The sequence below is a fragment of the Pseudomonas sp. LB3P93 genome (genome assembly GCF_054898025.1).
On record NZ_CM142713.1, the window covers coordinates 4929221 to 4984630 of the forward strand.

General features: G+C 58.8%; 57 protein-coding genes and 1 pseudogene (1 of these 58 running past the window's edge). 28 read left to right on the forward strand and 30 right to left on the reverse strand.

Annotated elements, in window-relative coordinates; all coding sequences use genetic code 11:
- The 3 genes from ACYZT8_RS22380 to acs form a co-directional block, all read right to left on the reverse strand.
- Positions 1–15, reverse strand: partial view of an ABC transporter permease gene (locus ACYZT8_RS22380; protein ID WP_010457254.1) — the start only. 675 nt of this gene lie to the left of the window's left edge; only the first 15 of its 690 coding nucleotides appear in the window; its start codon is at positions 13–15; its stop codon lies beyond the left edge, outside the window.
- Between the two features lie 90 nt (positions 16–105).
- Positions 106–879 carry an ABC transporter substrate-binding protein gene (locus ACYZT8_RS22385; RefSeq protein WP_461955284.1) on the reverse strand — a complete coding sequence of 258 codons (774 nt, stop codon included), beginning with the start codon at positions 877–879 and terminating at the stop codon, positions 106–108.
- 699 nt (positions 880–1578) lie between these two features.
- The gene (gene acs, locus ACYZT8_RS22390) at positions 1579–3534 is read right to left on the reverse strand and encodes an acetate--CoA ligase (RefSeq protein ID WP_131059699.1); all 1956 of its coding nucleotides are present in this window, start codon (positions 3532–3534) and stop codon (positions 1579–1581) included.
- 431 nt (positions 3535–3965) lie between these two features.
- Between acs and ACYZT8_RS22395 the strand changes: the two genes are divergently transcribed.
- The 5 genes from ACYZT8_RS22395 (at position 3966) to ACYZT8_RS22415 (ending at position 9116) form a co-directional block, all read left to right on the forward strand.
- The gene (locus tag ACYZT8_RS22395) at positions 3966–4229 is read left to right on the forward strand and encodes a DUF2790 domain-containing protein (RefSeq protein ID WP_010457261.1); all 264 of its coding nucleotides are present in this window, start codon (positions 3966–3968) and stop codon (positions 4227–4229) included.
- A gap of 539 nt (positions 4230–4768) precedes the next feature.
- Positions 4769–6019 (forward strand): ribonucleotide-diphosphate reductase subunit beta, encoded by a 1251-nt coding sequence (locus ACYZT8_RS22400; protein WP_017340233.1) that lies wholly within the window; start codon positions 4769–4771, stop codon positions 6017–6019.
- A gap of 411 nt (positions 6020–6430) precedes the next feature.
- The gene (locus tag ACYZT8_RS22405) at positions 6431–6964 is read left to right on the forward strand and encodes a BRO-N domain-containing protein (RefSeq protein ID WP_461975999.1); all 534 of its coding nucleotides are present in this window, start codon (positions 6431–6433) and stop codon (positions 6962–6964) included.
- A gap of 115 nt (positions 6965–7079) precedes the next feature.
- Positions 7080–7793 carry an HNH endonuclease gene (locus ACYZT8_RS22410; RefSeq protein WP_461976001.1) on the forward strand — a complete coding sequence of 238 codons (714 nt, stop codon included), beginning with the start codon at positions 7080–7082 and terminating at the stop codon, positions 7791–7793.
- Between the two features lie 336 nt (positions 7794–8129).
- Entirely contained in the window at positions 8130–9116 is a 987-nt protein-coding gene (locus tag ACYZT8_RS22415) for a hypothetical protein (protein ID WP_461976003.1), read from the forward strand.
- 30 nt (positions 9117–9146) lie between these two features.
- Here the strand turns inward: ACYZT8_RS22415 and ACYZT8_RS22420 are convergent, their stop codons facing one another.
- The 3 genes from ACYZT8_RS22420 to ACYZT8_RS22430 form a co-directional block, all read right to left on the reverse strand.
- Entirely contained in the window at positions 9147–9842 is a 696-nt protein-coding gene (locus ACYZT8_RS22420) for a DUF6933 domain-containing protein (protein ID WP_461976005.1), read from the reverse strand.
- Between the two features lie 30 nt (positions 9843–9872).
- Positions 9873–10241: a hypothetical protein gene (locus ACYZT8_RS22425; RefSeq protein WP_461976007.1), complete on the reverse strand. Its 369-nt coding sequence runs from the start codon at positions 10239–10241 to the stop codon at positions 9873–9875.
- Between the two features lie 72 nt (positions 10242–10313).
- Complete coding sequence (locus ACYZT8_RS22430; protein WP_461976009.1) at positions 10314–11129, reverse strand: sulfite exporter TauE/SafE family protein; 816 nt, start codon at positions 11127–11129, stop codon at positions 10314–10316.
- Between the two features lie 112 nt (positions 11130–11241).
- Between ACYZT8_RS22430 and ACYZT8_RS22435 the strand changes: the two genes are divergently transcribed.
- The 3 genes from ACYZT8_RS22435 (at position 11242) to ACYZT8_RS22445 (ending at position 12701) form a co-directional block, all read left to right on the forward strand.
- Positions 11242–12009 (forward strand): AraC family transcriptional regulator, encoded by a 768-nt coding sequence (locus ACYZT8_RS22435; protein WP_461976011.1) that lies wholly within the window; start codon positions 11242–11244, stop codon positions 12007–12009.
- A 93-nt stretch (positions 12010–12102) separates the two neighbouring features.
- On the forward strand, positions 12103–12420 hold the full coding sequence (locus ACYZT8_RS22440; RefSeq protein WP_131059705.1) for a helix-turn-helix domain-containing protein: 318 nt from the start codon (positions 12103–12105) through the stop codon (positions 12418–12420).
- An 11-nt stretch (positions 12421–12431) separates the two neighbouring features.
- On the forward strand, positions 12432–12701 hold the full coding sequence (locus ACYZT8_RS22445; RefSeq protein WP_461976014.1) for an XRE family transcriptional regulator: 270 nt from the start codon (positions 12432–12434) through the stop codon (positions 12699–12701).
- Here the strand turns inward: ACYZT8_RS22445 and ACYZT8_RS22450 are convergent.
- On the reverse strand, positions 12689–13747 hold the full coding sequence (locus ACYZT8_RS22450) for an MBL fold metallo-hydrolase (RefSeq protein WP_461976016.1): 1059 nt from the start codon (positions 13745–13747) through the stop codon (positions 12689–12691). The genes ACYZT8_RS22445 and ACYZT8_RS22450 overlap by 13 nt on opposite strands.
- A 214-nt stretch (positions 13748–13961) precedes the next feature.
- Here ACYZT8_RS22450 and ACYZT8_RS22455 point away from each other — a divergent pair, with 214 nt between their 5' ends.
- Both ACYZT8_RS22455 and ACYZT8_RS22460 read left to right on the forward strand, forming a co-directional pair.
- On the forward strand, positions 13962–14570 hold the full coding sequence (locus ACYZT8_RS22455; RefSeq protein WP_461976018.1) for a TetR/AcrR family transcriptional regulator: 609 nt from the start codon (positions 13962–13964) through the stop codon (positions 14568–14570).
- 139 nt (positions 14571–14709) lie between these two features.
- Positions 14710–15249, forward strand: coding sequence for a DUF1003 domain-containing protein (locus tag ACYZT8_RS22460; RefSeq protein WP_461976020.1), 540 nt, complete (start codon positions 14710–14712; stop codon positions 15247–15249).
- Positions 15250–15256: 7 nt separating this feature from the next.
- Here the strand turns inward: ACYZT8_RS22460 and ACYZT8_RS22465 are convergent, their stop codons facing one another.
- Positions 15257–16198: a LysR family transcriptional regulator gene (locus tag ACYZT8_RS22465; protein WP_461976022.1), complete on the reverse strand. Its 942-nt coding sequence runs from the start codon at positions 16196–16198 to the stop codon at positions 15257–15259.
- A 15-nt stretch (positions 16199–16213) separates the two neighbouring features.
- Here ACYZT8_RS22465 and ACYZT8_RS22470 point away from each other — a divergent pair, with 15 nt between their 5' ends.
- Both ACYZT8_RS22470 and ACYZT8_RS22475 read left to right on the forward strand, forming a co-directional pair.
- Positions 16214–16921 (forward strand): CTP synthase C-terminal region-related (seleno)protein, encoded by a 708-nt coding sequence (locus tag ACYZT8_RS22470; protein WP_461976024.1) that lies wholly within the window; start codon positions 16214–16216, stop codon positions 16919–16921.
- The gene (locus tag ACYZT8_RS22475; RefSeq protein WP_461976026.1) at positions 16918–17247 is read left to right on the forward strand and encodes an antibiotic biosynthesis monooxygenase family protein; all 330 of its coding nucleotides are present in this window, start codon (positions 16918–16920) and stop codon (positions 17245–17247) included. The genes ACYZT8_RS22470 and ACYZT8_RS22475 overlap by 4 nt, the downstream gene beginning before the upstream one ends.
- A 123-nt stretch (positions 17248–17370) precedes the next feature.
- Here ACYZT8_RS22475 and ACYZT8_RS22480 read toward each other — a convergent pair whose 3' ends face one another.
- Positions 17371–17697: a DUF2025 family protein gene (locus tag ACYZT8_RS22480; RefSeq protein ID WP_461976028.1), complete on the reverse strand. Its 327-nt coding sequence runs from the start codon at positions 17695–17697 to the stop codon at positions 17371–17373.
- A gap of 235 nt (positions 17698–17932) precedes the next feature.
- Here ACYZT8_RS22480 and ACYZT8_RS22485 point away from each other — a divergent pair, with 235 nt between their 5' ends.
- On the forward strand, positions 17933–19060 hold the full coding sequence (locus ACYZT8_RS22485; protein ID WP_461976030.1) for a glycerophosphodiester phosphodiesterase: 1128 nt from the start codon (positions 17933–17935) through the stop codon (positions 19058–19060).
- Entirely contained in the window at positions 19061–19744 is a 684-nt protein-coding gene (locus ACYZT8_RS22490) for a helix-turn-helix transcriptional regulator (RefSeq protein WP_461976032.1), read from the forward strand. It begins immediately after the preceding gene.
- Here ACYZT8_RS22490 and ACYZT8_RS22495 read toward each other — a convergent pair.
- On the reverse strand, positions 19741–20628 hold the full coding sequence (locus tag ACYZT8_RS22495; RefSeq protein WP_461976034.1) for a sterol desaturase family protein: 888 nt from the start codon (positions 20626–20628) through the stop codon (positions 19741–19743). The genes ACYZT8_RS22490 and ACYZT8_RS22495 overlap by 4 nt on opposite strands.
- A gap of 157 nt (positions 20629–20785) precedes the next feature.
- Here ACYZT8_RS22495 and ACYZT8_RS22500 point away from each other — a divergent pair, with 157 nt between their 5' ends.
- Positions 20786–21091, forward strand: coding sequence for a PepSY domain-containing protein (locus ACYZT8_RS22500; RefSeq protein ID WP_461976036.1), 306 nt, complete (start codon positions 20786–20788; stop codon positions 21089–21091).
- Positions 21092–21227: 136 nt separating this feature from the next.
- Positions 21228–22433, forward strand: a complete 1206-nt coding sequence (locus ACYZT8_RS22505; RefSeq protein WP_461976038.1) for a GAF domain-containing sensor histidine kinase — start codon at positions 21228–21230, stop codon at positions 22431–22433.
- On the opposite strand, the gene ACYZT8_RS22510 is transcribed toward ACYZT8_RS22505, so the two are convergent.
- Both ACYZT8_RS22510 and ACYZT8_RS22515 read right to left on the reverse strand, forming a co-directional pair.
- The gene (locus ACYZT8_RS22510) at positions 22417–22761 is read right to left on the reverse strand and encodes a hypothetical protein (protein WP_461976040.1); all 345 of its coding nucleotides are present in this window, start codon (positions 22759–22761) and stop codon (positions 22417–22419) included. The genes ACYZT8_RS22505 and ACYZT8_RS22510 overlap by 17 nt on opposite strands.
- A 209-nt stretch (positions 22762–22970) precedes the next feature.
- Positions 22971–24593 (reverse strand): methyl-accepting chemotaxis protein, encoded by a 1623-nt coding sequence (locus ACYZT8_RS22515; protein WP_461976042.1) that lies wholly within the window; start codon positions 24591–24593, stop codon positions 22971–22973.
- Between the two features lie 499 nt (positions 24594–25092).
- Here ACYZT8_RS22515 and ACYZT8_RS22520 point away from each other — a divergent pair, with 499 nt between their 5' ends.
- The 4 genes from ACYZT8_RS22520 (at position 25093) to ACYZT8_RS22535 (ending at position 29857) form a co-directional block, all read left to right on the forward strand.
- On the forward strand, positions 25093–26115 hold the full coding sequence (locus tag ACYZT8_RS22520; protein ID WP_461976044.1) for a transporter: 1023 nt from the start codon (positions 25093–25095) through the stop codon (positions 26113–26115).
- Between the two features lie 247 nt (positions 26116–26362).
- Positions 26363–27979: an inorganic phosphate transporter gene (locus tag ACYZT8_RS22525; protein WP_461976046.1), complete on the forward strand. Its 1617-nt coding sequence runs from the start codon at positions 26363–26365 to the stop codon at positions 27977–27979.
- 292 nt (positions 27980–28271) lie between these two features.
- On the forward strand, positions 28272–29138 hold the full coding sequence (locus ACYZT8_RS22530; RefSeq protein WP_461955313.1) for a hypothetical protein: 867 nt from the start codon (positions 28272–28274) through the stop codon (positions 29136–29138).
- Positions 29135–29857, forward strand: a complete 723-nt coding sequence (locus tag ACYZT8_RS22535; RefSeq protein ID WP_046031989.1) for a TylF/MycF/NovP-related O-methyltransferase — start codon at positions 29135–29137, stop codon at positions 29855–29857. Before ACYZT8_RS22530 ends, ACYZT8_RS22535 begins: the two co-directional genes overlap by 4 nt.
- 136 nt (positions 29858–29993) lie before the next feature.
- On the opposite strand, the gene ACYZT8_RS22540 is transcribed toward ACYZT8_RS22535, so the two are convergent.
- On the reverse strand, positions 29994–30890 hold the full coding sequence (locus tag ACYZT8_RS22540) for a LysR family transcriptional regulator (protein ID WP_461976048.1): 897 nt from the start codon (positions 30888–30890) through the stop codon (positions 29994–29996).
- A 121-nt stretch (positions 30891–31011) separates the two neighbouring features.
- Between ACYZT8_RS22540 and ACYZT8_RS22545 the strand changes: the two genes are divergently transcribed.
- Entirely contained in the window at positions 31012–31770 is a 759-nt protein-coding gene (locus ACYZT8_RS22545) for an SDR family NAD(P)-dependent oxidoreductase (RefSeq protein ID WP_461976050.1), read from the forward strand.
- Positions 31771–31926: 156 nt separating this feature from the next.
- On the opposite strand, the gene ACYZT8_RS22550 is transcribed toward ACYZT8_RS22545, so the two are convergent.
- Positions 31927–32361 carry a multidrug/biocide efflux PACE transporter gene (locus ACYZT8_RS22550; protein ID WP_461976052.1) on the reverse strand — a complete coding sequence of 145 codons (435 nt, stop codon included), beginning with the start codon at positions 32359–32361 and terminating at the stop codon, positions 31927–31929.
- A 90-nt stretch (positions 32362–32451) separates the two neighbouring features.
- Here ACYZT8_RS22550 and ACYZT8_RS22555 point away from each other — a divergent pair, with 90 nt between their 5' ends.
- Positions 32452–33306, forward strand: coding sequence for a LysR family transcriptional regulator (locus tag ACYZT8_RS22555; RefSeq protein WP_461976054.1), 855 nt, complete (start codon positions 32452–32454; stop codon positions 33304–33306).
- Between the two features lie 125 nt (positions 33307–33431).
- On the opposite strand, the gene ACYZT8_RS22560 is transcribed toward ACYZT8_RS22555, so the two are convergent.
- The 3 genes from ACYZT8_RS22560 to ACYZT8_RS22570 form a co-directional block, all read right to left on the reverse strand.
- Entirely contained in the window at positions 33432–34667 is a 1236-nt protein-coding gene (locus ACYZT8_RS22560; protein WP_461976056.1) for an RNA polymerase sigma factor, read from the reverse strand.
- Between the two features lie 110 nt (positions 34668–34777).
- Entirely contained in the window at positions 34778–35122 is a 345-nt protein-coding gene (locus ACYZT8_RS22565; RefSeq protein WP_461976058.1) for a YciI family protein, read from the reverse strand.
- An 81-nt stretch (positions 35123–35203) separates the two neighbouring features.
- Entirely contained in the window at positions 35204–35629 is a 426-nt protein-coding gene (locus ACYZT8_RS22570) for a YybH family protein (protein WP_461976060.1), read from the reverse strand.
- Positions 35630–35769: 140 nt separating this feature from the next.
- Between ACYZT8_RS22570 and ACYZT8_RS22575 the strand changes: the two genes are divergently transcribed.
- Both ACYZT8_RS22575 and ACYZT8_RS22580 read left to right on the forward strand, forming a co-directional pair.
- Positions 35770–36255 carry a GNAT family N-acetyltransferase gene (locus ACYZT8_RS22575; protein ID WP_461976062.1) on the forward strand — a complete coding sequence of 162 codons (486 nt, stop codon included), beginning with the start codon at positions 35770–35772 and terminating at the stop codon, positions 36253–36255.
- A 7-nt stretch (positions 36256–36262) separates the two neighbouring features.
- Positions 36263–36868, forward strand: a complete 606-nt coding sequence (locus ACYZT8_RS22580) for a pyridoxamine 5'-phosphate oxidase family protein (RefSeq protein ID WP_461976064.1) — start codon at positions 36263–36265, stop codon at positions 36866–36868.
- A gap of 132 nt (positions 36869–37000) precedes the next feature.
- On the opposite strand, the gene ACYZT8_RS22585 is transcribed toward ACYZT8_RS22580, so the two are convergent.
- The 9 genes from ACYZT8_RS22585 to ACYZT8_RS22625 form a co-directional block, all read right to left on the reverse strand.
- On the reverse strand, positions 37001–37498 hold the full coding sequence (locus ACYZT8_RS22585; RefSeq protein ID WP_461976066.1) for a GNAT family N-acetyltransferase: 498 nt from the start codon (positions 37496–37498) through the stop codon (positions 37001–37003).
- Between the two features lie 406 nt (positions 37499–37904).
- Positions 37905–38606 carry a response regulator gene (locus ACYZT8_RS22590; protein WP_461976068.1) on the reverse strand — a complete coding sequence of 234 codons (702 nt, stop codon included), beginning with the start codon at positions 38604–38606 and terminating at the stop codon, positions 37905–37907.
- On the reverse strand, positions 38603–41296 hold the full coding sequence (locus tag ACYZT8_RS22595) for a DUF4118 domain-containing protein (protein ID WP_461976070.1): 2694 nt from the start codon (positions 41294–41296) through the stop codon (positions 38603–38605). The genes ACYZT8_RS22590 and ACYZT8_RS22595 overlap by 4 nt, the downstream gene beginning before the upstream one ends.
- Before the next feature lie 54 nt (positions 41297–41350).
- Positions 41351–43420 (reverse strand): potassium-transporting ATPase subunit KdpB, encoded by a 2070-nt coding sequence (gene kdpB, locus ACYZT8_RS22600; protein WP_461976072.1) that lies wholly within the window; start codon positions 43418–43420, stop codon positions 41351–41353.
- The gene (gene kdpC / locus ACYZT8_RS22605) at positions 43417–44112 is read right to left on the reverse strand and encodes a K(+)-transporting ATPase subunit C (protein WP_461976074.1); all 696 of its coding nucleotides are present in this window, start codon (positions 44110–44112) and stop codon (positions 43417–43419) included. The genes kdpB and kdpC overlap by 4 nt, the downstream gene beginning before the upstream one ends.
- Before the next feature lie 10 nt (positions 44113–44122).
- Complete coding sequence (kdpA, locus tag ACYZT8_RS22610; RefSeq protein ID WP_461953587.1) at positions 44123–45829, reverse strand: potassium-transporting ATPase subunit KdpA; 1707 nt, start codon at positions 45827–45829, stop codon at positions 44123–44125.
- 167 nt (positions 45830–45996) lie between these two features.
- On the reverse strand, positions 45997–46095 hold the full coding sequence (gene kdpF / locus ACYZT8_RS22615) for a K(+)-transporting ATPase subunit F (RefSeq protein WP_095130908.1): 99 nt from the start codon (positions 46093–46095) through the stop codon (positions 45997–45999).
- A gap of 263 nt (positions 46096–46358) precedes the next feature.
- On the reverse strand, positions 46359–46844 hold the full coding sequence (locus ACYZT8_RS22620; RefSeq protein WP_461976076.1) for a GyrI-like domain-containing protein: 486 nt from the start codon (positions 46842–46844) through the stop codon (positions 46359–46361).
- A 67-nt stretch (positions 46845–46911) separates the two neighbouring features.
- A complete protein-coding gene (locus ACYZT8_RS22625) occupies positions 46912–47574 on the reverse strand; it encodes a LysE family translocator (RefSeq protein ID WP_461976078.1) in 663 nt (220 codons plus the stop codon).
- A gap of 138 nt (positions 47575–47712) precedes the next feature.
- Between ACYZT8_RS22625 and alaC the strand changes: the two genes are divergently transcribed.
- The gene (gene alaC, locus ACYZT8_RS22630; protein ID WP_461976080.1) at positions 47713–48924 is read left to right on the forward strand and encodes an alanine transaminase; all 1212 of its coding nucleotides are present in this window, start codon (positions 47713–47715) and stop codon (positions 48922–48924) included.
- A 126-nt stretch (positions 48925–49050) separates the two neighbouring features.
- On the opposite strand, the gene ACYZT8_RS22635 is transcribed toward alaC, so the two are convergent.
- Both ACYZT8_RS22635 and ACYZT8_RS22640 read right to left on the reverse strand, forming a co-directional pair.
- On the reverse strand, positions 49051–50403 hold the full coding sequence (locus tag ACYZT8_RS22635; protein ID WP_461976082.1) for a GntP family permease: 1353 nt from the start codon (positions 50401–50403) through the stop codon (positions 49051–49053).
- Positions 50404–50485: 82 nt separating this feature from the next.
- Complete coding sequence (locus ACYZT8_RS22640) at positions 50486–51019, reverse strand: gluconokinase (protein ID WP_461976084.1); 534 nt, start codon at positions 51017–51019, stop codon at positions 50486–50488.
- A 215-nt stretch (positions 51020–51234) separates the two neighbouring features.
- On the opposite strand from ACYZT8_RS22640, the gene gntR reads away from it, so the two are divergent.
- From gntR to ACYZT8_RS22655, 3 genes are all read left to right on the forward strand, one after another.
- On the forward strand, positions 51235–52266 hold the full coding sequence (gene gntR, locus ACYZT8_RS22645) for an HTH-type transcriptional regulator GntR (RefSeq protein ID WP_461976086.1): 1032 nt from the start codon (positions 51235–51237) through the stop codon (positions 52264–52266).
- A 127-nt stretch (positions 52267–52393) separates the two neighbouring features.
- Positions 52394–53026, forward strand: a complete 633-nt coding sequence (locus ACYZT8_RS22650) for a glutathione S-transferase family protein (protein WP_461976088.1) — start codon at positions 52394–52396, stop codon at positions 53024–53026.
- A gap of 163 nt (positions 53027–53189) precedes the next feature.
- Positions 53190–53741, forward strand: a complete 552-nt coding sequence (locus tag ACYZT8_RS22655; RefSeq protein ID WP_461982590.1) for a hypothetical protein — start codon at positions 53190–53192, stop codon at positions 53739–53741.
- 171 nt (positions 53742–53912) lie between these two features.
- On the opposite strand, the gene ACYZT8_RS22660 is transcribed toward ACYZT8_RS22655, so the two are convergent.
- Together ACYZT8_RS22660 and ACYZT8_RS22665 are read right to left on the reverse strand one after the other, a co-directional pair.
- Complete coding sequence (locus ACYZT8_RS22660) at positions 53913–54485, reverse strand: methyl-accepting chemotaxis protein (RefSeq protein WP_461982592.1); 573 nt, start codon at positions 54483–54485, stop codon at positions 53913–53915.
- A gap of 21 nt (positions 54486–54506) precedes the next feature.
- Positions 54507–55232 (reverse strand): annotated as a pseudogene (locus ACYZT8_RS22665) (PAS domain-containing protein); the annotation flags it as partial.
- Positions 55233–55410 lie beyond the last annotated feature (178 nt).

The following is a 55410-nucleotide window of genomic DNA, read 5'->3' on the forward strand; positions in this document are numbered from 1 at the left end:
GTAGCCTTTCAACATGATTCAGGTCCTCGAATGTGGGGATGAAAAAATGGCGCAAACCTCAGAGATCCTGTTGCTTGCGCCATTTCGGACTTGTTGCCGGACGTATTACTTGCCGTAGATATCGAAGGCGAAGTATTTGTCCTGGATTTGCTTGTACTTGCCGTTCTCGCGAATGGCAGCGATCGCGGTGTTGATCTTGTCTTTCAGCGCGTCGCCTTTGCGAACAGCGATACCCACGCCATCGCCGAAGTACTTGACGTCGGTGAAGGCCGGGCCAACGAAGGCGAAACCTTTGCCGGCGTCGGTTTTCAGGAAACCGTCATCCAGCAGCGTAGCGTCTGCCACGGTGCCGTCGAGGCGGCCAGCGGCCACGTCGAGGTAAATTTCGTTCTGCGAACCGTAAGGCTTGATCTCGGCACCCAGCGGGGCCAGGACTTCGCGGGCGAAACGCTCGTGGATCGAACCACGTTGCACGCCGATGTTCTTGCCCTTCAGTTCAGCCAGGCCTTCGCTGACTTGAGTGCCAGCCTTCATGACCAGGCGAGCCGGGGTGTTGTAGTACTTGTTGGTGAAGTCCACGGATTTCTTGCGGTCTTCAGTGATCGACATGGACGACAGGATCGCGTCGATCTTGCGCACTTTAAGTGCCGGGATCAGACCGTCGAACTCTTGCTCGACCCACACGCACTTGACCTTCATCTCTTCGCACAGGGCGTTGCCGATGTCGTAGTCGAAACCAACGATGCTGCCGTCCGGTGCTTTGGAAGCGAACGGAGGGTAAGCCGCTTCGATACCAATTTTCAGAGGCTTTTCATCGGCGAAGGTTGGCAGGGACAGCACGGACAGTGCCAGGGCGCCGAGCAGCACGAGTTTCTTCATGTTGGGACTCCATCGGTAAAGGGCTAAAACGGCAGAGTGAGCGACAGCCCAATATGCGAGTGAGTGGAACCGCAAAGCGATGCTGCGTCGTAGGAACCGCGCGCTTTTTTCAACGCGAGCAACAACGAGCGAGTGATCGGCATTCTAACGACAGGCCCGAAGCCGATATTTCTTCAATGCGACAACTAATTACAGAAGCACTGAGAAAGCCGTTTGAGCGCGTTGACAGCCTTGCAAATTCATGCAAGAGCAAAAGACAGTTAACCGATCTATGTTGCAAATTGCGGGCCTATTATTGGCAAACCCTTCTAATCCGGCAAGCGCAGCGTTATGTCTTATTTTTTGCGGGGGTCGGAGAGGCCCAGGAATGGAGGTTTTCGTTTCCCAATGCCCCGTATGGGGATGAGCGGTTACACATTCAGTTACTTGAATGGGGGTGGGTAACAGTGGGAATGGGCTGACGGATGAAGCCGATAATTATTGGCCGTTGTTTATGCGGTGTCGGACCGGGCCTCATCGCGGGCAAGCCCGCTCCCACAGGTTTTGGGGTGTGGTTCAGATTGCAGGCACACCACAAATCCCTGTGGGAGCGGGCTTGCCCGCGAAGAGGCCCGAACTACCAACACAAAAACACCAGACATGAAAAAGCCCCACCCGGCGCAATGCCGGGCGGGGCTTCGATGACTCAGGAACGGCGAATCAAGCGACGTTCATGATCTTGTGTTCATCAATCAAATGCTGCACCACACCCGGATCCGCCAGGGTAGAGATATCCCCCAACCCATCGTATTCCGCCGTCGCAATCTTGCGCAAAATCCGGCGCATGATCTTGCCCGAACGGGTTTTCGGCAAGCCCGGCGCCCACTGGATGACATCCGGCGAGGCAATCGGGCCTATCTCTTTACGCACCCAGTTTTTCAGCTCAAGGCGTAGTTGCTCGCTCGGCTCTTCGCCACCGATCAACGTGACGTAGACGTAGATGCCCTGCCCCTTGATGTCGTGCGGCACGCCAACCACGGCAGCCTCGGCGACTTTCGGGTGAGCGACCATCGCGCTTTCAATCTCGGCGGTGCCCATGCGGTGGCCGGACACGTTGAGCACGTCATCCACACGCCCGGTGATCCAGTAGTAACCGTCTTCGTCGCGACGTGCGCCGTCGCCAGTGAAGTACATGCCACGGAACGTCTTGAAGTAGGTGTCGACGAAGCGGTCATGGTCACCGTACAGCGTGCGCGCCTGGCCTGGCCACGAATCCAGAATCACCAGGTTGCCTTCAGCGACGCCTTCGAGGATGTTGCCCAGGTTGTCCACCAGTGCCGGCACCACGCCGAAGAACGGACGTGCCGCCGAACCCGGTTTGAGACCGTGAGCGCCCGGCAGCGGGCTCATCATGTTGCCGCCGGTTTCGGTCTGCCACCAGGTGTCGACGATCGGGCAACGGGATTGGCCGACGTTCTTGTAGTACCAATCCCACGCTTCCGGGTTGATCGGCTCACCGACCGACCCCAACAGACGCAGGCTGCTGCCATCAGCGCCTTCAACAGCGGCTTTACCCGACGCCATCATCGCGCGGATAGCGGTGGGCGCGGTGTAGAGGATATTGACCTTGTGCTTGTCGACGATCTTCGCCACCCGGGTGATGTCCGGATAGTTCGGCACGCCTTCGAACAGCACGGTGGTCGCGCCGTTGGCCAACGGACCGTAAACGATATAAGTGTGGCCGGTGACCCAGCCGACGTCAGCGGTGCACCAGTAGATTTCGCCCGGGCGGTAGTCGAATACGCGCTCGTGAGTCATGGCGGCGTAAAGCAGATAACCGCCGGTGGTGTGCTGCACGCCTTTAGGCTTGCCGGTGGAACCGGAGGTGTAAAGGATGAACAGCGCTTCTTCGGCGCCCATCTCTTTCGGCGCGCAGACGCTGCCCGCCACGTTCATCAGGTCTTCGTACCAGATGTCGCGATGCTGGTTCCACTTGATGTTGCCACCGGTGCGCTTGCACACGATGACTTTCTGGATGCTGCTGGTTTCCGGGTTCGTCAGCGCGTCGTCGACGTTGGTCTTGAGCGGGATCTTCTTGCCGGCACGAATGCCTTCGTCAGCGGTGATCACCACTTTGGATTTGCAGTCGATGATGCGACCGGCCAGGGCTTCTGGCGAGAAACCACCGAACACGACCGAGTGAATCGCGCCGATCCGGGTGCAAGCCAACATGGCGACCACGGCTTCGGGGATCATCGGCATATAGATAGTCACCACGTCGCCGCGGTGTACATCCTGGCCGCGCAAGGCGTTGGCGAACTTGCAGACTTGTTCGTGCAGCTCGCGGTAGGTGATGTTGCGGCTTTCGGCAGGATCATCCCCCTCCCAAATGATCGCGACTTGATCGCCGCGCTCCGCCAGATGACGGTCGAGGCAGTTGTAGGAAACGTTCAGGGTGCCGTCGGCGAACCATTTGATGTCGACATGGTGATCGTCGAAAGACGTCTGTTTCACCGTGGTGAAAGGCTTGATCCAGTCGAGGCGCTTGGCTTGCTCGCGCCAGAAGCCGTCAGGGTTGACGACCGACTGCTGGTACATGGCTTTGTAGGTTGCCTCGTCGGTCAGCGTGTTGGCTGCTACCTCGGGACGAACGGGATACAGAGAAGCCGCACTCATCTTTCTTACCTCGGTGGAATAGTTGTTTTTGTATGACCCCAGTTGTAGCCGGGCCGGGCCTATAGAACCATTCGACGATGGTAGTAACAAGCCCCTACAAAATGTGGCTATACCTCGCCGATGCGCTCAAGAGCGGTGATTTCAGAGGCTTGATCGTTCCCACGCTCTGCGTGGGAACGATCATTGGCTTCATCAGCGAGCCAAAGGCCGCTTTTCGAGGATTGTTACGAAATCCGCCAAAGGTGTTTATCAAAACCCCACCTATATGAATCCACCCTCCACGCCTAAAATCCGCCTCGCCAACAAGGCACTGTGATTAACCAAGTTACAGCCCCCACGAAGGCAGTTAATCCAAAACTCTTTCATCAAGCTCCACACGCAACCCGAAAAGGTTGCGTGACCCCATTCGACCTCTAAAAGGTAAATCTGAAATGAAAGCTTTATTAGTTCTGGCCCTCTCCAGCCTGTGCGCAACCGCCATGGCAGACGAGGTCCCGACTGATGTCGCACAGCAGAAACCAGCCATCGAGGAATACACTTACTCGACTCACCTGGACATCGCCAAAGTTATCTCCATGAGCGAAGTCCCCAATGTGTGCGAAGTTGTTCCGGTGAAAATGGAATACGACGACTCCCAAGGTCAACGCCACATCCTGCGCTACAGCATCATGGGTAACGGCTGCACCAACGGATGATCGTGACTGCACCGAATCGGACCCTTTCAGCTGATCGCTGACGGTCGATTCCAGCCCGGCTTCGGCCGGGCTCAGTTGTGTTTTGAAGCGGCCAAACCCCTTGCAAACCACAAGATGTAGTGAAAAACGCCGTTTTTGGCTGTTTTTTGAACAAATTCGATTCAGCGTCAAAATTAACGAAAAAAAATCTGCACCGGCCAAAGCCCTGTAATCCCTCGGTTTGCTCCAAAAACCGTCCCTTTCGGCCCCTCCATGAGCCGATTCGCCGCACCACGCCGGCAAAAATTTCCTTATAATGCGGCCTTAAACGGGCCTGCAATATTCCCTTACAGGGACGAAAGCCAGTCTGAAGCCCCGCAGAAGCGTTTGTCGCTCACTGCGCCCATCAGTGGCTCTCAGAACCCCGTACAAAATTATGTTTATTTGCCTGCGTGTACCGCTGCAAAAAACGCTATCCAACGCGGCCAGTACGGCCGTGTGAAAAACAACCAATCAGTTTTCACACGGGCATCTGGCCCTCACGCAGGAGACGACACGTCATGCTGAGCTGGGACGAATTCGACAAAGAAGACAGCGGCGAGACCGTGGTAAAAGGCGCCAACGCCGGCCACGCGACTGAAGCCAACATGGACCGACTCGACACCGCTGGTGGTGTCGCCGCTCAAGAAGCTCGCGCCGTTACCGCGAACGACTCTGCCGCTATCGCCCGTGCCAAAGCTGCCCTGGACAACCTCGACATCGCCGAAGGCCTCGCCGAACTCGAAGGCGCCTCCGCCCGCGTCGCTGTCGACGAAAAGCGCATGATCAACTGCCGCGCCGACCTCAACCAACTCGTACCTTTCAAGTACGACTGGGCCTGGCAGAAATACCTGGACGGCTGCGCAAACCACTGGATGCCGCAAGAAGTCAACATGACCGCCGACATCGCCCTCTGGAAAGACCCGGAAGGCCTGACCGACGACGAGCGCCGCATCGTGATGCGCAACCTCGGCTTCTTCTCCACCGCCGACTCCCTGGTTGCCAACAACCTGGTCCTGGCCGTGTACCGCCTGATCACCAACCCGGAATGCCGCCAGTACATCCTGCGCCAGGCTTTCGAAGAGGCGATCCACACCCACGCCTACCAGTACTGCATCGAATCGTTGGCCATGGATGAAGGCGAGATCTTCAACATGTACCACGAGATCCCATCGGTCGCGAAAAAAGCCACCTGGGGCCTCAAATACACCCGCTCGATCTCCGATCCGAAGTTCGAAACCGGCACCGTCGAAACCGACAAAGAACTGCTGCGCAACCTGATCGCCTACTACTGCGTTCTGGAAGGCATCTTCTTCTACTGCGGCTTCACCCAAATCCTCTCCATGGGCCGCCGCAACAAAATGACCGGCGTCGCCGAGCAGTTCCAATACATCCTGCGCGACGAATCCATGCACCTGAACTTCGGCATCGACGTGATCAACCAGATCAAAATCGAAAACCCGCACTTGTGGGATGCTGAGATGAAGGAAGAGGCTTCGCAGATGATTCTGCAGGGGACTCAGCTGGAGATCGAATATGCGCGGGATACCATGCCTCGTGGCGTACTCGGCATGAATGCGGCGATGATGGAGGACTATCTGAAGTTCATCGCTAACCGTCGTTTGTCGCAGATCGGTCTTAAAGAAGAGTATCCAGGGACGACTAACCCGTTCCCTTGGATGAGCGAGATTATGGACTTGAAGAAAGAGAAGAATTTCTTTGAGACTCGGGTTATTGAGTATCAGACTGGTGGGGCTTTGAGCTGGGATTGATTCCTGGCGCTAGCCGCAATTTGCCGATTACGAGTTAGAAATCGACAAATCGAAAACCTGAAAGCCCCGATTTTTCGGGGCTTTTTATTGCCTGGAATAATCCTTAACCGCCCCTACGCCACTTTGTTAAAACTCCTACAGCCCCCCATATCCCTTTCCTGATTGATGCCCGGTTCATGCACCTCTAAGCTCAATGCAGGTGCCTAAGAAACGCCCAACGTAGAAGCAGAATTGTTCGCACAGACCCTCGGGATGTCGTTAAGACAAATCCTCGGTCCTGTGCAAATAAACTGCTCGTTGGGATTTCTTACATCCTCTACGTCGGGTTAAGGCATTCCCATTTATTCGTAGAGGTAATCGATATGCGCACACAAAAATCGCTCAGATCCTCCGTATCTGCGGAGCGCGATCATGCTTGATCCTTTCATTCCCACGGTCTTCATCCGTCATAACCTCCACCTCAACGCCCTGCTCTTGGAAAACCAACCGTGGTTTTGCGCCCGTGATCTAGGTCGCTTAATGGGTTTCCATTTGAGTGATCGGGTGGTTAGCAAACTGGACGAGGATCAGCGGCATACGCTGTTGATTGAGTATCACGGCCAACCTGAGAAGCGGTTGATGCTCAGCGAGTCCGGCGTGTACGCGTTGCTCGTCTATCACTACGTTCCGGGGAATCGGCTGTTACGCGAGTGGCTGACCCATCAAGTGGTGCCAGCCCTGCGCGATGCAGGGCAGTCAAAGAACTCTGAACAACCAATGTTGAGTTTGCTGGATTGGCCGGAGATGTCGTTGAGCCTGTTGCATTGGCAGGATGAAGGCTGGATTCGGCTGCGTGATATGCCTTATCTGTTGCTCAACCGTACGCGGCGGCGGGTCACGGTGGTTAAGCCTTGGTGGCGGAAGGTTGTGGAGGTGTTTCAGTCTTCGAAGCAGCAGGTGGGATAGGTGACGCGCCTGTAGGATCAATCGCAAGACTCGTCGCTATTGTTTGTAGGAATTTTCGTAGACGTCGTAATGGCCACTCAGTATCGTCCGAGGGTTTTCAACCCTCGGCGACTGTATGGACACTCCAAAAGAAAGAACTGGCTGGGATGACCGAGAGCTAGAGGCTTCGGTTGATGCTTACCTAAAGATGCTGAGTCTCGAATTGAGCAATCAACCGATAAAAAAGGCTGACGAGAATCGTCTTTTGCGCGAAGGACCGTTGAGCAAGCGCAGTGCTTCATCGGTTGAGTACCGCATGCAAAACATTTCGGCCGTAATGGCGCAAATGGGTCTGAGATACATTGTTGGCTATGTACCTGCAAAGAACGTCGGCAGCGGAATCAGCAGCCGGGTTCGAAAAATACTTGCCGAGAAAAATATCGACCGCTTCCGTCTTACACCCGAGCCAGCGAACCAGCAGGTTACTTATCGGCTGTTAGTGGCTGCCCCACCCCATGCTGACGACGTACCGGAAGGAATTCTGAATCCCACACAGATCAGCACCGCAACGATTAGGTATGCACGGGCGAAGAAGATTTCCGATTGGATATTGAAACAATCCGAAGGCCGCTGCGAAGGATGCAAGCAAAAAGCTCCTTTTCTGCGTTCTGACGGATTGCCTTACCTTGAAGTCCATCATGTTAAGCATTTGGCCAAGAAAGGCTCGGATCGTCCGAAGAACGCCGTGGTGTTATGCCCTAATTGTCATAGACGTTGTCACTACTCAAGCGATAGGGATGAGTTTACTGCTTGGCTTTATGACAACGTCGCACGGCTGAGACGTGAGTAATCGAGCTGAATGCAATTCGTGACGAAGGAGCTTGCTCCCGTTCGGCTGCGAAGCAGTCGCCATGCAAACAACTCGATCTGCCTGATGCACCGCGTTTACCGATTTGGGTCTGCTGCGCAGCCCAGCGGAAGCAAGCTTCCTCGCCACAGTGTGTTGCGTTGCTGCAGAGTTAGCGCTCGATAGATCGGCCGAGTTGCTGCCGAAACTCGCGAGCAGGCTCGCTCCCACAGGTTTGGTGTGTTGCCGCAGATTTTGCGGGGTGTTGAAAACAGTGAGTGCAACCCGCCCCGCCTCCCGCTATTAATACCCTTCCCCCCTCAAGGACCCGAGCCCGCCATGAAATTCGACCTCGCCTACTGCCTCAGTCTCGACGACAAGCTGTCGATCTATGACGTGCGCGATCTCAATTTCGACGAGACCATGGAGTTCGATTCCGCCAAAGAACACTTCCAATGTCCCAATGACGCATGCAGAGCGGCCTTCGATGCAGCGAATGTGTTGACGACGTTCAACGCCAAGAACGTGAATTACGTTCGCACCCCGCACTTCAAGAACACGCCCAGCACCCGGCATGTGGCGGATTGTCCTTATGTCAGTCTCAAGGCGTCGGCGTCCGGTGTGGACGCGGACGGTGCAGAAACGGATGACAGTCGTGAGGAGCATTTTCCGTCGGAGTTGTTGCTGACTCGGCGTGAGTATGTGCGTAAGCCGTCGAACCCTGCGGTGACATTGGATGTTGTGCGGGACGATCCGAAGCCAACCTCTACGGCTAGCAACACAGAGCACCCGACCCGCGAAACGGCGCCGGACAAGACCAGTGTCTTCGCCCACCCGGTGGAGTGTTTTGTGTCGAACTTCGAGGACAAGGACCTGCTCAAGCGCATGCCGCTGAAGATTGGCGAGCACACGGCGCCTTACGGGTCGTTCTTCAAGAAGATCGAATACCTGACGGACAACAAGGGGCTGATTTACTGGGGCAAGATCAAGGAGATCAAGGATTACACTCAGAGCTTTCGGATCGATTTCGAACAGAAGGTCTGGTTCAAGCAGGCGGACGAGGCGAAGAAGAAGCCGTATTCAGTCAACGTTTACCTGAGCAAGAAGTTGGTCGAGAACTACCGCAAGCGCAAAGCGTTTCTGGAAGAGATCAAGCATGCCGTCGACAGTGAGGCGCAGTTGTATTGCTTCTTTTATGGCGTGACGCCGGAGTTGAAGCAGGTGCCGAGCAAGAAAAACCCCGAGCAGACGTTCGGGGTGTTCAGTGCGAATATTGAGAACCTGGATCACTTTGTTATTCGTGAGGCGCCGGGATTGCAAGGTTAGTTGGCCGGACTACGACGATATCGCGACGGCTCATGGCGCTTCTTGAGCCAACTGCGTTTCGAGCGCCCATATCTCCCGCTTCACTTCCATACGTCGCTCACGGGCTGCGTGAATACTCGGCTCATCGAGGCCGCCGTAACGGCGTAACCAGTGAGCCATCATTTCTTCTTCCGGGTAGAAGTAATCCTTATGCCCTTTACCACCTCTGAGGTACTTATTCATATCGCCATCGAAGCGGCCAGCCGAGAATTCGTCTGAGGGTAAAGAGCCCCATTCGGCGGCGCAGTCCTCAAATACCCATGCGATTTCATTGATGTGCTTTTGCGCACCGCGATGACCGCGTTTGTAAAACACGTACTCACCGCAACTCTCCAGGAAACGCTCCATCATCGGCTCGTCATCGATCCAGCGAAGGATGTCGTGCTGCCCCGCATGGCGCATCAAGCCGTTTATCCAACGCTCGGCAAAACGGTGAACAAATCCTTCGATATCCGCTTTTTTCGCGTCCGCGAAAATCATGCAATAACGGGTTTGCACATGGATGACGAACAACACGTGCTTGCGTTGGACGGTGATGGCGTGGACCAGCCACTGTTCGGCGGAGTCAACCGGCTCATCGTCCTCGATAACGGGCGATGGCGGTTTCTCCACAGGTGAGATTTTCTTGCCCTTGTGGACCCGACTGAAAAAACTGCTGGCAGCTTCGGTGCAATTGAAGATCAACATCCTTGGTCCTTTAATTCGTCTGTACGGGTGTCAGTCCTGTCGCACAATTTCGTCGACCCATTCAAGTTCATAAGGCTGGCGAACAACATCCGAGATGTAATCCAGCGCCTCTTCGCTCAGAACTGATAACTCTGCGTCGGTCAGCAAGTCATGCATGACAAACAACCTCAAAGCGGTGAAAGCACTTGAACGGGATTGGCTGTATCGGTCAAAAACGAGGGCCATGTCCTTGTTCCGATTGTGGATCAAGCCGTAAAGCATTCCGTACCGAGCGTGAGCAGACAGCGCCCCGTGCTGGGTAATGGCTTTCGCATCGGCAAGAACACCTTGGCAAAATCGGTCTAGCGCGATTTTGCGCAGTTCCTTGAATTTCTTCCAGTCGCTTTCGAGGATCGACATTACATTCTCCTGCGTGAAATCTTGAACAATGCGAAGGGCATTTTCTTGAGAATTGGCCTGCTGATTCCAACCCTAGTTGGCACACATACTCAGCATCACCAAAACTAGCAAACCTACATACACCCGCGCATGCATTCGGTCCGGAATCCGACCGATCCAAGGCGTGGCCAACCGAATCCCCACCAACGATCCCATCGTCAAAGCCGCAAACGCCAGCAGATCCACGTAGCCGATAAACCACGACCCCAGATCAAACCCGGTGAACCCCGCCATCGCCATGTGCGTCGCCGTCCCGGCCAATGCCACGGGCAGGCTTAGCGGATTTGCCATCGACGTTGCCTGAGACATGCTCAACCCACAACGTCGTAACAACGGCACGGTCATGACGCTGCCGCCCACGCCGAGAAACGTCGCGATCGCGCCGATTCCTACGCCACCACAAGACACTTCTGCCCTACCCAATCGCCGTGGGATTGCGGTGTCGGACGCTGTCAGAAAACCACGTCGGAACAGGCAATCCACATTGGTCACGCCCAGGTACGCGATGAAGGCATAACGAATCACCTCTCCACTCACCCACATCGCGGCGGCTGCTCCGACGATTGCGCCCAATCCGATGAACCCACCCAACGGCCACAGGTAATGGCGAATGAGATTACCGGCGCGGTGATGTTTTCCCGTGGCGACCAATGCGTTAACGATCATCACACACGTCGAAGTCGCCACAGCAATGTGCATCGCCGACTGGCCAACAGGGTCATCGGCACCATGGCTGGCCATGAGCATGCGATAAAGCAATGGCACCACAACAAACCCGCCTCCAAAGCCAAACAACACCGCAGTAACGCCAGTCGTGCACCCAAAGAACCCCAGCAAAAGATAAAACATCACACGTCGTCCATTGATTGAGAGCCGCCGACAATAGAGCGATGCGCCTTGGCCTGCTTCAGCAACTCAGCCAATAATGTTCGCGTTTACGCCAACTGCTGGAAGCCGCTCAATGCGCAACATTTCGATCAATCTGCTGGATGACACCCCGCGCTCGGTGGTGGCGATCGGTACGGATTATTCCCACGGCCATGTGTTGCCCCGTCATACACATCGGCGGGCACAACTCCTGTACGGCGCCACGGGGGTGATGCAGGTCAGTACGCACGACGGCAATTGGGTGGTGCCGCCACAACGGGCGGTGTGGATTCCGGCGGGGGTGGCACATGAGGTTCTGATGCTGGGGGTGAGCACGCGCAGTTTGTACATCGAACCCGGGAGGGTCGATCTGGGGGCTCGTTGTCAGGTGATCAGTGTGTCGCCGTTGATGCGGCACTTGTTGATGGAGGCGGTGGAGGTCCCGCTGGCGTATGACGAGGCCGGGCGCGATGGCGCGCTGATCGACTTGCTGCTGCATGAACTGGCGCGCAGTGCTCATTTGCCGTTGCACATTCCTTTACCGGTCGATGTGCGGTTGCTGGGGTTGTGCCAAGGCTTTTTGCAGCGGCCCGACGCGCATCAATCGCCACAGCAATGGGCTGATCAATTGCACATCAGCCTGCGTACGTTTAATCGGCTGTTCAGTCAGCAGACTGGCCTGAGTTTCAGCCAATGGCGCCAGCGGGCCTGCGTGGTGCTGGCTCTGGCCCGGTTGGCGGCGGGTACGCCGGTGACGCGTATTGCGCTGGATTTCGGCTATGAGAGCCCGGCGGCATTCTCGACCATGTTTCGCCGCGTATTGGGGCAGGCACCGTCCGTCTGGATGGAGGGGGCGACATAGCAAAAATCAAAAAATGAGTTTGATCCGGGCGCAAAACAACTGTACAAAACAACAGTACTTTTTGGATTAGCACTCTCGAGCCCGGAGAACACCATGGCCTCTCTTGCGATGAAAATCACCCTGGAACGTATCGCCCTTTTCCAATTCACCCCGGCCCACTGCGCCCAGGCCCGAGCGATGCTGGGATGGAGTGTGGAAGAGCTCTCGGAGGAATCCGGGGTCTCCGTGGACGCCATTCTGCGTTTTGAGGACGAGCGCGATGTACTGGATGTCACCCGCCTGGCGTTGGCGTATCGGTTTGAATCGGAGGGGTTGGTGTTCTTCCCGGGATTTGCGCCGGGTCGAGGGATGAACATTAAAGGATCGACGCCTGATCCGGTGGGTCGGGCGGACTATGCGATGGTTGAGTGAGGGGTCAGCGGATGAATGGAATCGATGAATGCGACAGGCGCGGCAATCCGTCTTCGGGTGCCGATGCGAGGGAGATGAGGGCCAAAGCCGAATACCTCATGAAGATCGGGATGCTCCTCGATACCGGTCAGTTGGGTAAGGCGGAAGCGGCGCAAAGGCTTGGGCTGACAGCGGGGGAACTGGATGAAATTCTCGACGGGAATGTTTGCGATCTAACCGTGGCGAAAATCGCGGGCCGCTCCATGGCGAGCGGCCCGACGGCAGAGGATCAAGCGTTCTGAGTGGCGACCTGAGCGTTTTCGTTTTCCAGTCCGGACCACCAGGTATTTCCGCGCTGTGGGTACATGACGTTGAACGCCTCACCCATTTGCGGTGTGGTGATCGACACATTGCGCTCCCAGGCCAATGCGAGGATCCGATCGAAGGGCTCGAACCAGGCGTGCATCGACAAATCAAAGGTGCCGTTGTGAATCGGCAATAACCAGCGCCCTTTGAGGTCGATGTGCGCTTGCAGGGTTTCCTCAGGCTGCATGTGAACGTGAGGCCACTCGACGTTGTAGGCACCGGTTTCCATGAGGGTCAGGTCGAACGGGCCGTACTGTTCGCCGATGCGTTTGAAGCCATCGAAATAACCGCTGTCGCCGCTGAAGAAGATGCGCGTGTCGCCGTCGATCATCACCCACGAGGCCCAGAGCGTGCTGTTGCCATCGAACAGGCCACGGCCGGAGAAGTGCTGCGACGGTGTGGCGATAAACTGCATGCCGTCGACTTCCGTGCCCTGCCACCAATCCAGTTGGCGCACTTTGCTGGCATCGACGCCCCACTTGATCAGGGTGTCGCCCACGCCCAGCGGCGTCAGGAAGTACTTGGCCTTGTCCGCCAGTTTGAGCACGGCTTGATAATCGAGGTGGTCGTAGTGGTCGTGCGACAGGATCACCGCTTCAATCGGCGGCAGTTCTTCGAGGCTGATTGGCGACTGGTGAAAACGCTTGGGACCGGCCCACTGCACCGGCGAAGCGCGTTCGGCGAAGACCGGGTCGGTGATCCAGAATTTGTCCCGCAGTTTCAGCAGTACGGTGGAGTGGCCGAGGCGATAGACGCTGTGGTTGGGTGCAGCGATCAGCGCTGCCTGAGTCAGGGTTTGTACCGGGACGGGCGCTGTCGGGCGGGTGTTGCGCGGTTTGTGGAAGATCATGCTCCACATGATGCGCACCATTTTCCGAAAACCTTCACGTTGCACGGGCGCATGATTTCGGAAAAGCCCTTCTGCCTGACGGGAGGCTTCAGGCGTGGAGGCGTTGTCCGCAGGGGAAATTGAGTTGGCCATGACTGAGTAACTCCAGAAAAACTGCACTGAGCGGTTCTTCACGGTGGGACGATTAATGGCCAAAGCACGCACGCATCAGCCGGAGATTCTATTTTTCGCTGCGCAGGATTAACAAAACATTACACTGCACAGTGTAGTTTCTAGGTTGCATCAAACCCGATCACAAGTAAACTGCCGAGTGTAATTCTCTTTATCTTCCTGCCGAAGCGTACTTATGACAGCTCCACAGCGCCTCACTGACCGTAAACGCGAAGCCATCATTCAGGCGGCGATCGCCGAATTCCGTGCCAACGGTTTCGACATCACCAGCATGGACAAGATCGCTGCCACTGCTGGCGTGTCGAAGCGCACGGTGTACAACCACTTCCCCAGCAAGGAAGAATTGTTCGCCGAAATCCTCAATCAACTGTGGGCGCGGGTGACCGCAGAGCAGGACACGTCCTACCGCCCTGACCTGCCGCTGCGCGATCAAATGCGCCTGATGTTGAAGGCGAAATTGCAGATGCTGGGCGATGACAATTTTCTCGACCTGGCGCGGGTGGCGATCGCCGCCACCATTCATTCTCCCGAGCGCGCGCAAAACATGGTTGCCCGAATGGGTGAGCGTGAAGAAGGCCTGACCGTGTGGATCCGCGCAGCCCAGGCGGACGGTCGATTGAAACCGGTCGACCCTGAATTTGCCGCACAGCAGATTCAGGGAATGCTCAAATCCTTTGCGTTCTGGCCGCAGATTTCCATGGGGCTCCCGGCGCTGTCAGACGAGATGCAGAGCACCGTGGTGGAGTCGGCACTGGACATGTTTCTGGCCTGTTATCAGCGCTGAATCGAGCTGCAACAAATGACAATGTCGGCCGATTGACCGGTCATGGGTCGCGCTGAATACATCGCTGCAATGTGTTTCAGAATGAAACTGGCGCTGGGGCTATAGTGAGCCTCAGTCCCAGCGCCCTGCAGAGAGCATCATGACCACCAACACCAACGAAACCGCCCCCGCCGCTCCCGTCGATCACCTGCGTTTTCACCGCGCTCACGCTCACCTGGCGCCGACGTTCGGCAACGACAAGTTTGCCCTGCGCGCCGAGGCCTTTGCGCGGTTCTTCGGCACGCCGACCTTTCTGGGTGCCCAGACGCTGATTGTGGTGCTCTGGGTGTGTCTCAACATTTTTGGCGTGACCCACTTCGACGTCTATCCGTTCATCCTGCTCAACCTGGCCTTCAGCCTGCAATCGGCTTACGCCGCCCCGCTGATTCTGTTGGCCCAAACCCGTCAGGCAGCGCGGGACAAAGCCCAGTCCGACGCCGACGCCCTGCACCGGGAATCCCTCGCAGTCGCCAACAGCGAACGTCAGGCACAAGCGGCGCAGAACACCGCGCAGCTGATGACCTTGCTCGAGCAGAACACCCGGCTGACGGAATTGACCAAGACCCTGACCGAACGCATCGAAAACCTGACCTCGGAAATGCATCAGCATTTCGTGCTCAAGGATCAGCCAAAGGTTTAGCGCCCGGTCACGGCAATCGAAGCGCCCGCCCCAGCTCATCGAACAACGTCACCACCGAGCGCAACGCTCGACAGTCCGGACGGGTGAGCAACCAGAGCGCGGTGTCGTAGCCGTGCAACGGGCCGGTCAACGGTTGCAGTTCGTCACCGATCAAGAAGTCCGGCAACGCCGCGACGCCCAGCCCGGCCCTCACCAACTCGGTCACCGACAACATACTGTTGCAGCGATAACCGGGCGTCACGCCGGGCAATTGCTGGCGCCGCCAGGCAACGGTGGGATGGTCGGGAAGAAAGTCATCCGGCGCGATCCAGGTCAGTGAGGCCAGGTCTTCAGGATCGACCGATTTCAAGTACGCCGCGCTGGCACAGACCCGATAGGAAATATCCGCCAGACATCGACCGACCAAGTGTTCGGGCGGCGTGCGGGTGAGGCGCAAGGCGATGTCGGCATCGCGGCGGCTGAGGTTGGCGAAGTCGTTTGAGGTGCTCAGCTCGAGGGTCAGTGCCGGGTAGGACGGCATGAACTGCGCCAGTGCCGGCAGCAGCAACCCTTGCAGAACAGAATCGGTACAGGTCAACCGCACCGTGCCGCTCACAACTTCACCGCCCTGCTCCACGCCGATGCGCGCCGCTTCCAGCGCCTGTTCCGCTCGTTCAGCTTGCTCGGCGAGGGTTTGCGCAAGCGTGGTTGTCAGGTATCCGGCGCGGCTCTTTTCGAACAGTTGCTGGCCCAGCGCGGCTTCGAGTCGGCGAACGGCGCGAAACACCGTCGAGACGTCGACCTTCAACAACGCCGAGGCCCGGGCCAGAGAGCCGCCGCGCACCAAGGCGAGAATCAGCGCCAGGTCTGGATAGTCGAGCCGATAGTGCGTCGCTGCATTGATCACTTGGGATAACGCCAATATTGAATGCGTGAACGCCAATCTATAGTGGGTGCCAGGAATCAACAAGCGTCGAGATCACTCATGGAAACCACCGCAATCCGCATTGCCCTGATCGGTGATTACGATCCACAGGTCACCGCCCACCAAGCCATTCCCGTGGCCCTCGGTATGGCTGCCAAACAGCTGAAGCTGGACGTGCAACTTCAGTGGCTGGCCACCGATCACATAAACGTCGCCACTCCTTTACAAAACTTCGACGGTTTCTGGTGCGTGCCCGCCAGCCCTTACCGCGACATGGACGGCGCATTACGGGCGATTCGTTTTGCTCGTGAACAACAGCGACCGTTCCTCGGCACCTGCGGCGGGTTTCAACACGCCGTGCTTGAGTTCGCGAGAAACGTGTTGGCTTGGGAAGACGCCGAACACGGCGAAACCCATCCCGACGCAACGCGTGCGTTACTCACGCCGTTGGCCTGTTCACTGGTGGAAGCCACGGACAGCATTCACCTGGTTGAAGGCTCGTTGATCGCCAAGGCGTACGAAAGCGCTGAGATCGTCGAGGGATATCGCTGCCGCTATGGCGTGAATCCGGAGTTCGAACGTGAGTTATTGACGCAACAGCTGTGCGCCGTTGGACATGATTCAACCGGGGACTTGCGGGCGGTGGAGCTCAAAGGTCATCCGTTTTTCGTCGCCACCCTGTTCCAGCCTGAACGCGCCGCGCTCAAAGGCACGCTCCCGCCGCTGGTTCGCGCCTTGATCGAGGCCTGCAAAAGGCAAAAATCATGATTACCGATACGCCATCGGCGCCTTACTTCGCGGTGATTTTTACTTCGCTGCGCACCGACGGCGATCATGGTTACGCCGAGGCCGCCGAGCGCATGGTGGAACTGGCCCGTGAGCAACCGGGGTTTCTGGGTGTGGAATCCGCTCGGGGCGAGGATGGGCTGGGGATTAAGGTGAGTTACTGGGCCAGCGAGGCGGCGATATTGGCGTGGAAGCATCATCCTGAGCACCGTGAGATTCGCGAGCGTGGGCGGTCGACCTGGTATTCGGCGTGTCATACGCGGGTGTGCAAAGTTGAACGGGCGTATGCGTTCAAGGCAGTCAAATGATTCAGCGTTCTTTTGGCCGCCATCGCTAGCAGGCTAGCTCCCACAGGGGATATATGTCGTACACAACACCAATGTGGGAGCTAGCCTGCTAGCGATGAGACCAGCACAAACACTGCAAAAACCTCAGCCCTGCACAAGACTCCGCACCGCCGAAATCTCCGGCACTTCCCGCCGATTCATGTACACCCGCAACGGCTCGGTCACATTAATCCGGTCATCAATATTCTGGTCCAGCAGCAACTGAATCAGCTCACGCTTGAGCGTCATGGCCTGCGCCGGCCCCGGCGCCCAAACAAATTCACTCGTAGGAATAATCCCGTCATCAGCCACGTCCATACCAAACGAGTCTTCGCTGAAACGCACGATGTAGTGGCCGGTCTTGCGATTGAGGCCGACGAAGCCTTTGAGTTGGTCGGCGGCCTGGCAGATAAGCTCGGAAGTGATGCGCATATAAACCTCACAAAAGGTCGTTAACGACCGGTGAACGATGGTTTACACGCAAGGTTTAGCAATCGGATTTCCCTCTGCCGGGGAAACGCCAGGGCCAAGAGTACTGCAAAGAACTGCACAAAAGCGCTGAAAAAATCAGCTTTAAACACGTTTATGTCGGTCTGGCGATAGCGCTGGCGGCGTTCAGTTGTTAAAAGAGACGTCTTTGAAAACTCAACGCGAAAGGACCTCGACCATGCCTGTTACCTTCACCAAAAGCGCCCTGCTGCTGAGCATGCTGCTCGGCCTCGGCCAGGCACAGGCCGCCAACGAGCCCAGCCCGACCGCTCTGGCGACCCGTGTGGGCATCCCGCATCCTGCAGTGATCGCCCACCGTGGCGCGTCTTTCGATGCACCGGAATCCACCGCCGCCGCCTACAAACTGGCCCGTGATCTGGGCGCCGACTACCTGGAAATGGACCTGCAACGCAGCAAGGACGGCATGCTGTTCGCCCTGCACGACAACAACCTGCAACGCACCACCGACGTTGCCACAAAATTCCCCGACCGCAAGGACAGCCCGGCCAACGCGTTCACCCTCGCCGAACTGAAAACCCTGGATGCCGGCAGCTGGTTCAACACCGCGTACCCGGATCGCGCACGTCCTTCCTACGTCGGCCTGAAAATTCTGACCCTCGACGAAATCATCGACATCGCCCAGGGCAATCCGCTGCACAAGCCCGGCCTGTACATCGAGACCAAAGAGCCGAAGCAATTCCCCGGTATCGAAAGCGACCTCAAGGATAAATTGCAGGATCGCGGTTGGCTGAGCCCGGCCGGTTCCAAACTGGCGAAAAGCAATCTGGCGGTCGGTCAGGGCAAAGGCAAAGTCGTGCTGCAAACCTTCGAGAAGAGCAGCCTCGAACTGCTCGAGAAGGAAATGCCGCAAGTGCCGAAAATCCTGTTGCTGTGGGTCGGCGAAGGCAGTATCGAGCCGAAATCCAAAGTGACGTTTGCCGAGTCCGGCGACAAGGACAAAGCGACGTACTACGCCAAGCAGGAACCGAAAGACAAAGCCGAATTCCAGCAATGGGTCGAGTACGCCAAGGCCCAGGGCGCAATCGGCACCGGCCCTTCGGCCGCGTTGACCAAGGGCGGCGATCAGAGCTACTCGGACCTGGTGAAACCGTGGATGAATCAGTACACCCACGATCAAGGCCTGCTGGTGCACGTCTACACCATCGACGAAGCGGTCGATTACCAGAAAGTCATGGAGGCCGGCGTTGATGGCATCTTCACCAACCGCGCCAGCGAATTGCTGAAGTTCTACAAACGCCCGGCCGCCGGGACGGTTGCACAGTTGCTGCAGAACAACGGCTACTGAGTGACGCAAAACACCGAGTGGACGGGCCGTCTGTGGTTGGGACGCGATTATGGCCTGATCCACGGTGAGCTGGGGCGCACGACGCCCCATGCTCATTACGCTCATCAGCTGATCCTCGCGCCGGATCGACCGGTCACCGTCAGTCTCGACGGCGTACCGCAAACGGCTCATCGTCTGTTCATCCCCTCTCAACTCAGCCACAGCATTGTCGAAGCGCAGGATGCGGTGTTCACCGTGTATGCCGAGCCGCTGATGTTCGATGGCCAGACATTGCGTGATTGCGTGTTCAATTCCGAGCTGTCTCTGGAAAGCCTCGATAACGCCGTTCGCCATTGCCCGCAAAGAGCGTTGAATGATCCGCGAATCGAACGTGCATTGGCCACCCTCGATGGCTTGCTGACCAGCAAAGTCCCGGCCAGCGCCTTGGCCGCTGAAGCGCACCTGTCGTTGAGTCAGTTGCAACGGCTGTTCGCCAGCCAGCTCGGGCTGCCGATACGCCGGCTGGTGGTGTGGCGGCGATTGCGGTTGGCGGTGGTGCTGATCCTCAACGGCAGCACGGTGACCGAAGCCGCGCACGAAGCCGGGTTTGCCGATTCAGCGCATTTCTCCAGAAGCCTGAAAAAACTCTTCGGCGTGACCGCGCGCCAGGCGCTGCATCGCATCGACTTGCGCTTGCTCGACTAGCGCCGCAACGGCTCAGGCACCGTAGGCTCTTCGCTCAACTTCACCGACGTAAACGGATCGCGCAATTGCGCGACATAACCCCGAGGAAAGTCCGGACGACTGCCTATGCCCAGATCACCGTGACGAATTTCATGGTCTGTGGTGTAAAACCCGGTGCCCAGTAGCAGGTCCCAACAGTTGAAGAACAAGCCGAAATTCACATCACCGGCCCGTCCATATTTCATGTGATGGAAGCGGTGGACCGGCGCCCAGGCGAACACCCGACGCAACGGCCCCAGTTGCATATCGACATTGGAATGCTGCAGCAGCAACTGGATGGCGATGGCGAATACCAGCAGTGCCGCCACGTCCAGCGGGATACCGAGCAGCAACAACGGCAAGAGTCCGGCCGAAGCTTCCAGCACTTGATGCAACGGATGCTTCATCAAACCGTTGAAGCCGTACAGCCGTTCCACGCTGTGATGCACCGCGTGCAAACGCCACAATCCCTTTACGCGATGGCTGGCGTAATGCATCAGGCTGAGTCCGCCATCGGCGATAAAGATCGCCAGCGCCAGTTGCAGCCACAGCGGCCACTCCCTCGGCCACGCGCCATCGAACGACAGCAGCGCCACCAGCCCGGGTAACGCCAGCAAACCGAGCGTATTCAGCGTCTCATTGACCAACGCGTGGACGATGTCACGGGCGCGATCACCGGCTGAATGATTCCAACGCGCTTCGTAGGGCAACGCCCACTCGGCCAGGAATGACACTGCCAAGGCGATAAGAAATAACGGCAACAACCAGCCTGGCGATAACCCGATACCGCCCACCAACCAAACCCCTGCACCGATGAACCCACCCCAGAACACTGGCGCGTAAATCTGCGCGACGATTCGTTTCATAAGCACCTCCATTGATTGAGGTCACAGCATGAAACGTCGCCCGGTGGCGCAATTGAACAAACGGCGCAATCGAACTCCGCTGCGTTTTTAAGGGTCAGTTAAGGTCTGGAAGCTAATCTGATCCCACTTAAACAGATCACCCCAAGGAAAGAACCCCATGAAAACCCTGACTGCCCTGTTCACTGCCGCTGCCCTGACCCTCACCGCTGGCCTGGCGCAAGCCGACGTTCGCGTCGACCAGATCCCTGAGCTGGTCAAGAGCGGCAAGATCAAGCCACTGGAAGAAATGAACCAGGCGGCGCTGAAACTGCACCCGGGTGCGACCATCACCGACACCGACCTGGACAACCACTTCAATAACTACGAGTACGAAGTGGAACTGAAAACTGCTGACGGCAAAGAGTGGGATGTGGACTTCGATGCCACCACTGGCAAAGTCCTGAGCGACAAACAAGACACCTGATACGCCCATGGAAAAAGCCGCACGATCTTCGGATCGTGCGGCTTTTTCGCATGTCGGATTCACACAATGAAGGCGCGCCAACGCGACGTCAGCCCGCTAGACTCCCTCAACGGCGTTCACGCAGAGATTGATTGATATGGGGCAAACAGCGGCAGCAGACATTGCCACGATCGGTCGGATCAGCGCGGTGCCGGCGATTCTCCAGGTGATCCGTGAGCTGACGGGGCTACGCTTCGCCGCTGTCGCGCGTGTTACGAAAGACTCGTGGACCGCATGCGCTGTGCTTGATCAGCTGAATTTCGGTTTGCAGGTCGGCGGCGAGCTGGATGTGGTCACGACCCTGTGCCACGAAATTCGCCAGGCGCATCATTCGGTGGTGATCGACAACGCCAGTGAAGACCCGCTCTACCGCGATCACCACACGCCTCGTATCTATCAATTCGAAAGCTACATCGCCGTGCCGATCTTCCGCACCGATGGACGCTTTTTCGGCACCATCTGCGCCCTTGACCCCAACCCCGCGCCACTCACGTCCAGCACGATCCAGAGCACCATGGAATCCTTTGCGCGGATGCTGGCGCTGCAGATCGAGGCCGAAGAAAACCTGCAAAAAACCGAAGCGGCATTGAGGGCGGAACGCAAAACCGCAGAGCTACGCGAACAGTTCATCGCCGTGCTCGGCCATGACCTGCGCAACCCCTTGTTCGCCATCAGCGCCGGCGCCGAAATGCTCCTGCGCAAACTCCCCGACCCGGCGAATCAGCAACGGGCCCGGCACATTCTCACCAGCGCCCGGCGCGCGACCAGACTGGTCGATGACGTACTGGATTTCGCCCGTGGCTCCTTGGGCACTGGCATTCCCGTGAACATCGAGCCGTGCCCGGACCTGGAAGTTGCGCTGCGGCATGTGATTTCCGAAGTCCAGAGTGTGCACCCCGAACGCACCCTTCGCGCCTCCATTGGCGACCTGCACAGCATTGCGTGCGATCGCGAGCGGGTCGCGCAATTGCTCTCCAATCTGGTGGCGAACGCCGTTGCCCACGGCGATCCCGACGGCGCGGTAGACGTCAGCGCGCAGATCAAGGACGGGCAGTTCGTGTTGAGCGTTAAAAATCAGGGGCAGATTGCCGAAGACGCGCTACCGCATCTGTTCCGCCCCTACTCGCGACCGGCCAGCGGGACACCGCAGACCGGCCTCGGGTTGGGGTTGTACATTGCCAGTCAGATTGCGCAGTCCCATGGTGGGAAGCTGGAAGTACGCTCGACGGCGCAGGATGGCACGCTGTTTATTTTCAGCTTTCCGGTGCAGGCAGCAAAAGAAAGTCTTAACGGGCAGGGTTGACCTTCAATTTTAAAGGGGGAGAGATAGCAGTATTTCCGCTGTTGTCGGTCAGCGTGTAATGAGCTGCCACATCACCGGGCGTGATGAAATTTTTCCCAACATAAAAGGCGACGCCTGCGGCCTCTTCAACAGCCGTAATTGTGTGCTTAAGCACTAGTACGTCATTCCAGAATACCTCGAGCTTATCCCCTACGTTGTAGTTCTGGTGGCCTACGACTTGCGCCCTCAGGCCCACTCCTTCCACAGGTTCGGTGACTTGGCCGTCATATCCTTCCAAGGGAGTCATCCCCGGAATATTCAACTTGCTCAATGGCTGTTCACTAGACATAAAAACGCTCCTTGTAGTTAAAGCAGCGCCACTGCGCTGACAGCGCTATCAAACCCTCGCGCACTGCTATCGTCTACTGTCAGAACTAACAGGTACCCGGTAAATACCGCACCAAAATGCCAAGCGTCCGACCAACGGCGCAACCCTTCCGGATCTGAGATAGATGGGTGTACCGACTCGGTAACCGACCCGGCACACAGCCCTTTCCATTACGCGCTCAAACGCGCCGTGACTTCATTCAACTGCCCCGACAACCCGTGCAAATTGCGGCCGGCCGCTTCTGTGCGCTGCACGTTGTCCAGGTTGGTACTGGCGATGCTGGTGATTTCGGTGAGGTTGCGCGAGATGTCCTCGGCCACTGAAGTCTGCTCTTCGGCGGCGGTGGCGATCTGGCGGTTCATGTCGCGAATGGCTTCCACGGCGAGGGTGATCCGCTCCAGCATCGCGCCGGCCTGGGTCACTTGCTCGACGCTTTCTTCACTGCGCGACTGCCCGCTTTCAATCGCCTGAGCCGCGTCCACCGCACCGGTTTGCACGGTCTGGATGATCTGGTTGATCTCGATGATCGACGCCGCCGTGCGCTGGGCCAGGCTGCGCACTTCATCGGCCACCACCGCAAAACCGCGTCCGGCTTCACCGGCACGCGCCGCTTCGATCGCCGCGTTGAGCGCCAGCAGGTTGGTTTGTTCGGCGATGCCGCGAATCACTTCCAGCACCTTGCCAATCCGTCCGCTGTCGGTTTCCAGTTGGCGGATGACCGTGGCGGTGTTGGCGATTTCGCCGCGCATCCGGGTGATGGTGTGAATGGTGCCCTGCATGACTTTTTCGCCCTGCTGGGCAGACTGGTCGGCATCGTCGGCAGCACGTGCCGCATCGGCGGCGTGACGTGCGACTTCCTGTGCGGTGGCCGACATTTCGTTCATTGCCGTGGCCACCTGATCGGTGCGGTTGAACTGTTCGTTGGTGCCGCTGGCCATGAGGCCGGCGATCGAGTTCAACTCACCGCTGGCGCTGTCCAGATCCTTGGCGCTGCGCTGCAAACGGGTGAAGGTTTCGGCGAGGAAATCACGCAAGGTGTTGGCCGCGACCGCCAGCTTGCCCAGCTCGTCCTGACGGGTGCTGGCCACGCGCTCGGCAAACTTGCCCTGGCTGAGTTGCGCCACGTATTCGATCAGTTTGCGAATCGGTTCGACCAGGTTGCGGTTGACCAGCCACAGGCTCAACAGCCCGATCAACAGACCCGAGGCGAGCATCACGATGAGCCCCAGCAATACCGTGCGATCGGCGTCGGCGCTGATCAGCGTCGATTGCTCGGTACCCTGCTTGCGCAATTCGCTGACCAGTTCGCTCATCTGATCGCTGGTTGCACGGTCCACCCCTTTGACCGCCGTGTCGCCCGCCGTTGGGTCGGCACCGGCCGCCACGTACGCATCACGGCCCTTCTGATAGGCGGCGCCCAGCTGACGGTGTTCGTCACGCAGGCGTTCGATGCGGGTCTTGAGTTGCGGCTCGATGCCCTTCTGCCCGGCCAGTTCACCGAGAATGCTTTGCACATCGCGCTGACGGTCTTCGAATTGCTTCCAGTATTTGTTTAGGTCCGCGGGTTGCTTGCCACGCAGCAGGACGTTTTTCCATTCCTGCACCTGCACCTTGAATTGCAGGTTGGCTTCATCGATCAACTGCGAGGTGTGCAACGGGCCTTCGATCAGATTCGCATAGCTTTGAACGCCGCTGGACAGAAAGTGAAAGCAAGCCAGGGCGATCAACAGCATCGCCAACAGGCTGCCGCTCAACAAGGCGAGGATTTGTGCTCTCAGGGATTTTTGCAGCATCGAGTGATACTCATGACAAGGGTGAGACACGCAGCAAACACGGCGTGAAAGGTGTCCGGACATCCCTGTCTGTGACCTTGACCAATGGTCAGGGCCGCGCAACTTAACGTAAGCAAGATCGGCGTGCTAGAGCGGTTCTTGAATCTTTTCCGACCGTCGGTAGTGCCACTATTTCGCCGCCATTGTTCTGTCATAAAACTGTTAAAACTCCTTGCGATGATGCGGCTCAGGTGAACCTGTGAAACCCGCCGTAACGCGACCTTGTAGCAGCTGGCGAAGCCTGCGTTCGGCTGCGAAGCAGTCGCGAAATCGGGCAATGCGTTGTGTCAGGTAGATCGCGTGTTCAGGTTTGACGACTGCTGCGCAGCCGAACGCAGGCTTCGCCAGCTGCTACATAAAGCGACCGAAAGTACCTTCTTCAGCGAGCCACAAAGCGAGCGACAGTGCCTCCTTCCGCGAGCCACAAAGCGACCGACCGCGCCTCCTTCAGCGAGCCCTAATGAACCACAGCATCGACCAAAGCCATCGCGACCCGGACCTCTTCGGTCTGCTCTACGGTTTCAGTTTTCGCCCCGGCGAGCGTGGTCGGGAGATCGATTCGGCCAAGGCGTTGCAATGCCTGCAACAGCCGGACGAGAGTGACGAGTTTCTGTGGCTGCACCTGAACCTCGCGCATGCCGCGTGCGAGCGCTGGATGAAAAGTCATCTGGAATTGCCGGACGAGTTTTTCGAAGCCTTGCACGAAGGGTCTCGATCCACGCGTATCGAGCATGTCGATTCGGCGTTGCTGGCGGTGGTCAACGACGTGGTGTTCAACCTCAGCAGCATGGTGTCGTCCGATGTGTCGACGCTGTGGGTCTGTGCCCGCAGTCGACTGATCATCAGCGCTCGCCTGCAACCGCTGCACTCGGTGGACAAGCTGCGTTCGTCGGTGAAGGCCGGCGAGTGCTTTCGTTCTCCGCTGGAATTGCTGGTGCATTTACTGCGCGATCAGGGCGAAGTGCTGACCCAGATCGTGCGCAAGACCAGCCTCAGTGTCGATCAGATCGAAGATGAGTTGCTGTCTTCACGGCTGTCGACCAACCGTGCTGAACTCGGTGCCAATCGCCGGGTGCTGGTGCGCCTGCAACGCTTGTTGGCGCTGGAGCCGGGCTCGTTGTTGCGATTGCTCAACCGGCCGCCGCAATGGTTGCAGAAGGAGGACGTCAAGGAGTTGCGCAAGTCCACCGAGGAGTTTGCGCTGATCATCAACGACCTCACGGCGCTCGGTGAGCGGATCAAACTGTTGCAGGAAGAAATTGCGGCCAACCTCAATGAGCAAAGCAACCGCACGCTGTTCACCCTGACCGTGGTCACGGTGCTGGCGCTGCCGATCAACATCATTGCCGGTTTCTTTGGCATGAACGTGGGTGGGGTGCCGCTTTCGGGGGATCCGGAGGGGTTCTGGATTCTGGTGGCGCTGGTCGCGACGTTTACCGTTATTGCCGGGCGTTGGGCGTTTCGTAAGCGCCAGGATTATTGAGCCTCCCCCGCTGATCGTTCCCACGCTCCGCGTGGGAATGCATCCATTGATGCTCCGCGTCAATGCTGGACGCAGAGCATCCGGGGCGGCATTCCCACGCAGAGCGTGGGAACGATCATGGCCGGGAACGTGGTGAATTCTGATTAACGGATCAGCAAATAACCCAAACCCTGACGCAGGGCAGTCTCTCTGTAACATTCTGCAACGATCATGACGGACACTCCTACCCTCCTCAGGATTGTCCGTCATGGCTACGCCTTCCTATACAGCCGAAACGCAGGCTCCCGCCGGTAGCGCCAGACCGCAACTCGATAAAAAACCCAGCCTGTTCACCCTCGTGGTGTTTTTCGGCGTGCTGGCCAGCGGGCTGTTGTTCACTGCTTACAGCCTGATGCACGACATGAGCGAACTCGGCACGGTGGTCACCACCTGGACGCCATTTCTGCTGCTGGGCGTTGCATTGCTGATCGCCCTGGGCTTTGAGTTCGTCAACGGTTTCCACGACACCGCCAACGCCGTGGCCACGGTGATTTACACCAACTCTCTGCCGCCGAATTTCGCCGTGGCCTGGTCCGGGTTCTTCAACTTCCTGGGGGTGCTGCTGTCGAGTGGCGCGGTGGCGTTCGGCATCATCGCCCTGCTGCCGGTGGAGCTGATTCTGCAAGTCGGTTCCTCCGCCGGTTTCGCGATGATCTTCGCCCTGTTGATCGCTGCGATCCTGTGGAACCTCGGCACGTGGTGGCTGGGCTTGCCGGCCTCCTCGTCGCACACCTTGATCGGTTCGATCATCGGTGTCGGCGTGGCCAATGCCCTGATGCATGGCCATGACGGCACCAGCGGCGTGGACTGGGCGCAAGCAACCAAGATCGGTTATGCGTTGCTGCTGTCACCGCTGGTCGGCTTCGGCTTCGCCGCGTTGTTGCTGCTGGCCCTGCGTGCGTTCGTCAAGAATCGCGCGCTGTACAAGGCACCAGTCGGCAACACCCCACCACCGTGGTGGATTCGCGGCATGTTGATTGTGACCTGCACCGGCGTCTCGTTCGCCCACGGTTCCAACGACGGCCAGAAAGGCATGGGCCTGATCATGCTGATTCTGGTCGGCACGCTGCCGATGGCTTATGCGCTGAACCGCACCATGCCGGCCGACCAGGCGCTGCAGTTCGCCGCCGTCGCCGAAGTCACCCAGCAAGCGCTGTTGAAAAGCGCACCGATGCCGGCCCCGGCCGATCCGCGTCCGGTGCTCTCCGAATACGTCCGCAGCAAGGAAGCCACGCCACAACTGATCCCGGCCCTCGCCGCCCTGACTGGCAGCATCGGCGCGCAGGTCAAGGGTTACGGCTCGCTGTCCAAAGTGCCCGCCGAGGCCGTGGGCAACGTGCGTAACGACATGTACCTGACCAGCGAAACCATTCGCCTGATGGACAAGAACAAGGTCGGTAACTTCGACGCCGACACCACCGGCAAACTGCAACTATTCAAGCAACAGATCGACAACTCGACGCGTTTCATCCCGCTGTGGGTGAAGATCGCCGTGGCGATTGCGCTCGGGCTGGGCACCATGGTCGGCTGGAAGCGCATCGTGGTGACCGTCGGCGAGAAGATCGGCAAGACCCATCTGACCTACGCCCAAGGCGCCTCGGCGGAAACCGTGGCGATGCTGACCATCGGCGCGGCCGACATGTTCGGCTTGCCGGTGTCGACCACGCACGTGCTGTCCTCGGGGGTGGCTGGGAGCATGGTCGCCAACGGCGGCGGCTTGCAGATGAAGACCATCCGCAACCTGCTGATGGCTTGGGTGCTGACCTTGCCGGCGGCGATTCTGTTGTCGGGCAGCCTGTACTGGCTGTTCACCCAAATCTTCTAGCCTCAACACATAACCCTGTAGCAGCTGGCGAAGCCTGCGTCCGGCTGCGCAGCAGTCGTAAAACCATGACACGCGGTACATCAGACAGACCGCGTGTGTCGGATTTACGACTGTTGCGCAGCCGGACGCAGGCTTCGCCAGCTGCTACAGGGATTTTTTTGCCCGGGACAACGCATTTCGTCGCAAATTCAGGCGTTTGCGTTTTTATTGATCCACCACCCGCCGGATTGCACTTCAGTTTGCTAACGTGTGGCCGACTCTTAAGAGACTCGATGCATTCAGGAGTGGAATCGTGAATCTGTACATCAATCAGCTTCAACAGAAAGCTGACTTCAAAGAAGCCATCTACGCCGGCGACATCTTCCTGAACACTCAACTGCGCGCGGCCAAAGAGCTGTGTGCGTTCGCCCAGGAAAGCATCACCGCCGCCTTCGACGGCGAGACTAATCACCAGGCGCTGCACACGCTGATGCCGGTGGAAGAATTCGTGGTACTGGTGACGCGCCTCAAGGGCCAGTTCACCAACAGCCAGCGCGCCAAGGACCTGATCCTGTCGTTTATCGACGAGATCGGCGTCGACCCGCGCGAGTACATCTTCGACGTGCCGCGCATTCGCGTGGTGCCGAACTATGACTACCTGCACGCCGGTGTCAGCTATGCCTACAAACCGCATCGCGACACGTGGTACGGCAGCGTCGATTGTCAGATCAACACCTGGATGCCGGTGCACACCATCCGTCCCGACCAGACCATGATGATCAACGGCGGCTACTTCGACGTGCCGGTGAAGAACACCTCCAGCGAATGGAGCCTCAACGACTGGATCAGCAACCAGCGGCACAAGGCCAAGGACAACCTCAAAGAGGAAGTCCGTGTGCACCCGGTGCCACTGGAAGAAATCAACACCGCGTCTGAAGTGCGCATCGCCGGCAACACCGGTGAGATGCTGATCTTCTCTGGCTCGCACCTGCATGGCACGGTCGCCAACCACACCGATCAAACCCGCTTCAGCGTGGACTTCCGCCTGATGCACCTTGACGACCTCAAGCACAAGCGTGGCGCGATCAACGTCGACAGCGCCTGCCCTGATGTCGGCGCCGGTTTCAAAGACTATTTTCACGCCCACGACTTCTCGAATTTCCAAGGAATCCAGCAATGACCAAGCGTCGCATCACGCCTGCCGAGGCCCAGTACAACGAAACCCGTGCCAACGTTCTGAAACGGGTCGATGCCGAGTACGTGGCCGACGCGCCGTTCGTCTTCGCCAACCGCATCGGCGTCACCGCTGCGCTCTCGCGTATGGAACTGTTCAAGAAAGTCGCTGAAGTACCGGGCGCGATCATCGAGTGCGGCGTGTACAAGGGCAACTCGCTGATGTTGTACATGCACTTGTCGATGATTCTCGAGCCGTACGCGATCAACCGTTCGATCGTTGGCTTCGACACGTTCGAAGGCTTCCAGAGCATCGACAAGAAAGAAGACCCGGCCGACGTCAACGAGACCATGTTCTCCGACACCGACCAGTCGCTGATCCAGGACATGATCGACGCCAACGACCTGCTGCGCCCGGTCAACCGTATCCCGCGCTGCGAGCTGGTCAAAGGCGACATCGTCAAAACCGTACCTGAGTGGGTCAAGACCCGTCCGGACCTGGTCGTGGCCATGCTGATCCTCGACACCGACCTGTACGAATCGACCAAAGTCGCGCTGGAAACCTTCCTGCCGTACATGCCAAAAGGCGCGATCGTGGTCTTGGACGAAGTCGCTTACCGCAACTTCCCGGGCGAAACCAAAGCCCTGCGTGAAGTGCTGGACCTGAACAAGATCGAACTCAAACGCCTGCCGTTTGATAGCTGCGTAGGCTATTTCCACGTCTGACCCAAAACCCTGTGGGAGCGGGCTTGCCCGCGATGGGGTCTTCACATTCAACATCATCATTGAATTTGAGACCGCTATCGCGGGCAAGCCCGCTCCCACAGGTTATGTGTTGTTTTTAAGGTTCGTGGGTTGTGCTTCAGGTTGTGGACTGAATGACATTGGCCAGCCAGTCCATAAACGCTCGCACCCGCAGCGGCAAATGCCGTTGCCGGGCGTAGAGCAGCGAGACCTCCATCGACCGTGCGCTGAACTGCGGCAACACCGCCACCAGATCACCGCTATCCAAATGCGATTGCATGCCCTTGATTGGCGCCTGAATCAGACCGAATCCCCCCAGGCACGCCGCTTCATAAGCGTCGGTGCTGTTCACCGTGACACTGCCCGCAATCGGCAATCGATGCTCTGCGCCGTCCACCTCGTACAAAAAACCCTCCGAGCGCGAACCCAGTACGCCGACGTAATGGACCATTCGATGCTGTGCCAGATCTTCAAGACTTTCCGGCATTCCATAGCGCTGCAAGTAAGCGGGACTGGCGCAATTGACCATCGCAAAATCACACACGTGACGTGCGACCACTGATTGATCCGGCTGCGCACCGACCCGCACCACGCAATCAAAACCTTCCCTCTGCAAATCAACCCGGCGATCCGTGGTGCTGATTTCCAGTTCCAGATTGGGGTGCAGCGCCATGAATTCAGGCAAGCGCGGCAATACCATTTGCCGGCCCAGGAAGTTCGGCATGTCAAAGCGAATCCGCCCGGTGAGCGAGGCCGCGTCCTGACGAAACAGCCCTTCGATTTCATCCATGTTCGACAACAAGTCCCGACTGCGCTCGTACAGCACCAGGCCGTCCTGCGTCGCCTGAACCCGGCGCGTCGTGCGTTGCAACAGGCGCGTCCCCAACAAGGCTTCCAACGCCTGAACGTGCTCCGAAACGGTCGACTTGGGCACGCCAAGACTTTCGCCCGCCAGGGTAAAACTCGACATCTCGCTGACACGCACGAAGGAGCGCAGCAGTTCCAGTTTGTTCATGGGCCGACTCTCTATTGTTCGGATTAACCGACCAGTGATTCCAGTTTCAGTCTGTTTATCACCCTTGGCCGGATAAATAAACTTCCTCAACACCGTTACTCACCACCCTTGAGGAAGTCCCATGAACCGTAAAATCGCACTGATCACTGGCGCCAGCCGCGGCCTCGGCAAAAACGCAGCCCTGCATCTGGCCGCTCAAGGCGTCGACATTATCGGCACCTACAACAGCAAGGCCGATGAGGCGCAGGCACTGGTCGCAGAAATCGAAGGCCTCGGCGCTCGGGCGGTGATGCTGCAACTCGATGTGAGCCAAAGCGAACGCTTCGAAGCGTTCGCCACCCAGGTCGCCGAGGTGTTGAGCAGCCGGTTTGATCGCCAGCACTTCGACTTCTTGCTCAACAACGCAGGCATCGGCCTGACGGCTAGTTTCGTCGACACCACCGTCGCCCAATTCGACTTGCTGATGAACATTCATCTGAAGGGGCCCTTCTTCCTCACCCAGAACCTGCTGCCGCTGATGGCTGACGGTGGGCGCATTCTTAACGTGTCCAGCGGTCTGACCCGCTTCAGCTTGCCGGGTTACGGCGCTTACGCAGCGATGAAAGGCGCGATGGAAGTGCTGACACGCTACCAGGCCAAGGAACTCGGTGCCCGCGGCATTTCCGTGAACACCCTGGCGCCGGGCGCCATCGAGACCGACTTCGGCGGCGGCACGGTGCGCGATAACGGCGATGTGAACAGCTATGTCGCCGGCAATACCGCGTTGGGTCGAGTGGGTCAGCCGGATGACATTGGTGCCGCAATTGCATTGTTGTTGGCGCCGGGTAGCCAGTGGATCAATGGCCAGCGTGTCGAGGCGTCGGGCGGGATGTTTTTGTAACCACTAAACCTGTGGCGAGGGAGCTTGCTCCCGCCGGGTTGCGAAGCAGCCCCAAAATCTCGGTAACTGTCGAAGATTTTGCGAGCGCTTCGCACTCGAGCGGGACGGTGCGGCGATCCGACAAGCTCCCTCGCCACAAAAACTGTTCACTCTGGATTAGCGAGCAGTAGACACCATCAACATGCGCTCCCGCACCACGTCATACGCCCAGTGATAAACGTAGGTGTACGGCAGGAAAAACAGCAACACGCCGATGTCCAGCAGGAACGCCTGCCACAGGCTGACGTCCAGCCACCACGCAATCAGTGGCACACCCATCGCAACCAGCCCGCCTTCGAACATCAACGCATGGACCACACGTACCCAAGCGTTGTGCACGATGGCGAAGCGTTTGAGCAAACGGTCGAACAGGCCGTTGAAGACCACGTTCCAACCCAGAGCAAGCGCCGCAATCACAACGGTGACAGCGCCCATTTCAATCATCGGTTTGTCCATGATCCACGCCAGTAGCGGCGTACAGATCAGGATGGCCAGCACTTCGAAACCGATGGCCTGGAAAATACGTTCGGTGATGGATTTGTTGACGTTCATGATCAGGACTCCCTGAGTGACTGTGGTTGCCATGATCCTGCCTCGCGACGATACTTCATAACCAATAACCATCGATCAAGGCGATAGTTCATGGCTTCTCAGGAAGTGTTGCAGGCGTTTGTGCAGGCGGCGACGCAAGGTTCGTTTTCCGCGGCAGCGCGCAAACTGGGGCGCAGTCAGTCAACCATCAGTGCTGCGGTGGCCAGTCTTGAAATCGATTTGAACCTGACCCTCTTTGACCGCAGCAGCCGCAAGCCGAGCCTGACGCCGGCCGGGCATGTGATGTTGCAACGGGCCGAGGAGATTCTGGCGGCCACCAGCCGCCTGGAAATGACCGCCAGCCAACTGTCCCAAGGTGTAGAGCCGAAGCTGACCGTGGCGATTTCCGACACCTATCAGTCCGACCGCTTCGAAGCGGCGCTGAGTGCTTTCGAGCAGCGTTATCCAGACCTCGAGCTCGAATGCCTGATTGCTGAATGCGATGACTTGGTGGCATTGGTGCAAAGCGGTCGGGCGCATGTGGCCTTTGCGGAAAAACAAGACAGTTACCCGCCGGATCTGGTCAGCTCGACCGTGGAGGAGCGGACTGAGATTGCCCTGTTTGTGTCCCGTGAGCATCCGTTGGCGGCGCTGAACCTCGTCGATCAAGACGTGCTGCAACAGCATCGGGAGTTGCGCCTGGCGACGATCGTCAACCCGTATGAAAGCCGTGCGAAGGGACGCGTCTGGTCGGCGCCGAGTTACCTGATGCTGCTGGAAATGGCCCAAGGCGGGTTCGGCTGGGCGCCGTTGCCGCGTTGGTTGGTGGGGCGGTTTGGGGCGGGGACGCTGGTTGAACTGGACGTGCGCGGCTGGCCGAAACCGGTGTTTGTCGATGCCTTGTGGTCACGGCTGCATCCGCCGGGGCCGGCGGGGAGTTGGTTGCTCGGCAAGATGCTGGAATGAAGGTCCTTCGGCCCTTATCGCCAGCAAGCCGGCTCCTACAGGAGATCGCGCCGGTCACAAAATGTGTGGACGCCACCAATCCCTGTAGGAGCCGGCTTGCTGGCGATGGCGCCCGATAAATCACATCACTTCAAGGCCTTGATCCGCGCCTCAATAAACCGCCGCTCCGGCACTTGCTGCGTCAATTCCAGTGCCCGCTCATACGCCGCCCGCGCCTCATCAACCCGCCCCAACTGCCGACAAAAATCCGCGCGCGCCGAATGCGCCAAGTGGTAATCCTGCAAATCCCCCCGATCCAGAATTCCTTCCACCAACACCAGCCCCGCCAACGGTCCATCCCGCCTGGAGATCGCCGCTGCACGGTTCAACTCGATGACCGGCGAAGGCACCGCCGCCAACAGCACGTCATACAGACCCACAATCTGCTGCCAGTCCGTCTCCCCCGCCGTGAGCGCTTCAGCATGCACCGCCGCAATCGCTGCTTGCAGGCAATAAGGCCCGAACTGTCCAGTGGTCAGCGCCGCTTCCACCAGCACGCAACCTTCGGCAATCATCCCGGCATCCCACAACGAACGATCCTGCTCATCCAGCAAAATCAACTCACCGCTCGCCGACATCCGGGCCGGGCGTCGTGATTCATGCAACAGCATCAAGGCCAGCAGCCCCATCACTTCCGATTCCGGCAGCAACTCCATCAGCAAACGCCCGAGCCGAATCGCCTCGCGCGTCAGGTCCTCGCGGGTCAGCTCGGCGCCGACGGACGCCGAGTAACCTTCGTTGAACACCAGGTAAATGACCCTGAGCACACTGTCGAGACGCTCGGGCAGTTCCGCCAGCGTCGGCACTTGATAAGGGATTTTGGCGTCACGGATTTTCGCTTTGGCGCGCACGATGCGCTGGGCGATGGTTGCCGGCGCCGAGAGAAAGGCGCGGGCGATTTCCTCTGTGGTCAGGTCGCACACTTCACGCAAGGTCAACGGCACCTGGGCGTCCGACGCGAGGGCCGGGTGACAACAGGTGAAGATCAGGCGCAAGCGATCATCTTCCACGTCTTCATCACTCCAGTCGGCCTGCTCCAGCTCCTCCAGTTGAGCAATCAACATTGGCCTGGACGCCGCAAAACGCGCGCGCCGACGCAACACATCGATGGCTTTGAAGCGCCCGGTGGACACCAGCCAGGTGCGTGGATTGTCCGGCACGCCGTCACGCTGCCACCGCTCGACCGCGACGAAAAACGCCTCGTGCAGGGCCTCTTCGGCGAGGTCGAAATCGCCGAGCAAACGGATCAGCGTCGCCAGAATCCGCCGTGAGTCTTCGCGGTAAACCTGCTCGACCCGCGCCGTGACCGAAACCTCAGGCATCAGTCCGGCATGCCTTCAGTCACCAGCGTCACCCATCGATCGTCGAATTCGCCAGGCTGCTTCTTGTAGGGCTGTGGACTCATGGGGCTCTCCTGTCTTGTGCTTGTTATTCAGGGATTCAACTGGCGAACGGGACGCACCTCTACACTGCCGACCCGGGCCGCCGGGATATTGCCGGCGACCTGAATGGCTTCATTGAGGTCCTTGGCATCGATCAGGTAGAAGCCGGCCAACTGCTCCTTGGTTTCGGCGAACGGGCCGTCGGTGATCGACATCTTGCCGTTGCGCATGCGCACGGTGGTCGCGGTTTGCACCGACTCCAGCGCCTCGGCCGCGATCATCCGGCCGCTGCCCTCGATCGACTCGGCATAGGCCATGCACTCGGCGTCATGGGGACTGTCAGGCAGCGAGTGCAACGCCTGTTCGTTGCTGTAGACCAGGCATAAATACTTCATGTGGGCTCTCCCGGATCGAACTGATCAACTATGGCTGCAGATGGGCGCCTTCGCGACATTCCCGACGAAGCAACCCGATGTTCAGGGTTCAAGGTTGAACAGCGTCGTGCCGCTCGTCATGTCGAACGGGGCCGACCAGTGTTCGTGGACGATGCGCCATTGCCCTGCCTCTCGCCGATAGCAGGCGGTCACGCGCATCCAGCAGGCCTGGGTTTCACCCTTCTCGTTGGTGCCGCCGCAATGGGCCAGCCAGTGGGCGAAGGCGATGTGCTCGTCCGCGACGATGTTCATATGGTCGAAGTCGAACTTGTGCGCACCCTGGCACATTTCCATGCACTCCTCCCAATGCGCGCGGTAAGCCGCCTTGCCCCGGAATTGCAGGGCCTTGACCGCGTCGTAGGAGACGATGTCGTCACCGTAAAAGGACATGAGCTTCTCGACATCCTTCGCGATCACCGCTTGGCGATAAGTGTCGATCAGGGCCTGGATTTCAGCAGTAGCGATCATGTTGGTTCTCCGTGGTTTTTGTTGTGAAGACACCCTTAGTCGTCTGGCGAACAGCCAAATCGACAGTCGAAATAAAAATAATCCATGCACGCAAACTCGTTAGAATCCGAAACATCTTTTGTTGGAAAAAGGACACTCCAGTGACAGCCCGACTCGTGCCTTACGAAAACCTCAACGCGCGCCAGCGCCAGCAGGTCGAGGCCATCGAAGTTCATAAAGAACAGATCAAGTTCTCCGGCGACATCCATGGTGCGTTGCACACCTTGCTGTCCAAACCCGGCCCCGGCGTCCAGGGATTTGCGCTGCTGGTCGAGGAGAATCCCGTGGCGTTCCTGCTGCTGAAACGCCCGCCTGTGTTGCCGGCGTGGGCCGACGAACACAGCGCGACCTTGCATGCCTTGCAAGTCGATCACCGTGCTCAAGGCAAAGGTTATGGCAAAGCCTGCCTGCAAGCCCTGCCTGATGTGGCTCGGCAGGCGTTTCCGGAGATCAAGGCGCTGGAGCTCTCGGTGGATGCGGACAACGAAGCCGCCATCGCGCTCTATGCGAAATTCGGCTGGGTCGACAGCGGCGAGGCGTACCGGGGCCGGATCGGTTATGAACGGCGCATGAGTCTGATTTTCTGAGGTGGTTATGCTCGACAGCATCGAAGCATTGGAAGCGATCTACGGCCAACCCCACGACCGCGCCGTGCGCAAGCAGATTCCCTTTCTGAACGAGGACTATCAGGCGATGGTTCGCGCCTCGCCGCTGGTGATTATCAGCTCGGTCGGCCCTGATGGCATGGACGGTTCGCCCCGGGGTGATACGCCGGATTTTGTGCGGATCATCGACCCGCAGACCCTGGCGATCCCGGATCGTCCGGGCAACAACCGCATCGATACGTTGCGCAATGTGGTGCTGGATTCACGGGTGTCGTTGCTGTTCATCATTCCCGGAATCGGCGAGACGTTGCGGGTCAACGGCACGGCGAAAATCAGTGCGGAACCGGCGTTGCTTGAAAGCTTTTCGGTAAACGGCAAACCGGCGCGCACGGTGATGCTGGTGACGGTAGAAGCGGCGTACTTTCACTGCTCGAAAGCGATTGTGCGTTCGGATTTGTGGAATCCGGAGAAGCATCTGGAACGCTCAGCGCTGCCGACGGCGGGGGCGTTTCACAAGCGGCTGAATGACGGGCAGTTCGATGCCGAAACGTACGACCGGGAAGCGCCGGCCCGAGTGCGTGACAGTCTCTACTGACACGACACAAATCACTGTGGGAGCGAGCCTGCTCGCGATGACGGTCTGACAGTCGACATTTCTGTTGAATGTTATGCCGTCATCGCGAGCAGGCTCGCTCCCACAGTGGATCTTCGGTGTTTGATAGATTGGTTACAGGGTCAGGGTCATCTCATGCCACGCCATGCCGCCGTGGTCCGAAGCTGAAGGCTTGATGTAGGCAAACCCAAACCCGGCATACAGCGGAATGTGCCGCTCCTTGCACATCAGGTGGATGGTGGTCTTGCCCATCGCCCGCATCCGCTCGATGAACTCGCCCATCAAACGCTTCGCCAACCCCTGCCCCTGATAATCCGGGTGCACCACCACCGACATGATCACCACCTGCGGGCCGGCCGGGTCGTGGCCGATCAGTTCCTTGAACGCCTCGTCTGACATTTCCACCTCAAATGCCGCTCCGGAATTAATGAAACCGGCTACCACTCCGTCCACTTCCGCGACGATGAAACCCTCAGGCCAGGTGGCAATGCGGGTGGCGATTTTTTCCCGGGTGGCGGCTTCGTCGCCTTCGTAGGCAACGGTTTCGATGGCGAAGCAGCGGTCCAGGTCAGCAGGCAGGACGTTTCGGATGACAGGGTTCGACGAGTTCATGGCGCAACAGCAACCTTGGGGCAAGTGAGAAGACAGAGTATCGCTCGCCGATTCTAACAATACTTGCGGGTCCTCGAACGCCCGATATCTGGCACTCGTATAAAGCGCATAGGGTTAAAGAACGGCACCGTAAAGCTTTCATATAACCGCTACCCAATGCCTCGGGTTCGTATTATTTATCTGTGCCTCGACGATTGAAGACGCCCAGCCATGGCAGGTTGAGCCCTCCTCGTCCCACTCACAGGACTGTGATCATGAGCACGACTCAAATCGGCCTACTCGTGTTGTTCAGCATTAGCTCGTTCGGTTTCATCACGCTGTACATCGATTTCCTGCGCGAGCGCCGAATCAAGAAAGACAAGTGAACGACACAAGGCCGGGCGCTGCAACCAGCGCCATCCTTGCTCTACAGCCCCACCAAGCGATAACCCACCTGCAATTCGGTGATGAAATGCTGCGGCTGGGCCGCATCGGCCTCCAGTTTTTGCCGCAGGTGCGCCATGTGCACTCGCAGGTAATGAGCACGATCGACGTAATCCAGCCCCCACACTTCCAGCAATAACTGGCGATGGGTCATGACCCGTCCTTGTCCGCGAATCAACGCACAAAGCAGGCGATACTCGATGGGCGTCAGATGGACCGATTGGCCCTCGCGCCGGACCTCGTGTGTGGCCAGGTCCACTTCGATCACGCCGAAAGTCACCTTGCTGGTGACGGCGGCGGTTCCGTTCTGCACATGTCGACGCAACTGGGCGCGGATACGCGCGAGCAACTCGGGCACGCCGAAGGGTTTGACCAGGTAATCGTCGGCGCCCGCATCCAGTGCCGCCACTTTTTCCTCTTCACGATCACGGGCCGACAGCACCAGAATCGGCACCGTCATCCAGCCACGCAGCTCGCTGATCAATTGTTTGCCGTCACCGTCGGGCAAACCCAGATCGACAATCACCAGATCCGGTTGACGGCTGGCGGCGTGGATCAGGGCGCGTTTGACGTTGTCGGCTTCGAACACCTGGAAACCTTCATCCTGCAGCGCGATGCCGATGAAACGGCGGATGTTGGCCTCGTCCTCGACAATGAGGATGCGTGCACTGGTTGCACTGGTCATAGCGATTCCATGGAAGGCGGGTGACCCGCCGGTAGTGTGATGACAAAGCGGATACCCGAGGTGGCCTGGGGTTGGGCCTCGATCGTTGCACCATGGGCCTGGACAATGCGTTTTGCCAACGCCAGCCCAAGGCCGATGCCGGCCACGGCCGACTCCTGCTGGCCACGGGTGAACGGCTCGAACAGGCTCTGAGGTGTGCTGCCCTGAGGACAACCGGGACCGGCGTCGATCACCTCCAGCACAATGTTGTCCTCCTCTTGCCGGGCCGCCACCTGCACCAGCGTTCCGGCCGGGGTGTACTTGGCGGCGTTGTCCAGAAGGTTGACCAGCACGCGCTCGATCAACAGCGCATCGACTTCCACCAACGGCAACTGCGGCGACAGCGCGGTGCGCACGACGTGCCGCGCCAATGGCTCGCGCAGTTGACGCAAAGCGCTGCCGACGATTTCCTCCAGTGAGTGCCATTGCCGATTCAGGCGCACACCGCGTTCCTGCATCCGGGCCATGTCCAACAGGTTTTCGATCAATCGCTGCATGGAGCTGGCCTGATCGCGGATACCGCCCAGCAACTGCGTCAGCGGTCCGGGCGGCGCGTGAGGTGCCGCCGCATCTGCCGCGCCGATAATGGTGGTCAGCGGCGTGCGCAAGTCATGAGAGATCGCGGCCAGCAGCGTATTGCGCATGCGCTCGCCCTCCATCTGCACCAGGGTGCTCTGCGCCACTTCGACGAAATGCACCCGCTCCAGCGCAATCGCCAGTTGGCTCATGCACGCTTCGAGCAAACGCTGTTCTTCAGGCTCGCTCAATCGCTCGGGTTCAGCCAGTTCGAGCACCAACACGCCGCGTACGCGCATGGGCGCCTTCAACGGCAAATAGCGGCCTTGAGCGGCCGCCAGTGTATCGGTGCCCTGACCCGCGGGTTGGCCGTGGTCGTAAACCCATTGGGCAATGCTTTCATCGATCGGGAACGTGCCGGCGCCACTGGAATGGACACTGTCTATAGCGTCCGGAAGTGCCAGCCCGCCCCGCGCTTCAAACACGCCACTGAAGGTGCGCAGCGCCACCTCCGTAATCTGCTCCACCGTCAGCGCCGCCGACAGGTCGCGAGCCAGCCTCGCCAATGACGTCGCGCGCCGCTCACGGCCAGCAGCGGTGCGAGCCTCATGACGCAAGCGGGCCGTCAGTTGACCGGTGATCAACGCAATACCCAGCATCAGGGCGAAGGTAAAGAAATACTGGGTGTCATTGACCGTGAACGACCAGCGGGGCTGGACGAAGAAGAAATCAAAACACAGCACCGCCAGCATCGCCGCCCAGACACCCGGCCCGCGCCCGTAACGCAGAGAGACCAACACCACCGTGAGCAAAAACAGCATGACCACGTTGGCCAGATCAAACACCTGCAACAACAAGGCCGCCACAGCCGTGGCGGCAAAACAGGCAAGGCTGGCCCACAGGTATGCCGCAGTCCTGCTCGGCGGCAACGCGGCATCCGTGTTCACCGCCACCGCAACCACGACGGGCAACGGGCCATGAGCGATGACAATCTGATCGATCTCGGGGTGACGACGGCTGATACGGTCACTGATCGACTGATGCCAGAACTGCCAGACCTTGCGCGGGTAATGCCCGAGCACCAGGCGATTGGCGTTATGTTCACGGGCAAACGCCACCAGCGTCTCGGCCACGTCCATGCCTGACAGCGTGGCCGTGTCGGCACCGAACTCAGCGGCCAGCGCCAGGGTTTTCATGGCGGCGGCATAGCGGTTCTCGCCGCCTTCACGGCGATGGACCGAAGGCACATGGACGACAATCCAGTCCGCCTCGAGTTTTTGTGCCAGACGCGCCGCTTCACGAACCAGACGTTCATCCGACGGGTAGCCTGCCACGCCGACCAGAAGACGCTCGCGCGCGGGCCAAAGGGTGTTGATGGACCGCTCGCGGCGATAGTCGCGCATCTGTGCATCGACTCGATCGGCCGTACGCCGCAGCGCCAGCTCGCGCAAGGCCAGCAAGTTGCCTTTGCGAAAGAAATGCCGGGACGCGCGCTCGGCCTGGGGCGGCAGGTAGACCTTGCCTTCCTTGAGACGGCGTAGCAAGTCATCGGGTGGCAGGTCGATCACCACCACTTCATGGGCAGCGTCGAACAGATGATCGGGCACGGTCTCGCGCACCCGGATGCCGATGATCCCGCTGACGATATCGTTGAGACTTTCCAGGTGCTGGACATTGAGGGTGGTCCAGACGTCGATGCCGGCGCGCAGCAGTTCTTCGACATCCTGCCAGCGTTTGGGGTGACGCGAGCCGGGAACGTTGCTGTGGGCCAGCTCATCCACCAGCAGCACCGCCGGACGTCGCGCCAGCGCGGCATCCAGATCGAACTCGCTGAGGGCACACTCGCGATGCATCACGCTGTAGCGCGGCAGCAGCTCCAGACCCGTGAGCAGTTCAGCGGTTTCCCGGCGGCCATGGGTTTCGACCACGCCAGCCACCAGGTCACGGCCCTGGGTCACTTCGCGTTGGGCCGCGATGAGCATGGCACAGGTTTTCCCCACTCCGGCATTGGAGCCGAAATAGATGCGCAATTTGCCACGCAGGGCGGCCTGTTCGTCTTGTTGCAACTTCTCCAGCAGCGCGTCGGGATCAGGGCGGCCGTCACGTGAAGCGGTGAACGTATCAGTTACGAGCATGGCAATCCTTTTGAACTGCACAGCGCCACACAGGGCGCCGCGCAGTCAGTCCTTTCAAACCAGGCCAAGCCCGGCCAACAGCATGTCGATCACCTTGATCCCCGCGAACGGCACCAGCACGCCACCCAGCCCATAGATCAGCAGGTTGCGATTGAGTAACGCAGCGGCGCCGATGGCTCGGTAGGTCACACCCTTCAGCGCCAGCGGGATCAAAAACACGATGATCAGGGCATTGAAGATCACCGCGCTGAGGATCGCCGAGTTCGGGCTGCTCAGGTGCATCACGTTCAGGGCACCCAGTTGCGGATAGGTCGCGACGAATGCGGCCGGTACGATAGCAAAATACTTGGCCACATCGTTGGCCACGCTGAAGGTGGTTAACGCGCCGCGCGTCATGAGCATCTGCTTGCCGACTTCAACCACCTCGATCAGCTTGGTCGGGTTGCTGTCCAGATCGACCATGTTGCCCGCTTCCTTGGCGGCCTGAGTACCGCTGTTCATGGCCACGGCCACGTCCGCCTGGGCCAGTGCCGGCGCATCGTTGGTGCCATCTCCCGTCATCGCCACCAGCTTGCCCTGCGCCTGGTAGTCGCGGATCAGTTGCAGCTTGTCTTCCGGCCGGGCCTCGGCCAGAAAGTCGTCGACACCGGCCTCCACGGCAATCGCCGCCGCCGTCAGGCGGTTGTCGCCGGTGATCATGACCGTCTTGATCCCCATGCGCCGCAGTTCGGCAAAGCGCTCCTTGATACCGCCCTTGACCACGTCCTTGAGCTCGACCACGCCCAATGCCTTTTCACCCTCGCACACGACCAGCGGCGTACTGCCACGGCGCGAGACTTCATCGACCTTGCTCTGCAATGCCGACGGGAAGCTGCCGCCCAGCGCCTCGATGTGCTGGCGAATGGCATCTGCCGCGCCCTTGCGGATGCTCCGGCCACCGGCCAGATCGACGCCGCTCATGCGGGTTTGCGCCGTGAAATGCACGAAGCTCGCCCCCAGGGCATTGAGGTCCCGCGCCCGCAGGTCGAACTTCTGCTTGGCGAGCACCACAATACTGCGTCCTTCCGGCGTTTCGTCGGCCAGCGAGGCCAACTGCGCGGCGTCCGCCAGTTCCGACTCCTTGACTCCGGGCGCTGGCAGGAAACTGCTGGCCTGGCGATTACCCAAGGTAATGGTGCCGGTTTTGTCCAACAGCAGGACATCCACGTCACCCGCCGCTTCTACGGCCCGCCCGGAGGTGGCAATGACGTTGGCCGACATCATCCGGCTCATGCCCGCCACACCAATCGCCGACAGCAGGCCGCCAATGGTCGTGGGGATCAGACAGACCAGCAGCGCCACCAGCACCGTTGCGCTGACCACGTCGCCGCCGCTCATGGTCACCGCCATCATCGAATACGGGCCCAGCGTCACGATCACCAACAGAAACAGAAACGTCAGCCCCACCAGCAGAATGGTCAGCGCCACTTCGTTAGGCGTCTTCTGGCGCTTCGCGGATTCGACCATTGAGATCATGCGATCCAGAAACGACTCGCCGGGATTGACGCTGATACGCACCACCAGCCAGTCCGACAGCACTTTTGTGCCCCCGGTGACCGATGAAAAGTCGCCGCCCGCCTCGCGAATCACCGGTGCCGACTCCCCGGTGATCGCGCTTTCATCCACCGACGCCACACCTTCGATCACCACACCATCGAGGGGCACCAGATCGCCCGCCTCGATCAACACCACAGCGTCCTTGAGCAGTTCGCTGGAAGGCACTGGCCTCCAGGCGGAACCGTGCCGGGGTTGCTGCAACAGCTTGGCCAGGGTCTGGCGCTTCATCCCGCGCAGGCTGGCCGCCTGGGCCCGACTGCGCCCCTCGGCCAGGGCTTCGGCGAAGTTGGCAAACAGCACGGTGAACCACAGCCACAGCGTGATGCTGAGAATGAAACCACTGGGGGCTTCCCCTTTGCCGACCAGTGATTGAACCCACAACAGCGTGGTGAGAATACTGCCCAGGTACACCACAAACATTACCGGGTTCTTCCACTGCGCCTGGGGCAGCAGTTTCTTGAAGGCATCCAGGCACGCCGTGAGCAACAATCCACGGTCGAACAAAGGCAAACGAACTTGCTTACTCATGGTTGTTTCTCTTGTTCACTGGCCGCAAGGGATGGCTGATGCGCAGGCGTCAGAGCGTCCAGTGCGAGGTTGAGTTGCAGCACATTGACCCGGGGCTCGCCGAGCAAACCAAAGGTGCGTTGCTCAGTGTGGGCATTCACCAGCTTCAACAGATCGGCTTGCGGCAGGTGACGCAGGCGAGCGACGCGCGAAGCCTGAATCTGTGCGTTGGCCACCGAGATGTGCGGGTCCAGACCTGACGCCGACGAGGTGACCGCATCCACCGGCACCTGGGCATCGGCTGCCAGACCGTTCTGCCGGCGGTAGGCTTCGACGCGCAAAGCCACGGTGTCGATCAACTTCTGGCTGGTCGGGCCAAGGTTGCTGGCACCACTGGAACCTGCGTTGTACGGCTGGGCCACGCTCTTGCTCGGATCCAGCGGGTCAGCGCCGAGGGTCATGCTCGGCCGCCCCTGAAAATACTCGGGGCGAGTGAAATGCTGGCCGATCATCGCCGAACCGATCACCAACCCGTCCCGTTCAACCAGACTGCCCCGGGCCTGATAGGGGAACAGCACGTTAGCCACCAGCGTGGTGAACAACGGATACACCAGCCCGGTCAGCAACATGAAGAACGCCGCCGAAATCAGCACCGGGCGCAACAGGCCGACAAACAGAAATTGCACCTTGGTTTGTGTTTGTACTTGAGTCATCACATCCCCCTCACTTGTAGGTCTGGCCGGACAGCAACTGCAGTTGCTCGACCAGCGGGCCGAGCGCGAGCGCCGGCAGGAAAGTCAGGCCGCCCACCACCAACACCACGAACACCACCAGAAACATGAATAGCGGCGTGGCGGTCGGGATGGTGCCGGCACCGGCCGGGATGTTCTTTTTCATCGCCAGGGAACCGGCGACCGCAAGCATCGGCAGCATCGTGAAGAAGCGTCCGAGCAACATGGCAAGACCGATGGTGGTGTTAAAGAACGGCGTATTGGCATTCAGCCCGGCGAACGCCGAACCGTTGTTGGCAGTGCCCGAGGTGTAGGCATACAGCACCTCGCTGAAGCCATGAGGCCCCTGGTTGTTGAGGCTATTGAGAGTATCGGGCCAGAGTGCCGCCAGGGCGGTGAAGCCGAGAATGCAGATGGGGTGGGCCAGCACCGAGAGCATGACCAGCTTGATCTCCCGCGCCTCTATCTTCTTGCCGAGGAATTCGGGGCTGCGACCGATCATCATGCCCACCAGAAACACCGTCAGCAGCGCGTACTGGATCAGGTTGATAAAGCCCACGCCGTCGCCACCGAACACGCAGTTGAGCATCATCTGCGCCAGCGGTACGAAGCCGCCCATGGGCGTCAGCGAGTCATGCATGGCGTTCACCGAGCCGGTGGTTGCGCCGGTGGTGGTGGTCACGAACAGGCTGGTGTCGGCAATCCCGAAGCGCAACTCCTTGCCCTCCATGTTGCCGCCACTCTGGGTCGCTGACAGCACCTGATCCGCGCCCACTCGGGTCAACAGCGGGTTGCCACTTTGTTCGGCGGTGTAAACGATGCTCAGAAAGCCGACGAACATCACCAGGAACGTGCCAAAGAACACCCAGCCCTGACGCCGACGCATCAGCATGCTGCCGAAGGTGTACGTCAGCGCTGACGGGATCAGCAACATGCTGAGGATATGCAGCATGTTCGTCAGCGGGGTCGGGTTCTCGAACGGGTGCGCGGCGTTCATGCTGAAAAAACCGCCACCGTTGGTGCCGATGTGCTTGATGGACTCGAAGCTCGCCACCGCACCGACGATCAATTGTTGCTGCGCGCCTTCCAGCGTAGTGGCAAGTGCCTGGGAGTTCAGGGTTTGTGGCATGCCTTGCCAGACATAAACCAGCGCCATGCCAAAACACAGTGGCAGCATCACCCGGTACAGCGTGCGAGTGAAGTCCACCCAGTAGTTGCCGATGTCAGCGGAGTTCGACCGACTGAGGCCGCGAATGAAACCCGCGGCGGCCACAACGCCCGCTGTTGCGCCGACGAACATCAGGAAGGTGATAACCGCCATCTGGCTGAAGTTGGACAGGCTGGTCTCACCTGAATAAGCCTGCCAGTTGGTGTTGGTGATAAAAGACGCCGCGGTATTGAACGCCAGATCCGGCGTTTGCGCGCTCAGCCCCAAGGGATTGAGTGGCATGAAACCTTGCAGACGCAACACGATGTAACCCAGCAACATCATGGCCGCGTTCGACAGCAACAGGGCCGAGCCATAACGTGCCCAGCCCATGGTTTCGGTCGAATCGATCCCCAGCAAACGATACGTGGCGCGCTCCGCCAAGGCATGGTTTCGCCCGGTGAATACCAGCGTCAGCCACTTCCCCATCAAAACGGCGAGCCCGGTCATCAACCCGAGAATCACCGCAAATTCCAGCATAGTGCTCAACATGTCGATGCTCCGTTCAAATCTTGCCCATGGCGACGATGACCATGGCTGTCGCAGCAAAAAACACCACGCTAACCCCCATGAAAATCAGGTCGTACATTGCCGTTTTCCTTTCTCAAGACCGCCCTGGCGGACGAATAAAAACGCCTGTGCCGCAATGACTGCGGCCATCAGAACTTTTCTGCACGGATAAGGGCGTAACCCAGGTAGGCGAACAACAGGGCGGCGCACAGGCCGCTGGCGATGTAAATGAACTCGAGTGTTAACAAGACAGCTCCCCCTGACTTAACGAATGGGCACCCGCAATCGGGCCCCGGTAGAGCGCGTCAGAGCACAAAACGCACTGAATACGCGCTCTTATCTGCGCAGTGCAGGTTATGTGAGGGGGTATCAAGGACGGACACTGATTGGGGGTCGCGGTATTAAGACGGCGTATAGATCGAGCGAAACGGGTGATAGGCGGGAGGTAGTGCGAGGGGCCAACGACAGTCACGAACGGGCACTGTGAAGTGCCCGTTCCAGGCTTGGTTCATTACGACTTGAGCGGCAACCAGATTTCCAGCACGCCAGTATTGAGCTTCGGGTTGAAGTCTTCGCTGTAGCGTTCGAACTCCGGGGCGTCCGCCGCTTCTTTACCGGACTGCGGCAGCCAGGTTTTCCAGATGTACTGAAAGGTCGCGGGCAACTGGTCCAGGGTGCCTTTGTGCTCGAACACTGCGTAATGCTGGGGCTGAACTTCGACCCAGCGGTACTTTTCAGGCAGATCGTCGAGTTTGTCGATCTCGACGCCGGCGATGTATTCGAAACCACCTTTGCCATCGGGATTGCAGCAGATGCCGTAGGTCACTTCACCTTTTTGACCGGGAATTTTGCCAATCTCGGGAACGAACTTCTCCCAAAGGTCGGGGATGCCTTGCGTGGTCTGCTGGGTAAATCGGCCACCAAACCCTGCAATAAGCAGGAAGTGCCCGTGTTCGAAGCGGGGCTCGGCCGGTTTTACGCCTGTTTGCTCATCCATGACTCAACTCCTGGAACAAAAAAGTGGGTTCGGCTGGGAGTATAGAAGCCAAACCCGATTCGCCCAATTACAGGGTATGCAACTGTTCGACGGCGCCTGCGCCAACGAACTCGTTATAACCCGATAGGATCACGTAGACCGCGAAATAGCAGAAGATCGCCGCTGATGCCATATAGGAGTAACGCAGCAATTTGTCACCCAGCAACTTGCCGCCATGGCTGGCCGCAAAGCACAGTCCGGCGGACCACAACAGGCCCGCGCAGAGAAAACCGCCGAGGAACAACGCCGAGCTGAGCGCCCCGCCACCACCGGAACGCGCGATCAGCGTGCCGCCCACCGCAGCAAACCAAAGGATGGCGCTCGGTGACGACATGGCCAGGAAGATCCCGCGGAAAAACTCCTTACGATGGGAGTTCTGCCCCACCTCCGCGGACTGCGCCAGCACCGTCTCATGGTGTATCGCCGAATAGATCATCTTCGCTGCGAAATAAATCAACAACGCCGAACCACCGATCCACAGCACCCAGCGCACGGTTTCGTATTGCAGCAAAACGGTCATACCCGCCAACGCCAGCACTGCGTAAATCAGGTCGCCGACACACGTCCCCAACCCCAGGGCAAAGCCCTGAAAATAGCCGCGTTGCATGGCCAAAGTGATCATCGCGATATTGGCCACGCCGATATCCAGGCACAGCGAAAGGCTCAGCAGAAAGCCGCTGGTAAATTCCATCAACCGGGTTCCTTCGGACAAATTTGTTTACATAGTGGCTGGACAGTGTGCCACAACAGCCCTTACATTCCGCCACAGGCCACCGCAGTGGCCAGCGTCGCTCGGACGGTTCCGGGCGCTCACGTTACCGAGGCAACAATGGCTAACCCAGGTTCGCCGCGCCGCTTTGCGCGCATAGATCGACTCCCCCCTTACGTATTCAACATCACTGCCGAGCTGAAGATGGCCGCCCGTCGTCGTGGCGAAGACATCATCGACTTCAGCATGGGCAACCCTGACGGCCCGACTCCGCCGCACATCGTGGAAAAACTGGTCACCGTCGCCCAGCGCGAAGACACCCACGGCTACTCGACGTCCAAGGGCATTCCGCGTCTGCGCCGGGCCATTTCCAATTGGTACAAGGAGCGCTACGAGGTCGACATCGACCCCGAAAGCGAAGCCATTGTCACCATCGGTTCCAAGGAAGGCCTGGCGCATTTGATGCTGGCTACCCTCGACCAGGGCGACACCGTGCTGGTGCCGAACCCGAGCTACCCGATTCACATCTACGGTGCCGTGATTGCCGGCGCCCAGGTGCGGTCGGTGCCGCTGATCCCCGGCGTGGACTTCTTCGCCGAACTGGAAAGCGCCATTCGCGGCTCGATCCCGAAACCGAAAATGATGATCCTCGGCTTCCCGTCGAATCCCACCGCCCAGTGCGTGGAGCTGGATTTCTTCGAACGGGTGATCGCCCTCGCCAAGCAGTACGACGTTTTGGTGGTGCACGACCTGGCTTACGCCGACATCGTCTACGACGGCTGGAAAGCCCCGTCGATCATGCAAGTGCCGGGCGCCAAGGACATCGCGGTGGAGTTTTTCACCCTGTCCAAGAGCTACAACATGGCGGGCTGGCGGATCGGTTTCATGGTCGGCAACGCTGAGCTGGTCAACGCCCTGGCGCGGATCAAGAGTTACCACGACTACGGCACGTTCACCCCGCTGCAAGTCGCGGCCATTGCGGCGCTGGAAGGCGATCAGCAGTGCGTCAAGGACATCGCCGAGCAATATCGGCAGCGCCGCAACGTGCTGGTCAAAGGCCTGCACGAACTGGGCTGGATGGTCGAAAACCCGAAAGCGTCGATGTACGTCTGGGCCAAGATTCCCGAAGCGTACGCACACATGGGCTCGCTGGAATTCGCCAAGAAAATGCTCGCCGAGGCCAAGGTCTGCGTCTCGCCGGGTGTCGGGTTTGGTGAGTATGGGGATGATCATGTGCGCTTCGCGCTGATCGAAAACCAGGACCGGATTCGTCAGGCTGTGCGCGGGATACGCGGGATGTTTCGCGCGGATGGGTTAGTCAGCAAATCTTGACGCCCTACCCATAACACTGTGGGAGCGAGCCTGCTCGCGATAGCGGACTTACATTCAACATCTTCGCTGAATGTAAGGCCCTCATCGCGAGCAGGCTCGCTCCCACATTTGGTTTTGCGGTGTTGCTTAGACGAACATCGACAGCAGCAGGATAAAGCCCAGCGCAACGATGGACAGGATGGTTTCCATCGCGGTCCAGGTCTTGAAGGTTTCAGCCACGGTCATGTTGAAGTACTGCTTCACCAGCCAGAAACCCGCGTCGTTGACGTGAGACAGGATCAACGAACCGGCACCGGTGGCCAGCACCAGCAGCTCACGGTTCACACCCGGAATCATCCCCACCACTGGCACCACAATGCCCGCGCCGGTAATGGTCGCCACGGTCGCCGAACCGGTCGCGATACGGATCACCGCCGCCACCAGCCACGCCAGAAGGATTGGCGAGATCTGCGCGGCCACCGCCATGTTGCCGATGACATTACCCACACCGCTGGTGACCAGCATCTGCTTGAAGCCACCGCCGGCACCAATGATCAGGATGATCGCGGCGGTTGGCGCGAGGCTCGCGTCCAGCCATTTGAGCATCTGGTTGGAGCCAATGCCCTGCTTGTAACCGAAGGTGTACAGCGACAGCAGCAACGCCAGCAGCAGGGCCGAGATAGGGTGACCGATCAGGTCCATGAAGGTGCGGAAGAAGTTGCCGTCCGGCAGCACCACATCGGCAAAGGTCTTGAGCAACATCAGGAAAACCGGCGACAGCACGGTGATCAAGGTGATGGAGAAACTCGGGAGATCGGCAGATTCGTTTTCACGCGCCAGTTGATCCACCAGTTCCTGGTTAGGATGGCCTGGGATGTATTTGGCAATGAACGTGCCGTAGATCGGGCCGGCAATGATCGCCGTCGGCAGCGCAACGATCAGACCGTAGAGAATGGTTTTACCGATGTCGGCGCCGAACACGCCAATGGCCAGCAACGGACCCGGGTGCGGCGGAACCAGACCGTGCACCGCGGACAGACCGGCCAGCAGCGGGATGCCGATCTTGATGATCGACACGCCGGTACGCCGGGCGACGATGAACACCAGCGGGATCAGCAGCACGAAGCCGATTTCGAAGAACAGCGGAATGCCGACCAGGAACGCGGCGAACATCATCGCCCACTGCACCTTGTCCTTGCCGAACGCACGAATCAGCGTCTGGGCAATCTGATCCGCCCCGCCCGACTCGGCCATCATTTTGCCAAGCATGGTGCCCAGCGCCAGGATGATCCCGACGAAACCGAGCACCCCGCCAAAGCCGTCCTGGAACGCCTTGATGATGGTGCCGATCGGCATGCCGGAGGTCAGCCCGAGAAAGGCTGCGGCAATGATCAGGGCAATAAAGGGGTGGAACTTGAACTTGGTGATCAGGACGATAAGCCCGATCACCGTGACCACTGCATCGAGCAGCAGGAACGTCTCGTGGGACATGCCAAACATTAGGGGTGTCTCCTGGTTGTTGTTGTTATTAATGCGGGTAATTCGCAAGCCATAAGGACAGCGCTGTCTCTCGGGGCAAAAATCATGACGCGCGTTTCAGGCCATGTTCCAGCCACCAGACATGAGCCTGCTTCGCCAGTTGCTCGACACTGTGGTTCGAAGCGTCCAGCGCCAGGGTCGAGGGCTCGCCAACGGGCGATTCAAGCGTGGCGAACTGGCTGTCGATCAGGGTCGACGGCATGAAGTGGCCCGGCCGATGGGAGACACGATCGGCGGCAACTTCAGGGGTCAGTTCCAGGAACACGAAGCCCAGGCCCGGCAAGGCGCTGCGCAGGCGTTCGCGATAAACGTGTTTGAGGGCCGAGCAGGTCAGCACCGGGCGTTCGCCCTTGGCGTCAATGCGGCGCAGTTCATCGCACAGGCTGTCGAGCCAGCCGGCACGGTCTTCGTCGTTCAGGGGGATCCCCGCGCTCATCTTTTCGATATTGGCGGCAGGGTGGAAAGTGTCGCCTTCAATGGCGGTCGCGCCGCTGAGTTGGCACAAGGCCTCGCTGACGCAAGTCTTGCCGCAACCGGCAACGCCCATGATGACCAGGGCGGTGATGGGATGATTCATGTAACACCTCAGCGCGCAGACAGCGCTACCTTTGAAAGCTCTGACACTCGTTCAAAAGCAGAAGTTGCCGACGCCTTCTTGTCATTTTTGTGGGTTGCAGCATGTTCGTTCCCAATGCCAAAAAGCGGGGATCAGGCAAACCCCGCTCACGCATTTGCAGCTGCATCGAGACAGCGCTACCTTAGTGCCTCGAATTTTGTTTGGCAAGCCGTCCGATGATCTCCTCTAAAAACGATAAAAATACGCGCACCACTGGCCGCCCTACCCTGAACGAAGTGGCACGCCTGGCCGGTGTCAGCCCGATCACCGCCTCCCGCGCCTTGCGCGGCGTCAGCACGGTGGCCACCGAACTGGTGGAAAAAGTGCAGAAAGCGGCCCTTGAACTGAACTACGTGGTCAACCCTGCCGCCCGCGCGTTAGCCTCGGCCCAGAGCCATTCAGTGGTGGTTCTGGTGCCTTCGCTGTCCAACCTGCTGTTCATCGATACGCTGGAAGCCATTCATCAGGTTTTGCGCCCCAAGGGCTTCGAAGTGCTCATCGGCAACTTCCATTACTCGCGCGATGAAGAAGAAAACCTGCTGCGCAATTACATGGCCTATCAGCCCCGTGGCTTGCTGCTGACCGGTTTCGACCGTACTGAGAGTTCGCGCCGGATGATCGAGGCGAGCAACATTCCTTGCGTGTACATGATGGAACTGGACAGCGCGGCCGGGCTCAATTGCGTGGGTTTTTCGCAACTCGCGGCGGGTGAAACGGCGGCGCAACATTTGCTGTCCCGTGGGCGTAAACGCCTGGCCTACATTGGTGCGCAACTGGATCAACGCACTTTGCTGCGCGGCGAAGGTTTCCGCAAAGCCCTGCAAAAGGCCGGCCTGTATGACCCGGACCTGGAAGTGCTGACGCCACGCGCGTCGTCCGTCGGCTTGGGTGGCGAGCTGTTTCTGCAACTGTTGGCCAGTCATCCCGACGTGGACGCGATCTTCTTCGGCAACGACGACCTGGCCCAGGGCGCACTGCTTGAAGCCATGCGCTGCGGGATCAAAATCCCCGAACGTGTAGCGATCCTCGGTTTCAACGACCTGCCCGCCTCGGCCCATATGGTGCCGCGTTTGAGCAGCATCAGCACCCCGCGTGAGGCCATTGGCCGGCGTTCGGCGGAGTTGATGTTGACGTTGCTGGCCGGGAATTCGGTGGCCAAACCGGTTCAGGACATGGGGTTTGAGTTGAAGGTGCGTGAGAGCACATAACCTGTGGTGGGATTTCAACTAACCTTGATAGTGTTTCTCATCCTGCTTATCGCCTGCCGGATCCGGTTTGAAAAAGCGCGATGCCTGTCAGATTCCTGAAGCGTCGAATCGCTAACGGAGTAGCTCAATGGAACATGCACTGAAGATTCTGGGTAAAGCATCGTCCATCAACGTCAGAAAGGTCCTGTGGACCTGTGAGGAACTGGCTGTTGCCTATGAACGTGAGGACTGGGGCGGCGGTTATGCGTCCACCCACACGCCGGAGTTTCTCCGGCTCAATCCCAACGCGCTGGTGCCGGTGATCATCGACGAGGCCGGCGTGCTGTGGGAGTCCAACACCATCTGCCGTTATCTGGCCGGCAAACACCAAAACACCGATCTGTTACCCCACGAACCGGCCGCTCGCGCTAGGGTGGAGCAGTGGATGGATTGGCAAGCCACCGAACTCAATGCCTCATGGAGCTATGCATTCACGGCGTTGGTCCGCAAGGATCCGGAGTTCCAGGACCCGCATCACATCGCTACCGGTGTACGCACCTGGAACCAGAAGATGGGCATCCTCGAACACCAGCTCGCGATGACCAAAGCTTACGTTGCCGGGCCACGGTTCACCCTGGCCGACATTGTCATCGGGCTGTCAGTCAACCGCTGGCTGATGACGCCGATGGAGCGGCCCGACTACCCGGCCATCGACGAGTATTTTCAGCGATTGGCACAACGCTCGGGCTTCCTGAAACACGGCTGCAACGGCTTGCCTTGATGCCATGCCTTTGCTTGCCGCCAAGCGGCAAAGGTTCACCGCAAAACCTGCATTGAGCGCCTGCCAAAAAGACCATAACCAACTGATATATAGAGAATTTTCTATATAGGCATACTATTTGCTGAAAGCACTGCACCACAAACACCTACAAGGTCTACTCATCATGTTGGTCAGTGCAAAACAACACATGCAAAACCTTCCCTTGCCCAAGCAGTGGGGCAAGGATCCGCTCGCCGAAGCCGCGGCCGGAACCGACCTTCAGGGCTCGATGATGCAAGCCCTGCAAACCAATGTGCAGGCGCAGGTTCAGGCATCCGCGACCCAGCAAGCCACGCAACAAGTCAGTGAGGCGAGCAAGATCAGTGACAACGTTGATGAAGCGTTCGCGAGAACCCGCGTGGCGTTGCAAGCTACCGAGTCATCCAAACTGCCCGCCGATGCCCAATTCAGGACCAGTGACAGCCCGGCCGGAGACGCCTTCAAGGAATACATGAGCAAAACGCCGGAACAGCGCATTCAAGATGCCATTCTGGAAGAGATGGGTTTGACGAAAGAAGAAGTCGAGCAAATGCCGCCGGAAAAACAGCAGGCGATCGCTAAAGAGATCGCCGAGCGCATGGAGGACAAGATCAAAATCGCGCAGGCGGAGAAAGAAAACGTCAGCACTGAGAAAGGCAGTAGCCAGGTGGTCGACAAGTTCCTCGCTTCGCTTTGACAGCACGCAACAACGCGCTCTATGTAGCAGCTGGCGCAGCCCTGTGGGAGCGAGCTTGCTCGCGATAGCGGTGTATCAGGCAACAATTATGTCGGCTGAAACTCCGTCATCGCGAGCAAGCTCGCTCCCACAGGGCTGCGCCAGCTGCTACACAGGTCCGTCGTGATCTGGTCAGTTCAGCTGCAACGTCTCGCTGAACTGACTGATCGCATCCACCACATGCCGTGACCCTTGCTGAATCTCCAGAATCACCTCCCCCGCCTCGTTCGCCAGTTCCACCCCAAGCCCGGTTCGGCTCAAGCTCGACTGCATGCTCGACACCGCACTTAACGATAGGTCATGGTTCTTGCGCACCACGTCGACAATCTCCAGCGTCGCCTGGCTCGTGCGTGCCGCAAGGCTGCGCACTTCATCGGCCACGACGGCAAACCCTCGCCCGTGTTCCCCCGCCCGCGCCGCTTCGATGGCCGCGTTCAGCGCCAGCAAGTTGGTCTGGTCGGCAATGCCGCGAATGGTCTGAACGATGGTGCCGATGATGTCGGACTGTTTGCTGACCGCATCGATACTGAGCGCGGCTTCGTTCAAGTCCCGAGAGATGTCCTGAATGATTTGCACCGTTTGCTGCACCACCTGAGAACCTTTTTGCGCACAGGCATCGTTTTGCACCGAGGTGCTGTGAGCCGATTCAGCAGCGGTTTGCAAAGTGCTGACTTGCTGGGTGATGTCGCTGGCAAACTTCACCACTTTGTACAGGCGCCCCTTGGCGTCGAACAATGGGTTGTAGGAGGCTTCGAGAAATACGGTATGGCCGTGTTTGTCTTTGCGTTCGAAACGATGGGAGTGATATTCGCCGCGATTGAGTGAAGCCCAGAACGCTTTGTAAGCCTGCGACTCGGCCTCGGCGCGGTGGCAAAACAGGCTGTGGTGCTGACCCACTACTTCGTTGAGCGAGTAATGCATGGTCTTCAGGAAGTTGTCATTGGCGGTGATGACTTTGCCGTCGGGGGTGAATTCGATCACGGCCATGGAGCGGCCGATCGCGGCGAGCAGGCTTTCTTCTTCGTGTTGCTTGTAAACCCTGGCGGAGATGTCAGTGGCGACCTTAATCACGCTTTTAACCTGACGGTCGGGACCGAGCACCGGCATGTAACTGGCTTCGAGCCAGATCTCTTTGCCTTTCTTGTTGATCCGCAAAAAAGTGCCGCTGACCGGTTCGCCACGGGCCAGGTCCCGCCACAACTTCGCGTACGACTCGCTGCGGTAGAACCCTTCTTCACAAAAGATCCGGTGATGTTTGCCGCGCACCTCGTCGGCGCTGTAACCCATGACACTGCAAAAGTTGTCGTTGGCATCAAGCACGATGCCCTCCGGGGTGAACTCGATCATCGCCATCGATCGACTGACAGCCGCCAACTTGGCGTTGGCCTCGGTCAGCGCACAGCTGAATCGTTGGATTTCCAGCAGGTCAGCCTTGTGATGTAGGTTAAACATGGTCGTATCACCTTCAGCGCGTTCTTTGATTGATGAAAGTTCTTTGGTCTTTCAACGGATCCACCACATCGTTCTATGGAACAGGCACACGCGTTCCTCCAGGGGAGGAATTGTCAGGTGATCAATGATGTTCAATCGGAGAGTCCATGCAGCAACGCTCTTATCAAGACATCCTTCT

Bases quoted from the DNA above. Each gene is read 5' to 3' on its own strand.
- ACYZT8_RS22385 (WP_461955284.1), bottom strand. From the start codon at position 879: ATGAAGAAACTCGTGCTGCTCGGCGCCCTGGCACTGTCCGTGCTGTCC.
- acs (WP_131059699.1), bottom strand. From the start codon at position 3,534: ATGAGTGCGGCTTCTCTGTATCCCGTTCGTCCCGAGGTAGCAGCCAAC.
- ACYZT8_RS22395 (WP_010457261.1), top strand. From the start codon at position 3,966: ATGAAAGCTTTATTAGTTCTGGCCCTCTCCAGCCTGTGCGCAACCGCC.
- ACYZT8_RS22400 (WP_017340233.1), top strand. From the start codon at position 4,769: ATGCTGAGCTGGGACGAATTCGACAAAGAAGACAGCGGCGAGACCGTG.
- ACYZT8_RS22405 (WP_461975999.1), top strand. From the start codon at position 6,431: ATGCTTGATCCTTTCATTCCCACGGTCTTCATCCGTCATAACCTCCAC.
- ACYZT8_RS22410 (WP_461976001.1), top strand. From the start codon at position 7,080: ATGGACACTCCAAAAGAAAGAACTGGCTGGGATGACCGAGAGCTAGAG.
- ACYZT8_RS22415 (WP_461976003.1), top strand. From the start codon at position 8,130: ATGAAATTCGACCTCGCCTACTGCCTCAGTCTCGACGACAAGCTGTCG.
- ACYZT8_RS22420 (WP_461976005.1), bottom strand. From the start codon at position 9,842: ATGTTGATCTTCAATTGCACCGAAGCTGCCAGCAGTTTTTTCAGTCGG.
- ACYZT8_RS22425 (WP_461976007.1), bottom strand. From the start codon at position 10,241: ATGTCGATCCTCGAAAGCGACTGGAAGAAATTCAAGGAACTGCGCAAA.
- ACYZT8_RS22430 (WP_461976009.1), bottom strand. From the start codon at position 11,129: ATGTTTTATCTTTTGCTGGGGTTCTTTGGGTGCACGACTGGCGTTACT.
- ACYZT8_RS22435 (WP_461976011.1), top strand. From the start codon at position 11,242: ATGCGCAACATTTCGATCAATCTGCTGGATGACACCCCGCGCTCGGTG.
- ACYZT8_RS22440 (WP_131059705.1), top strand. From the start codon at position 12,103: ATGGCCTCTCTTGCGATGAAAATCACCCTGGAACGTATCGCCCTTTTC.
- ACYZT8_RS22445 (WP_461976014.1), top strand. From the start codon at position 12,432: ATGAATGGAATCGATGAATGCGACAGGCGCGGCAATCCGTCTTCGGGT.
- ACYZT8_RS22450 (WP_461976016.1), bottom strand. From the start codon at position 13,747: ATGGCCAACTCAATTTCCCCTGCGGACAACGCCTCCACGCCTGAAGCC.
- ACYZT8_RS22455 (WP_461976018.1), top strand. From the start codon at position 13,962: ATGACAGCTCCACAGCGCCTCACTGACCGTAAACGCGAAGCCATCATT.
- ACYZT8_RS22460 (WP_461976020.1), top strand. From the start codon at position 14,710: ATGACCACCAACACCAACGAAACCGCCCCCGCCGCTCCCGTCGATCAC.
- ACYZT8_RS22470 (WP_461976024.1), top strand. From the start codon at position 16,214: ATGGAAACCACCGCAATCCGCATTGCCCTGATCGGTGATTACGATCCA.
- ACYZT8_RS22475 (WP_461976026.1), top strand. From the start codon at position 16,918: ATGATTACCGATACGCCATCGGCGCCTTACTTCGCGGTGATTTTTACT.
- ACYZT8_RS22480 (WP_461976028.1), bottom strand. From the start codon at position 17,697: ATGCGCATCACTTCCGAGCTTATCTGCCAGGCCGCCGACCAACTCAAA.
- ACYZT8_RS22485 (WP_461976030.1), top strand. From the start codon at position 17,933: ATGCCTGTTACCTTCACCAAAAGCGCCCTGCTGCTGAGCATGCTGCTC.
- ACYZT8_RS22495 (WP_461976034.1), bottom strand. From the start codon at position 20,628: ATGAAACGAATCGTCGCGCAGATTTACGCGCCAGTGTTCTGGGGTGGG.
- ACYZT8_RS22500 (WP_461976036.1), top strand. From the start codon at position 20,786: ATGAAAACCCTGACTGCCCTGTTCACTGCCGCTGCCCTGACCCTCACC.
- ACYZT8_RS22505 (WP_461976038.1), top strand. From the start codon at position 21,228: ATGGGGCAAACAGCGGCAGCAGACATTGCCACGATCGGTCGGATCAGC.
- ACYZT8_RS22510 (WP_461976040.1), bottom strand. From the start codon at position 22,761: ATGTCTAGTGAACAGCCATTGAGCAAGTTGAATATTCCGGGGATGACT.
- ACYZT8_RS22515 (WP_461976042.1), bottom strand. From the start codon at position 24,593: ATGCTGCAAAAATCCCTGAGAGCACAAATCCTCGCCTTGTTGAGCGGC.
- ACYZT8_RS22520 (WP_461976044.1), top strand. From the start codon at position 25,093: ATGAACCACAGCATCGACCAAAGCCATCGCGACCCGGACCTCTTCGGT.
- ACYZT8_RS22525 (WP_461976046.1), top strand. From the start codon at position 26,363: ATGGCTACGCCTTCCTATACAGCCGAAACGCAGGCTCCCGCCGGTAGC.
- ACYZT8_RS22535 (WP_046031989.1), top strand. From the start codon at position 29,135: ATGACCAAGCGTCGCATCACGCCTGCCGAGGCCCAGTACAACGAAACC.
- ACYZT8_RS22540 (WP_461976048.1), bottom strand. From the start codon at position 30,890: ATGAACAAACTGGAACTGCTGCGCTCCTTCGTGCGTGTCAGCGAGATG.
- ACYZT8_RS22545 (WP_461976050.1), top strand. From the start codon at position 31,012: ATGAACCGTAAAATCGCACTGATCACTGGCGCCAGCCGCGGCCTCGGC.
- ACYZT8_RS22550 (WP_461976052.1), bottom strand. From the start codon at position 32,361: ATGAACGTCAACAAATCCATCACCGAACGTATTTTCCAGGCCATCGGT.
- ACYZT8_RS22555 (WP_461976054.1), top strand. From the start codon at position 32,452: ATGGCTTCTCAGGAAGTGTTGCAGGCGTTTGTGCAGGCGGCGACGCAA.
- ACYZT8_RS22560 (WP_461976056.1), bottom strand. From the start codon at position 34,667: ATGCCTGAGGTTTCGGTCACGGCGCGGGTCGAGCAGGTTTACCGCGAA.
- ACYZT8_RS22565 (WP_461976058.1), bottom strand. From the start codon at position 35,122: ATGAAGTATTTATGCCTGGTCTACAGCAACGAACAGGCGTTGCACTCG.
- ACYZT8_RS22570 (WP_461976060.1), bottom strand. From the start codon at position 35,629: ATGATCGCTACTGCTGAAATCCAGGCCCTGATCGACACTTATCGCCAA.
- ACYZT8_RS22580 (WP_461976064.1), top strand. From the start codon at position 36,263: ATGCTCGACAGCATCGAAGCATTGGAAGCGATCTACGGCCAACCCCAC.
- ACYZT8_RS22585 (WP_461976066.1), bottom strand. From the start codon at position 37,498: ATGAACTCGTCGAACCCTGTCATCCGAAACGTCCTGCCTGCTGACCTG.
- ACYZT8_RS22590 (WP_461976068.1), bottom strand. From the start codon at position 38,606: ATGACCAGTGCAACCAGTGCACGCATCCTCATTGTCGAGGACGAGGCC.
- ACYZT8_RS22595 (WP_461976070.1), bottom strand. From the start codon at position 41,296: ATGCTCGTAACTGATACGTTCACCGCTTCACGTGACGGCCGCCCTGAT.
- kdpB (WP_461976072.1), bottom strand. From the start codon at position 43,420: ATGAGTAAGCAAGTTCGTTTGCCTTTGTTCGACCGTGGATTGTTGCTC.
- kdpC (WP_461976074.1), bottom strand. From the start codon at position 44,112: ATGACTCAAGTACAAACACAAACCAAGGTGCAATTTCTGTTTGTCGGC.
- kdpA (WP_461953587.1), bottom strand. From the start codon at position 45,829: ATGTTGAGCACTATGCTGGAATTTGCGGTGATTCTCGGGTTGATGACC.
- ACYZT8_RS22620 (WP_461976076.1), bottom strand. From the start codon at position 46,844: ATGGATGAGCAAACAGGCGTAAAACCGGCCGAGCCCCGCTTCGAACAC.
- ACYZT8_RS22625 (WP_461976078.1), bottom strand. From the start codon at position 47,574: ATGGAATTTACCAGCGGCTTTCTGCTGAGCCTTTCGCTGTGCCTGGAT.
- alaC (WP_461976080.1), top strand. From the start codon at position 47,713: ATGGCTAACCCAGGTTCGCCGCGCCGCTTTGCGCGCATAGATCGACTC.
- ACYZT8_RS22635 (WP_461976082.1), bottom strand. From the start codon at position 50,403: ATGTTTGGCATGTCCCACGAGACGTTCCTGCTGCTCGATGCAGTGGTC.
- ACYZT8_RS22640 (WP_461976084.1), bottom strand. From the start codon at position 51,019: ATGAATCATCCCATCACCGCCCTGGTCATCATGGGCGTTGCCGGTTGC.
- gntR (WP_461976086.1), top strand. From the start codon at position 51,235: ATGATCTCCTCTAAAAACGATAAAAATACGCGCACCACTGGCCGCCCT.
- ACYZT8_RS22650 (WP_461976088.1), top strand. From the start codon at position 52,394: ATGGAACATGCACTGAAGATTCTGGGTAAAGCATCGTCCATCAACGTC.
- ACYZT8_RS22655 (WP_461982590.1), top strand. From the start codon at position 53,190: ATGTTGGTCAGTGCAAAACAACACATGCAAAACCTTCCCTTGCCCAAG.